Annotated in this window: 46 protein-coding genes, 1 tRNA gene and 9 pseudogenes (2 of these 56 only partly in view); 18 read left to right on the top strand and 38 right to left on the bottom strand. The window is 71.4% G+C overall.

Annotated features, from left to right (window positions below; genetic code table 11):
• The 6 genes from IPJ95_09415 to IPJ95_09390 form a co-directional block, all read right to left on the bottom strand.
• A protein-coding gene (locus IPJ95_09415) for a cation-translocating P-type ATPase (GenBank protein ID MBK7923828.1) crosses the window boundary here: on the bottom strand, positions 1-459 show its 5' end (the start). Its footprint begins 2211 nt before the window's first position; the window shows 459 of its 2670 coding nt (coding positions 1-459); its start codon is at positions 457-459; its stop codon lies beyond the left edge, outside the window.
• Positions 460-570: 111 nt separating this feature from the next.
• Entirely contained in the window at positions 571-2028 is a 1458-nt protein-coding gene (locus IPJ95_09410) for a TolC family protein (protein ID MBK7923827.1), read from the bottom strand.
• A gap of 5 nt (positions 2029-2033) precedes the next feature.
• On the bottom strand, positions 2034-3398 hold the full coding sequence (locus tag IPJ95_09405; GenBank protein ID MBK7923826.1) for an ABC transporter permease: 1365 nt from the start codon (positions 3396-3398) through the stop codon (positions 2034-2036).
• A gap of 32 nt (positions 3399-3430) precedes the next feature.
• Complete coding sequence (locus IPJ95_09400; GenBank protein MBK7923825.1) at positions 3431-4801, bottom strand: efflux RND transporter periplasmic adaptor subunit; 1371 nt, start codon at positions 4799-4801, stop codon at positions 3431-3433.
• Between the two features lie 174 nt (positions 4802-4975).
• Positions 4976-5884, bottom strand: coding sequence for a hypothetical protein (locus tag IPJ95_09395; GenBank protein ID MBK7923824.1), 909 nt, complete (start codon positions 5882-5884; stop codon positions 4976-4978).
• A gap of 227 nt (positions 5885-6111) precedes the next feature.
• Complete coding sequence (locus IPJ95_09390; protein ID MBK7923823.1) at positions 6112-7650, bottom strand: transglycosylase SLT domain-containing protein; 1539 nt, start codon at positions 7648-7650, stop codon at positions 6112-6114.
• 260 nt (positions 7651-7910) lie between these two features.
• On the opposite strand from IPJ95_09390, the gene IPJ95_09385 reads away from it, so the two are divergent.
• The 9 genes and pseudogenes from IPJ95_09385 to IPJ95_09345 all read left to right on the top strand — a co-directional run bounded on the left by IPJ95_09385 (position 7911) and on the right by IPJ95_09345 (position 16069).
• A complete protein-coding gene (locus IPJ95_09385) occupies positions 7911-8279 on the top strand; it encodes a hypothetical protein (protein ID MBK7923822.1) in 369 nt (122 codons plus the stop codon).
• Positions 8276-10156, top strand: coding sequence for a hypothetical protein (locus tag IPJ95_09380; protein ID MBK7923821.1), 1881 nt, complete (start codon positions 8276-8278; stop codon positions 10154-10156). The genes IPJ95_09385 and IPJ95_09380 overlap by 4 nt, the downstream gene beginning before the upstream one ends.
• Before the next feature lie 13 nt (positions 10157-10169).
• On the top strand, positions 10170-10388 hold the full coding sequence (locus tag IPJ95_09375; GenBank protein ID MBK7923820.1) for an ATPase: 219 nt from the start codon (positions 10170-10172) through the stop codon (positions 10386-10388).
• A gap of 6 nt (positions 10389-10394) precedes the next feature.
• The gene (locus IPJ95_09370) at positions 10395-10976 is read left to right on the top strand and encodes a hypothetical protein (GenBank protein MBK7923819.1); all 582 of its coding nucleotides are present in this window, start codon (positions 10395-10397) and stop codon (positions 10974-10976) included.
• Positions 10973-11470 (top strand): hypothetical protein, encoded by a 498-nt coding sequence (locus tag IPJ95_09365; GenBank protein MBK7923818.1) that lies wholly within the window; start codon positions 10973-10975, stop codon positions 11468-11470. The genes IPJ95_09370 and IPJ95_09365 overlap by 4 nt, the downstream gene beginning before the upstream one ends.
• Position 11471: 1 nt before the next feature.
• Entirely contained in the window at positions 11472-12302 is an 831-nt protein-coding gene (locus IPJ95_09360; GenBank protein ID MBK7923817.1) for a V-type ATP synthase subunit F, read from the top strand.
• Between the two features lie 20 nt (positions 12303-12322).
• On the top strand, positions 12323-14056 hold the full coding sequence (locus tag IPJ95_09355; protein MBK7923816.1) for a V-type ATP synthase subunit A: 1734 nt from the start codon (positions 12323-12325) through the stop codon (positions 14054-14056).
• A pseudogene (locus IPJ95_09350) lies at positions 14053-15455 on the top strand (V-type ATP synthase subunit B). Before IPJ95_09355 ends, IPJ95_09350 begins: the two are co-directional and overlap by 4 nt.
• Positions 15452-16069 carry a V-type ATP synthase subunit D gene (locus tag IPJ95_09345; GenBank protein MBK7923815.1) on the top strand — a complete coding sequence of 206 codons (618 nt, stop codon included), beginning with the start codon at positions 15452-15454 and terminating at the stop codon, positions 16067-16069. The pseudogene IPJ95_09350 and the gene IPJ95_09345 overlap by 4 nt, the downstream one beginning before the upstream one ends.
• A gap of 27 nt (positions 16070-16096) precedes the next feature.
• Here the strand turns inward: IPJ95_09345 and IPJ95_09340 are convergent.
• The 13 genes and pseudogenes from IPJ95_09340 to IPJ95_09280 all read right to left on the bottom strand — a co-directional run bounded on the left by IPJ95_09340 (position 16097) and on the right by IPJ95_09280 (position 25098).
• Positions 16097-16170 (bottom strand) — tRNA-Ile (locus IPJ95_09340).
• Positions 16171-16248: 78 nt separating this feature from the next.
• On the bottom strand, positions 16249-17028 hold the full coding sequence (locus tag IPJ95_09335) for a response regulator (GenBank protein ID MBK7923814.1): 780 nt from the start codon (positions 17026-17028) through the stop codon (positions 16249-16251).
• A gap of 6 nt (positions 17029-17034) precedes the next feature.
• Positions 17035-17805, bottom strand: a complete 771-nt coding sequence (locus IPJ95_09330) for a response regulator (GenBank protein ID MBK7923813.1) — start codon at positions 17803-17805, stop codon at positions 17035-17037.
• A gap of 55 nt (positions 17806-17860) precedes the next feature.
• Positions 17861-18376: pseudogene (locus tag IPJ95_09325) on the bottom strand (response regulator).
• Between the two features lie 288 nt (positions 18377-18664).
• Positions 18665-19192: pseudogene (locus tag IPJ95_09320) on the bottom strand (hypothetical protein).
• 310 nt (positions 19193-19502) lie between these two features.
• Positions 19503-19637: pseudogene (locus IPJ95_09315) on the bottom strand (hypothetical protein).
• A 213-nt stretch (positions 19638-19850) separates the two neighbouring features.
• A pseudogene (locus IPJ95_09310) lies at positions 19851-20183 on the bottom strand (Hpt domain-containing protein).
• A gap of 120 nt (positions 20184-20303) precedes the next feature.
• A pseudogene (locus IPJ95_09305) lies at positions 20304-20600 on the bottom strand (Hpt domain-containing protein).
• 19 nt (positions 20601-20619) lie between these two features.
• On the bottom strand, positions 20620-22806 hold the full coding sequence (locus IPJ95_09300; GenBank protein MBK7923812.1) for a methyl-accepting chemotaxis protein: 2187 nt from the start codon (positions 22804-22806) through the stop codon (positions 20620-20622).
• Between the two features lie 60 nt (positions 22807-22866).
• Entirely contained in the window at positions 22867-23358 is a 492-nt protein-coding gene (locus tag IPJ95_09295; protein ID MBK7923811.1) for a chemotaxis protein CheW, read from the bottom strand.
• A 4-nt stretch (positions 23359-23362) separates the two neighbouring features.
• Complete coding sequence (locus tag IPJ95_09290) at positions 23363-23725, bottom strand: response regulator (GenBank protein MBK7923810.1); 363 nt, start codon at positions 23723-23725, stop codon at positions 23363-23365.
• 291 nt (positions 23726-24016) lie between these two features.
• The gene (locus tag IPJ95_09285; protein ID MBK7923809.1) at positions 24017-24493 is read right to left on the bottom strand and encodes a glycosyltransferase; all 477 of its coding nucleotides are present in this window, start codon (positions 24491-24493) and stop codon (positions 24017-24019) included.
• On the bottom strand, positions 24430-25098 hold the full coding sequence (locus IPJ95_09280) for a glycosyltransferase (GenBank protein MBK7923808.1): 669 nt from the start codon (positions 25096-25098) through the stop codon (positions 24430-24432). Before IPJ95_09280 ends, IPJ95_09285 begins: the two co-directional genes overlap by 64 nt.
• A 71-nt stretch (positions 25099-25169) precedes the next feature.
• Between IPJ95_09280 and IPJ95_09275 the strand changes: the two genes are divergently transcribed.
• The gene (locus IPJ95_09275; protein ID MBK7923807.1) at positions 25170-26273 is read left to right on the top strand and encodes a UDP-N-acetyl glucosamine 2-epimerase; all 1104 of its coding nucleotides are present in this window, start codon (positions 25170-25172) and stop codon (positions 26271-26273) included.
• Between the two features lie 32 nt (positions 26274-26305).
• Here the strand turns inward: IPJ95_09275 and IPJ95_09270 are convergent, their stop codons facing one another.
• Positions 26306-26668: a hypothetical protein gene (locus tag IPJ95_09270; protein MBK7923806.1), complete on the bottom strand. Its 363-nt coding sequence runs from the start codon at positions 26666-26668 to the stop codon at positions 26306-26308.
• A gap of 182 nt (positions 26669-26850) precedes the next feature.
• On the opposite strand from IPJ95_09270, the gene IPJ95_09265 reads away from it, so the two are divergent.
• The 3 genes from IPJ95_09265 to IPJ95_09255 all read left to right on the top strand — a co-directional run bounded on the left by IPJ95_09265 (position 26851) and on the right by IPJ95_09255 (position 29985).
• A complete protein-coding gene (locus IPJ95_09265) occupies positions 26851-27384 on the top strand; it encodes a glycosyltransferase (protein MBK7923805.1) in 534 nt (177 codons plus the stop codon).
• 91 nt (positions 27385-27475) lie between these two features.
• On the top strand, positions 27476-28465 hold the full coding sequence (locus IPJ95_09260; protein MBK7923804.1) for a polysaccharide biosynthesis/export family protein: 990 nt from the start codon (positions 27476-27478) through the stop codon (positions 28463-28465).
• Positions 28462-29985 carry an SLBB domain-containing protein gene (locus IPJ95_09255; GenBank protein MBK7923803.1) on the top strand — a complete coding sequence of 508 codons (1524 nt, stop codon included), beginning with the start codon at positions 28462-28464 and terminating at the stop codon, positions 29983-29985. Before IPJ95_09260 ends, IPJ95_09255 begins: the two co-directional genes overlap by 4 nt.
• A gap of 9 nt (positions 29986-29994) precedes the next feature.
• Here IPJ95_09255 and IPJ95_09250 read toward each other — a convergent pair whose 3' ends face one another.
• A complete protein-coding gene (locus IPJ95_09250; GenBank protein MBK7923802.1) occupies positions 29995-31923 on the bottom strand; it encodes a polysaccharide biosynthesis protein in 1929 nt (642 codons plus the stop codon).
• Between the two features lie 470 nt (positions 31924-32393).
• Here IPJ95_09250 and IPJ95_09245 point away from each other — a divergent pair, with 470 nt between their 5' ends.
• Entirely contained in the window at positions 32394-32993 is a 600-nt protein-coding gene (locus IPJ95_09245) for an HAD family hydrolase (GenBank protein MBK7923801.1), read from the top strand.
• Entirely contained in the window at positions 32983-33582 is a 600-nt protein-coding gene (locus tag IPJ95_09240) for a D-sedoheptulose 7-phosphate isomerase (GenBank protein MBK7923800.1), read from the top strand. Before IPJ95_09245 ends, IPJ95_09240 begins: the two co-directional genes overlap by 11 nt.
• A 3-nt stretch (positions 33583-33585) precedes the next feature.
• On the opposite strand, the gene IPJ95_09235 is transcribed toward IPJ95_09240, so the two are convergent.
• Genes IPJ95_09235 through IPJ95_09225 form a run of 3 tightly spaced genes read right to left on the bottom strand, consistent with a single transcriptional unit; the run spans position 33586 to position 36679 of the window.
• A complete protein-coding gene (locus IPJ95_09235; protein ID MBK7923799.1) occupies positions 33586-34563 on the bottom strand; it encodes a glycosyltransferase family 4 protein in 978 nt (325 codons plus the stop codon).
• A complete protein-coding gene (locus IPJ95_09230; protein MBK7923798.1) occupies positions 34560-35507 on the bottom strand; it encodes an NAD-dependent epimerase/dehydratase family protein in 948 nt (315 codons plus the stop codon). The genes IPJ95_09235 and IPJ95_09230 overlap by 4 nt, the downstream gene beginning before the upstream one ends.
• Positions 35504-36679, bottom strand: a complete 1176-nt coding sequence (locus IPJ95_09225) for a glycosyltransferase family 4 protein (GenBank protein ID MBK7923797.1) — start codon at positions 36677-36679, stop codon at positions 35504-35506. Before IPJ95_09225 ends, IPJ95_09230 begins: the two co-directional genes overlap by 4 nt.
• A 309-nt stretch (positions 36680-36988) precedes the next feature.
• Here IPJ95_09225 and IPJ95_09220 point away from each other — a divergent pair, with 309 nt between their 5' ends.
• Both IPJ95_09220 and IPJ95_09215 read left to right on the top strand, forming a co-directional pair.
• Positions 36989-37573: a hypothetical protein gene (locus tag IPJ95_09220; protein MBK7923796.1), complete on the top strand. Its 585-nt coding sequence runs from the start codon at positions 36989-36991 to the stop codon at positions 37571-37573.
• A 117-nt stretch (positions 37574-37690) separates the two neighbouring features.
• Positions 37691-37972, top strand: a complete 282-nt coding sequence (locus IPJ95_09215; protein MBK7923795.1) for a hypothetical protein — start codon at positions 37691-37693, stop codon at positions 37970-37972.
• Here the strand turns inward: IPJ95_09215 and IPJ95_09210 are convergent.
• From IPJ95_09210 to IPJ95_09180, 7 genes and pseudogenes are all read right to left on the bottom strand, one after another.
• Entirely contained in the window at positions 37963-39969 is a 2007-nt protein-coding gene (locus IPJ95_09210) for an alginate lyase family protein (protein ID MBK7923794.1), read from the bottom strand. The genes IPJ95_09215 and IPJ95_09210 overlap by 10 nt on opposite strands.
• Positions 39959-41077, bottom strand: coding sequence for a glycosyltransferase family 4 protein (locus IPJ95_09205; protein ID MBK7923793.1), 1119 nt, complete (start codon positions 41075-41077; stop codon positions 39959-39961). The genes IPJ95_09210 and IPJ95_09205 overlap by 11 nt, the downstream gene beginning before the upstream one ends.
• Positions 41074-42426, bottom strand: a complete 1353-nt coding sequence (locus tag IPJ95_09200; GenBank protein ID MBK7923792.1) for an oligosaccharide repeat unit polymerase — start codon at positions 42424-42426, stop codon at positions 41074-41076. Before IPJ95_09200 ends, IPJ95_09205 begins: the two co-directional genes overlap by 4 nt.
• 59 nt (positions 42427-42485) lie before the next feature.
• Positions 42486-44012 (bottom strand): lipopolysaccharide biosynthesis protein, encoded by a 1527-nt coding sequence (locus tag IPJ95_09195; GenBank protein ID MBK7923791.1) that lies wholly within the window; start codon positions 44010-44012, stop codon positions 42486-42488.
• Entirely contained in the window at positions 43993-45483 is a 1491-nt protein-coding gene (locus IPJ95_09190; GenBank protein ID MBK7923790.1) for a hypothetical protein, read from the bottom strand. The genes IPJ95_09195 and IPJ95_09190 overlap by 20 nt, the downstream gene beginning before the upstream one ends.
• Before the next feature lie 89 nt (positions 45484-45572).
• Positions 45573-46633: pseudogene (locus IPJ95_09185) on the bottom strand (Gfo/Idh/MocA family oxidoreductase).
• 119 nt (positions 46634-46752) lie between these two features.
• Positions 46753-48098: pseudogene (locus IPJ95_09180) on the bottom strand (nucleotide sugar dehydrogenase).
• Positions 48099-48800: 702 nt separating this feature from the next.
• Between IPJ95_09180 and IPJ95_09175 the strand changes: the two are divergent.
• On the top strand, positions 48801-49562 hold the full coding sequence (locus IPJ95_09175; GenBank protein ID MBK7923789.1) for an isocitrate lyase/phosphoenolpyruvate mutase family protein: 762 nt from the start codon (positions 48801-48803) through the stop codon (positions 49560-49562).
• A 162-nt stretch (positions 49563-49724) separates the two neighbouring features.
• Here the strand turns inward: IPJ95_09175 and hflX are convergent, their stop codons facing one another.
• From hflX to IPJ95_09140, 7 genes and pseudogenes are all read right to left on the bottom strand, one after another.
• Positions 49725-50978, bottom strand: a complete 1254-nt coding sequence (gene hflX / locus IPJ95_09170) for a GTPase HflX (GenBank protein ID MBK7923788.1) — start codon at positions 50976-50978, stop codon at positions 49725-49727.
• A 58-nt stretch (positions 50979-51036) separates the two neighbouring features.
• Entirely contained in the window at positions 51037-51501 is a 465-nt protein-coding gene (locus IPJ95_09165; GenBank protein ID MBK7923787.1) for an LEA type 2 family protein, read from the bottom strand.
• Positions 51502-51581: 80 nt separating this feature from the next.
• Positions 51582-52031, bottom strand: coding sequence for a GNAT family N-acetyltransferase (locus tag IPJ95_09160; GenBank protein MBK7923786.1), 450 nt, complete (start codon positions 52029-52031; stop codon positions 51582-51584).
• Between the two features lie 435 nt (positions 52032-52466).
• The gene (locus tag IPJ95_09155) at positions 52467-53513 is read right to left on the bottom strand and encodes a putative DNA binding domain-containing protein (GenBank protein MBK7923785.1); all 1047 of its coding nucleotides are present in this window, start codon (positions 53511-53513) and stop codon (positions 52467-52469) included.
• Positions 53510-55275: pseudogene (locus IPJ95_09150) on the bottom strand (DUF4041 domain-containing protein). The gene IPJ95_09155 and the pseudogene IPJ95_09150 overlap by 4 nt, the downstream one beginning before the upstream one ends.
• 18 nt (positions 55276-55293) lie before the next feature.
• Entirely contained in the window at positions 55294-56694 is a 1401-nt protein-coding gene (locus IPJ95_09145; protein MBK7923784.1) for a hypothetical protein, read from the bottom strand.
• Positions 56695-57373: 679 nt separating this feature from the next.
• Positions 57374-57671: the 3' portion of a GNAT family N-acetyltransferase gene (locus tag IPJ95_09140; GenBank protein ID MBK7923783.1), read on the bottom strand. The gene runs 275 nt beyond the window's last position; 298 of the gene's 573 nt are visible here — the last part of the coding sequence; its start codon lies beyond the right edge, outside the window; its stop codon occupies positions 57374-57376.

The raw sequence follows: 57671 nt of genomic DNA, 5'->3' as shown, positions 1-57671 counted from the left end.
GGCCTCGAGCAGGACCAGGTCGCCGGGCACCAGGTCGGTGGCGGGCACGATGTGCGTGCTGCCGCCCCGGCGCACCCGGACCGGCGCCACCGCCAGGGCACGGAGCGCCTCGAGCGCGCGTTCGGCGCGGTGCTCCTGCGCAAAGCCCAGCACGGCGTTCAGCACCAGGATGGCGGCGATGGCGATGGTATCCTGGGGCTCACCGATCAGGCCCGCCAGCACCGCCGCCCCGGCGAGCACGAGGACCATCACGTCGGTGAACTGCGCCAGCAGGATCCGCAGCGCCGGCCGGCGCCGGCCCTCGGGCAGGCTGTTGGGCCCGTCGCGGGCCAGGCGGGTACGCGCCTCGTCCGGCGCCAGCCCGGCGGCGGCCGAAGTGACGAGGGCGGTGGCGATGGTGTCCACCGGAAGGGTGTGCCACGCCGGGCGCGGCACGGATGCGGGACCGGGGAGAGGCATGGTCGCTCCGCTCACGATGGGCCGGCGCCTCAAGAGATGCCCCCCGCGCGTGAGGAAGCCGTGAAGCGCCCGCGAAGCGGCCGCGGCAGCGACGCGGCCCCGGCCGCCCCTTCACCGCAGCGGCTGGCCGGTCTCGAAGTCGTAGAGCGTGACCCGCCGCAGCCGGTAGTAGGCCACCCAGTACCCGCGCAGCGCCTGCACGAACTGCGCGACCGCCTGGTCCTTCTCCCCCTGGGCGAAGTACAGGTTGTCGATGTCGATCCGGCCGATCACGTAACGGTTGTAGGCCACGTCGAACCGCCGGCCCGCCACGGTATCCGCCTTGGCGGAGAGCAGCAGGGTGCTGCGCGCCTGGAGCAGCTCGAGCACCGCGAAGTGGGCCTCCTGCGCCGCCGCGTCGAGCGCCGCCCGCGTTTCGGACCGGGTCCGTTCCTGGTCGGCGCGCGCGGCCTGGATGCTCTCCTTGCGCAGGCCCCACTGCAGCAGCGGCACGTCCACCGAGAGCGTGAACTGGCGGGCCTCCTGCAGGTTGGTGTAGGCGGCGCTGGCCTCCGACCCCGTGGCGTTGAAGCCGTAGCTCGCCTGCACCGTGGCGCCCAGGCCGTTGTTGAGCTTCGCCTCCGCGATCCGCCGGCGGGCCTGGACCTCCTGCAGGTCCGCGTCACTGCTCACCGCCCGGTTGCGCCGCGCCTCGGTCACCGCCACCAGGGTGTCGGGCTGGAACTGGGGCACGGTGGTCGAGGCCGCGATGGCCAGCGGCTCCGCCGGCGCGAGGTTGAGCAGGAGCCGCAGCGCCGCCGCGGCCCGCTGCTGCTCCAGCCGGGCGGCGTCCAGCGCGTTCCGGGACCGGAGCAGCGCCAGCTCGCTCTGCAGCAGGTCGTTCTCCCCGATCTTGCCGACCTCGAACCGCCCCTTGTTGAGCGTGTACAGGGTGTCGTTCACCGCCGCGTTCGACGCCGCGTTCCGCAGCGCCACCTCCGCGGCGTAGAGGTCGAAGAACCGCGACGTCGCCTCCAGCGCCACCGTCTCCCGCGCCTCCCGGAACTGCCGCTCGGCCAGCTCGGCGCGGAGCGGCTCCTCCGTCCGGTCCCAGCCGTTGGCGTTGGCGCGGAACAGCGGCTGCCGGAGGCCCACCGTGAACGGCGTGCTGGACCAAGTGCGGATCGACTGCTGCCCGCTCACCGACAGGCGGGACAGCCCCGACGAGACGAACAGGTCCCCGCCGGTGAGCGGCAGGGTCTGCGACATCGTGGCCGTCAGCTCCGCCTGCACCTGGTCCTGGGGCCGGAAGCTGGTGCTGCCGTCGGGCTGCAGCACCGGGATGATGGCGCGGTTGTAGGCGGGCACGGTGCCGCCCAGGCTCAGGCGCGGGAGCTGCCGCGAGTAGAAGGCGCGATCGCGGTAGCGGGCGGCGTCGCGGGTGGCCCGCGCCGCCTCGGCGAGGTGGCTCTGGGCGAGGGCGCGGGTCACCACCTGCGCCAGGGTCAGCGGCTCCTGCCCGGCCACCGGGGCGCTCGCCAGCAGCGCGACAAGCAGCAGCCCGGCCGGGCGCGCGGTCCGGAGGGACATGGGGTTCACTCGTAGCGGAGGGAGGTGACCGGGTCCTGCCGGGCGGCCCGGTAGGCGGGGACGATGCCGAAGACCAACCCGACGGCGAACGACACCCCGAAGGCCAGCAGGACGGAGAGCGGGGCCACGATCGTCCGGACCCCGGCGGCGCGCTCGATGACCGCGCTGCCCACCACGCCGAGGAGCACCCCGGCGCAGCCGCCGGCCACGCTGATCAGCACCGCCTCGCTCAGGAACTGGAACAGGATGTCCTGCTCGGTGGCGCCGACCGCGCGCCGCACCCCGATCTCCCGGATCCGCTCCAGCACCGAGGCGAGCATGATGTTCATGATGCCGATGCCGCCGACCACCAGCGAGATCGAGGCGATGGCGCCGAGCACGATGTTGAAGATGGCCTTGGTGCGCTGCTCCTGCTTGAGCAGCAGCTCCGGCACGGTGATCTCGAAGTCGACCACGGTGTTGTGCCGGCGGGTGAGCATCCGCCGCGCGATGTCGGCCACCGGCGCCACCTGCCCCGCCTCCGCCACCCGCACGATGATCCGGTCGAGCTGGTTGGCGTTGGTGCGCTCCTGCCGCACCTCCTCGCTCTCCTCCTCGCCGCTGCGGGTGAAGGTGCCCGCCCGCGCCGCCTGCTCGATGTCCTGCTGGGTGAGCTGGGCCCGGTTGCGGAAGCGGAGCAGCATGGTGTGCACCGGCACGTAGACGTCCATGTTGGCGTCCCGGATGCCCAGGCGGGACGCGATCTCGGCGCTCACCCGGCGGTCGGCCAGCACCCCCACCACCCGGAGCCAGGTGTCGCCCACCTTGATCGACTGGCCGACGGGATCCTCGGTGGTGAAGAAGCGGGTGCGGATGCCCTGGCCGATGATCGCCACCGGGAGGCCCCGCTCCACCTGCTCGCGGCTGAACCACCGCCCCTCGCCCAGCGCCAGGTTGGTCAGCCGGAAGTAGGTGGTGTCCACGCCGAGCAGCTTGCCGCTGCGGCGCCGGCCCTCGCGGGTCACCGAGGTGTTGAGGATGATCTCCGCGCTGGTGGCCTCCACCGCGGGGATGATGCGGGCGATGGCGCGCGCGTCGGCGTAGGTGAGTCCGGGGGAGAACTTCTTCACCTCGCGGCCCGGCTCCTCCCGCGCCTGCCCCTCCTTTTGCTCCACCAGCGGGGTGATCATCACGTTGTTGGAGCCCAGCAGCCGCATCTGCTCCAGGATCTCCTGCTCCGCGCCCTTGCCCACGGCCAGCATGGCGATGACCGACGCCACCCCGAACAGGATGCCGAGGGAGGTGAGCCCGGCGCGCAGCTTGTTGTGGCGCACCGCCTCGAGCGCGGTGCGCAGGCCGAAGGCCGCATGCGCCAGCACCTCCCGCCGCAGGCGGTCGAGCAGCGCCCGGTCGAGGGCCACGCTCAGCGCCCCGGCGCCGGGGGCGGCGCCGCGCGCCGGGACGAATCCAGCGGCGGTGTCAGGGGCTGGGCCCGGCGGGCCGTGTCGCCGCCGGCGGCGGGCTGCCCCGCCGTCGATCCCGGCAGCCGCAGCAGCTCGAGCTTCTCCCCGCCGGCGGGCGGGGCCAGCAGCACCTGGTCGTCGGCGGCGAGCCCGGCGGTGATGACCACCTCGTCCTCGCTCATGTCCCCGGTGACCACCTCCTGCCGCACGCTGCCGGCGCCGCGCGCCTTGTAGACGAACGGCACCCCGTCGGCGCCGTGGAGCGCCTCGATCGGCACCGAGAGGACGTCCGGGAGCCGCAGCGTCTCGATGCTGTTCCCGGTGGTCATCCCCGGCCGGAGCGTGGTGTCGACCTCGGCGACGTTCACCTTCACCTCGAACACCTTGGCGTCGGTGTTGGGCCGCTGCTCCCCCACGTTGGCCACGCTGGTGACCACGCCGGTCAGGCGCTTGGTGGGGTCGGAGTCCAGGGTGAGCGCCACCGGCTGCCCCACCTTGATCTTCCGGATGTCGATCTCGTTGACGTACGTGACCGACTCCATCTGTGTCAGGTCCGGCAGGGTGGCCACGGCGGGGTCCCAGGCGTTGATCTGCGACCCGGTGGTGCGCTTGCGGCCATTCCACTCCTTCACGTAGATGACCATGCCGGGCGCCGGGGCCATGATGGTGAAGGCCTGCATCACCTCCTGCACCACCTGCAGCTTGTTCTTCTCCCGGTCGAGGTCGGCCCCCACCTCGCGCATCTTGGCCTGGGCCTGGTCGGTCTTGGTCTTGTAGTCGAGGCGGGCCTGGGCCAGGGCCCGCTCCGCCTTCTCCAGGTCGATCGCCGCCTGCCGCTGGATGGTCGGCGCCTCGTACGCCGCCTGCTCCTTGGCCAGCCGCTTCTCCTCGAGCCCCAGCTCCATGGTCCGGATGTCCTCCCGGGCCTTGGAGAGGTTGAGCGTCGAGTCGAGCATCGCCTGCTCGTAGACCGCCTGCGCCTTCTGCAGCGCCAGCGAGACCTCGGCGATCTTGGGGGCCAGCGAGGAGCGGTCGAGCTCGGCCACCACCTCCCCCGCCTTCACCACCGTCCCCTCCGGCACGATCGAGGAGATCTTCATCTGGTAGATCTCCGCCTCCTGCACGTTCGGCGGCACGGTGATCTGCACGAACTTCCGGGCCCGGAGTTCGCCGGAGGTGGCCACCGTGACCACGAACTCGCCGCGCGTGACCCGCGCCACCACCGCCGAGGCGGCGCCGGCGGGGGTCCGGGCGAGCAGCCAGGTGGCGGGCGCGCCGATGGCCACGACGCCGATGGCCGCCAGCAGGCCACGCCGCTGGAGCAGGGGCATGGGAGGTTCCTTTGCGGTGCGGGAATGCGCAGGGGGGCCGGGCGCGAGCCCGGCGAGCCCAATGTGTCCGGTGGCCCGGGACGCCGCAACGAGGGGGGGGTGTGAAAACCGAACGCCCCCCGGGACGGATCCCGGAGGGCGTTAGATGCGGGGTGAGCCGAAAGGGTTGCGGGCTCAGTTCTCCACGAGGATCAGGTACTTCGACCCGGCCCAGAACTGCTCGGGCTGGGCAATGTGGAGCGTGCCGGTCACCTTGCCGTCCCGGACCGACGCCGAGTCGGCGAAGGAGAGGTCCTGCCGGGAGACCATCTTGTACTCGCCGGCCGGGAGGCTGATGGCGGTGGCGGTGGTCTTGTCCATCGGGGTGAACACCGAGGGATCGAGGCTGCGCGCCGGGTGCAGCTGCTTGCCGCCGAAGAAGAGGAACTTCTTGCCCTCCTTCACGACGACGCCCTTCTGCAGCAGCTCCTCCTCCGTGCCCGCGATGTAGAACACCGTGTTCTTGTAGCTGGTCAGGTTCCCCACGGTGTCCTGCAGCGCCACCTTGTCGCTGGTGAGCTGGGCGTTGACCACCCGCGCCGTGTCGAGCTGGCCGTTCAGGCCGGCGATCTGCACCGTCTGGGAGTCGATCACGCCCCGCAGCTCGTTCTCGGTGCGCAGCGCGGTGGCCTGCAGGCTGTCGATGCTCGCCTTGTACTCCTCGATCTGGCGCAGCAGGCCGGTGTTCCGGCTGGACAGCGACCGGGCCCGGGTGGTGCTCTGCTCCAGGCGCTGCTCGGTCTCGTTCAGGCGGGCCACCAGGGCCTGGACCCGCTCCAGCGCCGCGGTCCGGGCGGCCCGGTCACGGTCGGCCGGGGTGCCGGCGTCGGTGTTGGTGGCGGTGGTCACCAGCGCGGTGCGGGCCTTGGCCAGCTCCTCGTTCACGCCGTTGACGAACTTCGAGGTCTCGAGGACCTCGGTGATCAGGCTGTCCTTCTCGGCCGCGAGCGCCTGGGCATCGGCGAGCGCCTTCGTGAGCTCTTCCTTGTGCTGGTTGCAGCCGAGCAGCAGGACAAGCGGCACGAGCCAGAGGGAACGACGCATCGGGTACCTCCTACTGGGGTCCAGGGTACCGGCATTCCGTTCCGGGCCGGTACCGCCGCGCGCGGGCAAGGGTGGCCGCGTGCAAGTGCACGAATGCTAAACGCATGGAAGTTGGACGGAAGTGACCGGACTCACACCGGGACATGACAATGCTGTCATGGGCGGTGCATCGGGACCGGCGGGCCGGGAGTGGAGCGGGCCGCGACAGCGGCGGCCCCGGGGAAGCCTCAGCGCGCCCGCGGCGCGGCCTGGGCGGGTCTGGCGGCCGGCGCCTTCGCGGCGACCGCCGCGGTGGCGCTGTCGGGATCGGGCTTGATGAGCCCGTACTTCTCCGGGTTGTTGCAGACGATCGCCGCGGCGATGATCTTGGGCACGTACTCCCGGGTCTCCTCGGGGAGCAGCTTGAGCCGGTACAGGTGCCAGAAGTCGCGCTTGCTCTTCTTGAAGCCGCCCGGCGTCTGCGACACCTTCCGGAGCACCCGCCGCACGCCGTTCTCGCCCTTGTTGTAGCTCGCCATGGCCAGCATGAAGGCGTCCTCGCCGAACTCCGCCAGCAGCCCCGCGAGGTACTTGGTGGCGGCGCGGGTCTGCTTCGGCACGTCGGTCCGCTCATCCACCGCCCCGTCCACCCGCAGCCCGAGCGACTGGGCCGTGGTCCGCGTCATCTGCCACATCCCGCGCGCCCCGGCGCTGCTCTTGGCCATCGGGTCGAACTGGGACTCGGTCCAGGCCACGTAGGCCATCGCCTCCGGCAGCTCCAGCGCCTTGAACTCGGCCGTGATCTGGGGCCAGTACTTCACCTTCCGGCGGTAGATCACCCGCGCGGTCGGGCCGGCGCGGCGCAGCACCTCGATGTGGTAGGCCACCCGCTCCTTGAAGATGGGCGGGACCGCGTAGGCCGCGGCGTCGAACTGCCGCAGGATCGCCCGGATCTCGCGGTCCAGCTCGTCGCCGCTCTCGGCCACCTCGGCGGCCTTCTGCTGGTCCTTCTCGGCCAGCTGCGCCAGCGCCTGCACCGCGTTGGCCTGGGTGATCTGGAACTCCCGCTCCAGCTGGGTCAGCTTGAGCGAGTCCCGTTCCACCGCCATCCGCTCCTGGATGGTGCGCAGCTCGGTGTCGTAGCGCGCCTTCTGGTCCAGCAGCAGGTTGATCTGCTGCTGCTTCCGGTAGAGCACGAACGACAGCACGGTGATCACCAGCAGCGAGACCGCCGTCACCATCCCCACGATCCGGACCCAGCGGCGGCGCGTCTGCGCCTTCATCAGGTCGCCGACCTCGTGGATGGTGTCGGCCATGAGCTCCATGGTGCGGCGCGACTTGGTCCCGCCCGCCTTGGCCCGCTCCTCCGCCACCCGTTCCGCCGCCGCCGCCACGATCCGCAGCGCGGAGGTCTCGCGGGTGCGCTCCTTGAACGTCTCGACCATCTGCGCGGCGTCCTGCGCCGCGTTGTAGTTGGGGTCGAAGATCACCGCGATCTCGGCCTCGGGCCCGCCCTCGCCCCCGAACCGCACCCGGTCGCCGCTCTTGAGCGGCTGGCTCTGCACCCGCTCCCCGTTCACCCACACGCCGCCCACCTGCCCCAGGTCGAGCAGGTGGTAGGCATCCTCCTTCTTCACCACCGCCGCGTGGTAGCGCCCCACCTCGGGATCCCGCTCGAGGTGGTACCGGACATCGCAATCCCCGCTGGTCCCCACGCGGATGGAGCGCTTGTCCAGTTCGGTGGTGGTCCCGGCGAGGCTGCCGGTGATGTGGTTGAAGCGGATCATGGCGTCGGGAAGAGGGGGCGGTGCCGGAGAAACCGCCCGGGAGTGTACCGATCCACGGCCCCCCACGCCAGAGTGGCCCTCCCGCCACACCGACCCGGGGCCCCATCCATGCCCCTGCCGGGCTTGAAGCCTTCCTTATAGCGCGGTTCATCGGCCTTTCCCCCGCCCGGCCCGATGTTGCAGGCGGTTCCTGGTGTCCGACTGCCGGGCACTCCTCGGGTACGCCAGTTCCCTGGGCAGGAAGCAGAGGCCGTCAGGCCATGTCACACTCCCGGAGCTCCCACCTTCCGGCCCACCCCGGGGCCGAGGGCGACCTTGCGCGCCTGATCGCCACCGAGCATCAGCTGACGGCCCGGCTGGAGAGTGCCCGCGCCGAAGCGGCCGCCCTCCTGGCGGAGGCGCGCCATCAGGCCGAGACGGCGGCCCGCGGCGTGGACGCCGAGGTGGCACATGCGGTGGGCGAGCTGGAGCAGCGCATCGCCCGGCGCACGGCGGAGCGGATCGCGGAGTTGCAGGCCTCCGCGGAGGCCCGGGCCGCCCGGTTCACCCAGGCCGGAGAGACCGCCACGCCACGGCTCGCGGACGATGTCCGCCGCTGGCTGCTGTCCGGACTGGAGGAGTCTCCATGATCCTCGCGATGGCGCGGGTACGGATTCTCGGCCCCCGGGAGCGCCTGCCCGCCGTCCTGGAACAGCTCCAGGACCTCGGCCTGATGCACCTGGCCGCGCCCCACGACCTGCCCCTGCTCGAGCCGGTGACCCGCTCCACCCGCGAGGAGCGGCTCCGCCACCACCTCTCCAGCGCCCTCGAGGACTGCGCCACCGCCACCCGCCTGCTCGGCGCCACCGCCGTCGGCCCCGCCGCGCCCGGGATGGTGCTGCCGGCCCTGGTGCACCAACTGCGGCGGATCCGCCGCCAGGCCGAGCAGCTCGTGGCCCGGGTCCAGCGGCTGGAGGAAGAGCAGGCGCTGCTGGCCCGATATGAGGCGGTCTTTCACGCCTTCGAGCCGCTGCTGGCTACCCAGCCCCGCTGGGCCAGCGGGCGGGCGTACCACGTGGTGCTCCGGGCGGGGCAGCGCGAGAGCGTGGAGAAGCTCCGCGCCGAGTTGACCGCGCTGCTCGGGCCGGCCTTCGAGATCCGGTCGCATCCGCTCCCCGCCGAGGAAACCGCGGTCCTCCTGCTGGTGCCGGAACACGCCGCGGCGCGGGTGGAACAGCTGCTGGCCGCCGGCCGGGTGAGCGAGGTGAGCCTCCCCGCCGGCTTTGCCGGCCAGACCTTGGCGCAGGCCATGCCCGCCATGCTCGAGCGCATGCGCCAGCTGCCGGGCGAGCTGAGCCGGGCCCGGCGGGAGCAGGCCGAGCTGCGCCGGCGGACCGAACCGCTGCTCCGCCAGGGCAGCCGGCACTGTCGCGATCGCCTGGCCGTGCTCGAGGCGCGCGACCTGAGCCGGGTCACCACCCACGCCTTCGTCCTCGAAGGCTGGCTCCCCGCCGACACCCGCCCGAAACTCCGGCTGGCCCTCGACCGGCGCTTCGGGGCGGAGGTGGTGCTGGAGGAGCTGGGGCAGGACGAGTGGACCGCCGAGGACGCGCCGGTGGTGCTGCGCAACCCGCGCCTCTTCCGGCCCTTCGAGCTGCTGGTGAGCCTCCTGCCCCTGCCCCGGTACGGCAGCATCGACCCCACGCCGTTCATGGCCGTCTTCTTCCCGATGTTCTTCGGCCTCATGATGGGGGATGTCGGGTACGCGCTGGTGCTGCTGGCGGGCGGGATCCTGCTCCGCCGCCGCCACCCCGAGGCGGGGTGGCAGCGGTCGCTGGCGGAGATCCTGGTGGCCTGCGCGGTGTTCAGCGGGCTGTTCGGACTCTGCTTCGGCGAGCTGTTCGGCGACCTGGGCCGGCGCTGGTTCGGCCTGCACGCCCTCTGGTTCGACCGCGAGGAGGCGGTGGTCCCGTTCCTCATCCTTGCCGTCTCGCTGGGCGCGGTGCACATGCTGCTCGGCCTGGTGATCGGCGCCGTGAACGCCTACCACGCCCATCGCCGCCAGGCGATCGGCCGCGGGCTGACCGCGGTCATGCTGGTCCTCGTGATCGTGGCCCTGCTGGCCAGCATCGAGGTGCTGCCGCGCCCGCTGCTCACCCCCGTGACGATCGTGATCCTGGTGAGCTTCCCGCTGCTGGTGGTCGTGGAGGGCATCGTGGCGCCGGTGGAGTTCCTCTCCACGCTGGGCCGGGTCCTCTCCTATTCCCGCATCATGGCCCTCGGCACCGCGTCGGTGATGCTCGCCGTGGTGGCCAACCGGATGGCCGGGGCGTTCGGCAGCGTGCTGATCGGGGTGCTGTTCGCCCTGCTGTTCCACCTGGTCAACTTCGCGCTCGGGGTGATGAGCCCGATGATCCATGCCCTGCGCCTCCATTACGTCGAGTTCTTCGGAAATTTCTACAGTCCGGGAGGGGTGGCATACCGTCCGTTCGGCCACTGGACGCCGCCCCCCTCCCGTCCCGCCTAGAAAGGAGCACCGTATGTCGTTCTGGATTCCGCTCGCCGCCGCGCTCGCCGTGGGGCTGCCCGCGCTCGCCACCGCGTGGGCCCAGTCCCGCATCGGGCCGGCCGGCGCCGCCGCGCTGGCGGAGAAGCCGGAGCTCACGACCACGGTGATCATCATGGTCGCCATCCCGGAGACGATGGTGGTCCTCGGGTTCGTGGTGGCGGTGCTCATCATGCTGCGTGGCGGCGCCTGACCCCCCATGGCCCTGCAAGACCTGCTGGCCGCGCTGGAGCGCGAGGCGGAGCAGCGGATCGCCGCGGAGCAGGCGGAGGCCGCCGCCGCCGCGGCCGCGCTCACCCGTGAAGCCGAGGCGCTCCGCGTGGCCCGGCGCGACGACGCGCTGGCGCGGGAGCGGTCCCGGCTCGAGACCACCGCCGCGCGCGACGTGGCCCTGGCCACCCGTGAGGCGGAGCACGCGGTGCTCACCGCCCGCGAGGCCCTGGTGGAGCGGGTCCTCGGCCTGGTCCGCGAGGGCCTGGCGCGCGAGGCGCTGAGTCCCGCCGAGGTGGCGGCCCTCGCCAGCCTCGCCGAGCGCGCCCTCGACCACGCCGGCGACCGGCCGGCCCTGGTCCGGACCACGGCGGCGCTGCGGCAGGCCGTGGCAGACCGATGCGCCGCGCGTGGCGTGCCGGTGGAAGTGGATACGGCCCTCCACGCGGGCAGCCAGGTGGTGACCGCCGATGGCCGCGTGCTGATCGACGCCTCGCTCCCCGGCCGGCTGGTGGCGCGGGAGGCGGAGGCGCGCATCCACATCGTGGCCAGCCTGGAGCCCCCCGCGTGACCGCCACGATGGATGCCCTGGTCGTCCGCGCGGCCGGACTGTCCGCCCACCTGCTCGATCCGGCGGGGCGCGCGGCGCTGCTGCGGGCGGTCGACTTCGCGACGATCGCCCGCGAACTCGGGACCCGTGGGTACGCCGTGGCCGACCCGCGCCCCGACGCCCCCGCCCTCGAACTCGCCATCCGGCGCGGGGCCGGCGCCCGCCTGCGCCAGCTGGCACGCTGGGAACCCGGCGAGGCGCTGGGCCGCCTGCTCTTTGCCCTCGAGGACCAGCGGTCGCTCCGGGGCCTGCTCCGCGGCGCGGCCGCCGGGGTCCCGGCGGAGGCCCGCCTGCTGGGGCTCCTCCCCACCCCGACCCTTCCCGAGCGGGTGCAGGCGGAGCTGGCGCGCCTGCCCTCGGTGGCGGCCATCGCCGCACTGCTCGCGGCGTGGCGCTCCCCCTTTGCGCCGGCGCTGCGCCCCGCGCGCGGGGCACCCCGACCTGCTGTCGATTGATGTGGCCCTGGCCCGCACGGCGGGCGCGATGGCCCTCGCGGCCGCGCGCCAGCTCGGGGGCGGCTGGCGCGGGTTCGTGCGCGAGGCGATCGACCTCGACAACCTGCGCACCGCCCTGCTCCTTGTCGGACGCGGCGGCGACCTGCTCCCCGCCTCGCTCTTCCTGCCCGGTGGCGAGGCGCTCACGCTCGAGGGCTGCACCCGCATCGCCGCCGCCGCGCCCGACCAGGTCGCGGCGCTGCTGCCGCGGGTGCTCGCCGCAACCACGCTGGCCCCGCTGCTCCCGCCCGAGATCGGCGACCCGGCCACCCTGGAGCGCGACCTCGCCGACCGGCGCCGCCAGGCCTGGCAGCGCCGCGCCCGACGCGATCCGCTCGGCGCCGCACCGGTGGTCAGCTACCTGCTGTCCCCTCCGCGCGGAGGTGGTCTTCCTGCAGCGGGCGGTCTGGGGCGTGGCGCTCGGCGCGCCGCCCCCCCGGCGCGACCACGCGGCGGGGCCGCCATGAGCTACGCCGTGCGCGTGCTCTGCCGGCCGGCGGTGGCCACCGGCCTGGCCCTCACCGGCCTCCGCCCCGTCGAGGCGGAGACCTCGGGCCAGGCGCTCAACCGGGTGCTGGCGCTCGCCGCCGACCCCGACACCGGCGTCCTCCTCGTGGAAGACACCCTGCACGAGCTGCTCCCGCCCGAGGTGCGCCGCGAGCTGGCCCGGCGGCCGCTGCCGCTGCTGGTGCCCTTTCCGGGACCGCGCTGGAGCCCGGCGGAGGAAGGCATGGACCGCTACATCTCCGACCTGCTGCGGCAGGCCATCGGCTACCGGGTACGGCTCAAGTGACCGACCCGCGCACCGCCCGGATCCGCCGGGTCACCGGCACGCTCGTGGAGGCGGCGCCCCTTCCCGATGTGGGCCTCTATGAGCTGGCCGTGGTGGGCCACCAGCGGCTGCTCGGCGAGGTGATCCGCCTCGAGGGCGACCTCGCCACCCTGCAGGTGTACGAGGACACCAACGGGCTCGCCACCGGCGAGCCGGTGGTGCCCACGGGGCGCTCGCTCGAGATCGAGCTCGGCCCCGGCCTGCTCGGGTCCATCCTCGACGGCCTGGGACGGCCGCTGCCCGACCTGGCCCGCACCCACGGCGACTTCCTCCCCGCCGGCGCCGAGGCCGCCACCCTCGACCCGGCGCGCCGCTGGGACTTCACCCCGGTGGTCGCGGCCGGCGCCGCGGTGTCCGCCGGCGACCTGCTCGGCACCGTGGAGGAGCGCCCCGGCTTCCAGCACCGCATCCTCGTCCCGCCCGGCACCGCCGGTGTCGTGGCCACGGTCGCCAGCGGGCCGCTCACCATCCGGGAGCCGGCGGTCACCCTGGGGGATGGCACGCCGCTCTACCTCTCCCACCGGTGGCGGGTGCGGCAGCCCCGCCCGGTGGCCGAGCGGCTCGGGGACGAGCGCCCGTTCCTCACCGGGCAGCGGATCTTCGACTTCCTCTTCCCGGTGGCCGAGGGCGGCACGGTGGCGGTCCCGGGCGGGTTCGGCACCGGGAAGACCGTCATCGAGCAGTCGCTGGCCAAGTGGGCCGACGCCGACATCATCGTCTACATCGGCTGCGGCGAGCGGGGCAACGAGATGGCGGAGGTGCTGAGCGAGTTCCCCGAGCTCGCCGATCCGCGCACCGGGCGCTCGCTGATGGACCGGACCATCATGGTGGTGAACACCTCCAACATGCCGGTGGCGGCGCGCGAGGCGTCGGTGTACCTGGGGATGACGCTGGCCGAGTACTACCGCGACCAGGGCTGCCGGGTGGCGCTCATGGCCGACAGCCTCTCCCGCTGGGCCGAGGCGCTGCGCGAGATCAGCGCCCGCCTGGCGGAGATGCCCGGCGAGGAAGGCTATCCGACCTACCTCGCCAGCCGGCTCGGCACCTTCTACGAGCGCGCCGGGCGGGTCCGCTGCCAGGGCGCGCCGGAGCGGACCGGTGCGCTCACCCTCATCACCGCCATCTCCCCGCCGGGCGGCGACTTCTCCGAGCCGGTGACGCAGGCCTGCCTGCGGGTGGCGGGCGCCGTCTGGGCCCTCGATCCGTCGCTGGCGCACCAGCGGCACTTCCCCGCCGTCGACTGGGAGACGAGCTACTCCGAGTACCTCGCGCGCACCCAACCCTGGTTCGAGCGGGAGGGGGGCGCGGGGTGGGGCGCGGCGCGGCGGCGGCTGGTGGAGCTGCTGCAGCGGGGCCGCGAACTCAAGGAGATCGCGGCGCTGGTGGGTCCGGATGCGCTGCAGGACGAGGACCGCCTCATCCTCGAGTCGGCGCGGCTGCTGCGCGAGCTGGTGCTGGCGCAGAGCGCCTACAGCGCCACCGACGCCTCCTCCCCGGTGGGCAAGACCCTGGCACTGGCGCGGCTGGGCCTCGCGCTGCACGACGCCGCCGCCGCTGCCACGGCCGCGGGCCGCCCGCTCGAGCGGCTCGACCTGACGGGGGCGCGCCGGGCGCTGGCGGCGCTGCGCGACGCCGGCCCGGCCGACTGGCCGGGGCTGGTGGCGGGCGCCGAGGTGGCGGTGCGGGAGGTGGCGGGACGTGAGGGGGGCCCATGAGCGGACTGGCACGCACCTATCGTGGCGCCGATGGCGCCGCCGGCCCCCTGCTCTTCCTGCATCGCACGGCGCAGGTGGCGCTGGGCGAGTGGGTCACCGTGACGATGCCGGGCGCCCCCGACCGCCGCGGCCAGGTGATCGACGCCGGCGAGGCGATGACCGTGGTCCAGGTGCTCGACGACACCCTGGGCCTCGCGCCCGGGCGGGCCGCCGTCACCCTCACCGGCGAGGTGGCGCGCGCGGCGGTGGGGCCGGAGCTGATCGGCCGCGCCCTCTCGGGGGTGGGCCGCCCCCTCGATGGCCTCCCCGCGCCGATCGGCGCGGCCCTCCGCCCGCTCAACGGCGCCCCGATGAACCCGGCGCGGCGGCTGCGGCCCAGCGAGTTCATCGAGACCGGCATCAGCGCCATCGACGGCATGAACACCCTGGTGCGGGGCCAGAAGCTGCCCGTCTTCTCCGGCCCGGGCCTCCCCGCGCTGGAGCTGGCGGCCGCGATCGTGGAGCAGGCGCGCGCCCCCCGCGGCGAGCCGTTCGCGGTGGTCTTCGCCGGGATCGGCATCACCGCGCGCGAGACCCGCGGCTTCCTGGAGCGGTTCGCGAAGAGCGGCGCCCTCGAGCGGAGCGTGCTCTACCTCAACCAGGCCAGCGACCCCACCATCGAGCGCCTGCTGGCGCCCCGCATGGCGCTGACCGCCGCGGAGTACCTGGCCTTCGAGTGCGGGCTGCACGTGCTGGTGGTGATGGCCGACATCACCCACTACTGCGAGGCGCTGCGCGAGATCGCCACCGCGCGCCAGGAGATCCCCGGGCGCCGCGGCTATCCCGGCTACATGTACACCGACCTGGCGACGATCTTCGAGCGCGCCGGCCTGCTGCGGGACCGCCCCGGCTCCCTCACCCAGCTGCCGATCCTCACCATGCCGGACGACGACATCACCCATCCCATCCCGGACCTCACCGGCTACATCACCGAGGGCCAGATCGTGCTCAGCCGCGACCTCCACCGCCGCGGCATCTTCCCGCCGGTGGACGTCCTCCCGTCACTCTCCCGCCTGATGAACGCGGGGATCGGCCGGGGCCGCACCGTGGCGGAGCACCGGCCGTGGGCCGACCAGCTCTACGCCCTCTACGCGGCCGGGCGCGAGGCGCGGCTCATGGCGGCCATCGTGGGCGAGGCCGGCCTGGGGCCGCCGACCGCCGCGCGCTGGCCTTCGCGGAGCGGTTCGAGCGCGAGTTCGTGGCCCAGCCGGAGGGCGGCCGCCGGCTCGACGAGACCCTGGGCACCGGCTGGCGGCTGCTCGAGGGCATGCCCCGCGAGGACCTCACCCGGCTGAGCGACGCCATCTGGGCGGCGCATGCCGAGCCGCCGAACCGCCACGCCGCCGAGCCGTCCGGATGACTGGCCCCGCCACCCGTCTCGCGCTGCTGCGCGCCCGGCGCCAGCTGGAGCGGATGGAGAAGGGCACCAGCCTCCTCCGCCGCAAGCGCGAGGCGCTGGTGGGCGAGCTCTTCCACCTGGCCAAGCCCGCGCTCAGTGCCCGCGCCGTGATCTCGGCCGAAGCGCGCGCCGCCTACGAGGCGCTGCTCGAGGCCTACGCCAGCGAGGGCCAGGCGGGCCTCCGGGCCTGGGGCTGGCCCGACCGCGACCTGCGGGTGGACATTCGGCCGCTCTCGGTCTGGGGCGTTCCCGCCTCCACCATCCTCGACCCGCCGCCGGTGGAGCGCACCCTCGGCGGCCGCGAGACCCCGCCCCCCGCCGTGGGGCCGGCGGCGGTGGCCGCGACCGATCACTTCGAGCGACTGGTCGACCGGCTGGTGAGTTCGGCGCCGCGCGAGATGCTGCTGCAGCGGCTGGGACTCGCGCTCTCCCGCACCACGCGGCAGGTCAACATGCTGGAGCAGCGCCTGACACCGGCGCTCGAGCAGCGGCTGGCGGAGGTGCGACGGCGGCTGGATGAACGGGAGCGTGAGGAGAAGGTGCGGCTGCTGCGGATCAAGCGGCGGAATGCCTAGGGGCGGGGCGACGGCCCCGCCCCGGAGTGGGCCCTGGAGGATTTGAACCTCCGTCCCTCGGATTATGAGTCCGGTGCTCTAACCGGCTGAGCTAAGGGCCCGGCGCGCCGCGGCCGCACAGGCCGGACGACGGCGCCGGTGGAGGTTAGGGCTCCCCCCGGGGGGATGCAAGCGCCGGCTCACCCCCGCGCCGTCGCCGCCACGGCGGGGAACGCCAGCGTCTGCAGCACGCGGCGCATCTCGTAGCGCACCAGGCCGAGCGCGCCCGCATCGCTCACCTCCACGAACAGCAGCCCACCAGAGCTCAGGCAGGTCGCGAGCATCAGGCCGGCGCGGAACTCGAGCATCACGCTCACCGGCTGTCCCAGCTGCCGCGACCGCCCCGCCTGCTCCGCCCGGAGCACCATCTCCGCCAGCTGGCTGCGCAGCGCCTCGAGCTCCGGACCGCTGCGCCCCGCCTGCTCCAGCATCCGGCCCTGGTCATCCACCATCGCCGCGAGGGTCACGGAGGGCACCGCCTGCAGCGCGCGGAGGGCCACCATCGCGCCGTCGTCCGCGCCCGGCGTCCACGCCGGCGCGGCGGCCACCGAGGGCCGGCTGCTCAGGAGGCGCACCACCTCCTCCGCCAGCTCCGTGGCGCGGAACGGCTTCGACAGGATCATCGCCGCGCCGACCGCCGCGGCGCGCCCGCGCACCTGCTCGTTGACGATCCCCGAGATCAGGATGATGGGCGTCCCGGCGAGGGCCGGGTCGTCCTTGAGGGCCTGGCAGACATCGAAGCCGCTCAGGTCCTTCATGATGACGTCGCACACGATCAGCGCCGGCTGCTGGGCGCGGATGGCCTGCAGCGCCTCCCGCCCGGAGGCGGCCTCGAGGACGTCCAGCCCGCGGGGCTTGAGCGCGAACCCCACCGCCTTCCGGACGCTCAGGCTGTCATCGACTACCAGTACCTTGGTCATGGGTCCCTATCCCTGGTTCACGGGCGCCGGCCTGGGGCCGTCCCCGATGGGCTGCGCGCGCCGGACGTCGAGGTCCGTGGCCACGTCGAGCAGCAGCTGCTGGACCGACTTGCGGATGGCGCCGCGGCGGGGGAGGTCCTCGCCGGGCATGAAGATGAAGCTGCCGGCCTGCCCCTCGGTGCGTTCGAACAGCTCGAGCACCGCCGCCTCGCCCCGGCGCGCCCCGAACTCCGCGTCCACGATCCGGCCCCCGTCGAAGAACAGGATCCCCTGCCCGCCGTCCAGCGACAGGATCAGGCTGCCCGCGCGTCCGCTGCCGGCGATGCTCTGCGCCAGGTCGGGCAGGCCGAGGATGCCGATGGGTCCCTGGAACACGCCGGTGGCGGCGCTCGCCGCGGCCGGTACCGGCCGGAGCCGCGAGGGCATGAGGCGCGGCAGCAGTTCGGCCACCACGCCCCCCCCCCCGGCGCGGGGCGCCAGGTGGCTGGCCCCGCAGCGCTGCGCCTCGGGACGCCCCAGGTGCTCCGGGTCGAGCAGCAGCACGAAGGGCATCCGCTCCGTCTTGGGATCGCTGCGCACCACGGCGCACAGCTCCCAGCCCCACATGTCAGGCAGCTGGCCCGCGCAGAGGATGACCTGCGGCGGGTGCCAGTCGAGCAGGGTGAGGGCCTCCGCCCCGTCGCGGACCGCCTCCGCGAACACCCCGGCCGAGCGGCAGGCGCGCCGCAGCGTCTCGGTGACCAACGGATCGTGCTCGACGATCAGGAGGTCTGCCACGCGACCTCCCCGCCGCCCACCAGGGCCGGCGCGCGCCCCCCGCCGCGGCCTCGCGGGCCGCGGCGAGGAGGGCGTCCTCCTGCACCGGCTTGGCCAGGAACCCCGTGGCCCCGAGCTGCCGCGCCAGCGCCTCGTGCTTGGCGCCGCTCCGGGACGTCAGCACCAGCACCGGCAGGTCCCGGGTCGGCGCGCGGCGCCGCACGTCCTGCAGCAGCTCGAAGCCGTTCAGTCGCGGCATCTCGAGGTCGGTGAGGACCAGGTCCACCGGCGTGGTGGCGAGGCGCTCGAGGGCATCCACCCCGTCGACGGCGGTGGTGACCTCGAACCCGCCGCGCTCGAGCATGGCGCCCACCACCCGGCGCACGCTGATCGAGTCGTCCACCAGGAGCACGCGCCGGCCAGCCGGGCGGGCCTCGGGCACCGGCGCGGAGGCGGCCGGCGCCGCCGGGCTCGCCTGCCAGGCGCGCAGCGCCAGCGGATCCAGGATGAGCACGATGTCGCCGGCGCCGGTCAGCACCGCCCCCGTGTAGGGGCCGGCGCCGTCGAGGAAGCTGCCCAGCGACTTGAGCACCGCCTCCTCCTTCCCGACGATCTCGTCCACCGCCAGGCCGTACTGCCGCTCGCCGGCCTCGACCACCACCAGTGGCCGCGCGGCGCCGGGGGCGAGCGCCGACGGCAGGCCGAGGAGGTGCTCGAGCGGGAAGGCGGGCTGCAGGTCCCCGTCGGCGGAGCGGTAGCGGGCCACGTCACCGGCGGCGAAGGCCCCGGCCTCGAGCTGGCGCACCTCGCGCACCGCCGACAGGGGAAAGCCGAAGGTGAGGCCGCCGCTGCGCAGCAGCAGGGCGTCGGAGATCACCACCGTGAGCGGCAGCAGGATCCGGAACCGGCTGCCCTCGCCGGGCACGCTCTCCACCCGCACCTCGCCCCGCAGGCCGCGCAGCTTGGCGCGCACCGCGTCGAGCCCCACGCCGCGGCCGGCGGCGGTGCTCACCTCGGCGGCGGTGCTGAAGCCGGCCCGGAAGATCAGCGCCAGGCACTCGGACTCGCTCAGGGCGGCGGCGCGCTCGGCATCGAGGAAGCCGCGGGCCACCGCCGCCCGCCGGATCGCCGCCGGGTCGATGCCGCGCCCGTCGTCGCGCACCTCGATGAGGATGCGCGCGCCCTGCTGTTCCGCCCGCACCCGCACCGACCCCGCCGCGGGCTTGCCCAGCGCCACCCGTTCCGCCTCGGGCTCGAGCCCGTGGACCAGCGCGTTCTGCACCAGGTGCAGGAGGCAGTCGGCGAGGTCGTGCACCACCCGGCTGTCGAGCTCCACCGCGCCGCCCTCGGTGTGCAGCTCCACCGGCCGGCCGAGTTCGTGGCCCAGCTCGCGCACCTGGCGCTCCAGCCGGACCCACAGCGGCGCCAGCGGCAGCATCCGGGCGCGGGTCACCTCGCCGCGGAGCGCGCGGGTGAGCTGCTGCAGGACGTCCGATTCCTCCACCAGCCCGCGGATCCCGCCGAGCACCTGGCCCTGCACCTCGCTCAGGTCGGCCGAGATCTCGGTGGCGCGGCGGGCAAAGAGGTTGAAGTCGTCGTACCGGTCGAACTCCAGCTCGGAGAAGACGTTGGCGAGGTCGGTCGCGGCGGCGCGGGTGCCGGGATCGTCCTCGCCCAGCGCGCGCCCCCGCCTCGGCGGCCATCCGGGTGAAGGCGTGCCGCTGCTCGAACTCCCGCACCGCTTCCGTCATCCGCGCCCGGGCAAAGGTCAGGTCCTCGCCCAGCCCTTCGAGCCGCGCCAGCCGCCGCTCCAGCCGGGCGCGGGTCAGCACCAGTTCGCCCACCACGTTCATCAGGCGCTCGAGGCGGTCCAGCCGCACCCGGACCGTCGGCACCGGCGCCGCCGGCGCCTCGTCGGCGCGCGTGGTCTCCGGCAGCGACGGCAGCGGGGTGGCCGCGGGCTGCGATTCCGGCGCGATGCCGTCCACCCGAGGGCCCGTGTCGCCATGCAGGCCGCCGAAGGCCCGGGCCAGCCGCGTCGCGAGATCCCGGCCGTTTCCTCCCGCCGCCGCCACCAGGGCGCGCAGGCCGGCCGCGCCGAAGAACAGCCCTTCGAGGAGGTCCGTGGTCACGGGGGCGGCGCCGTCCCGCACCGCCACCAGCCGGTCCTCGACCTCGTGCGCGAGGTCGCCGACCGGATCGCACCCGACCACGTAGGCGGCGCCCTTGAGCGTGTGCACGGCCCGGAAGAGGCGATCGATCTCGTCCGCCGGCGGGCCGCCCCGCTCCAGCGCGAGCAGGGCATCGTCGATGGTGTCGAGGTGGTCGGTGGCCTCGGGCAGGAAGTACTCCAGCGCCTCCGCGTTCTCGCGCCGGAAGGTGTCGAGCTGGGCCACCATCCGGGTCACCCGCGGATCCACCTGCCGGGCCGCCCCCTCGAGGTACCCGTGCCGCTCGGCCAGCGCGCTGAGCGCGCCGTGATCGGTGTCGCTGCCGGTGGCCGTGATGGTGTCGAGCAGCTGCGCCAGCAGGGCCAGGTAGTCGTCCAGCGCCTCGGCCCGGACCTCGTCGACCTCGCCGGTGGTGGCGCCGCCCGCCAGCCGTTCCAGGCGCGCCCCGAGGGCCGCCACCCGGGCCAGCTGGTTGAGGCTCGCCGCCCCCTTCAGGCGGTGCGCCACGATCGCCAGCACGTCCAGGTCCTCCGGGGAGAGCCCCGGGAGGTCCCGCAGGCGGGGCCCGAGCCCCGTCAGGATCCCGTGGATGTCCCACGCCTCCTGCAGGAAGACCTGCTGCAGGTACGCCCGCTCGTCGCTCATCGGCCGGGACCGGGCCCGCTCAGGCGACCAGCTTGAAGCGTTCGAGCTTCTGGCCCAGCGCCTGGGACAGCGCCGTCAGCTGCCCCACCACCCGCTGCGCCTCGTGCACGCCCGACTCCGTCTCCTTGGCGATGCGCGCGATCTCCTGCATGCCCTGCGACACCCCCTCGGCGCCCTGCACCTGGTGCTGCGAGGCCAGGTTGATCGACTCGGCCAGCTCCGCCGACTCCCGCGCCGTCTCGGCGATCGTCTTCAGGTTCTCGCCGGCGGAGAGCGCCACCTGGTGGCCCTGCTCCACCTCCCGCGTCCCCGTTTCCATCGCGGCCACGGCGTCGGCGGTTTCCGTCTGCACCGCCTTGATCAGGCCCGCGATGTCCCGGGTGGCCAGCGCCGAGCGCTCGGCCAGCTTGCGCACCTCGTCGGCCACCACCGCGAAGCGCAGGCCGGTCTCGCCGGCGCCCGCCGCCTCGATGGAGGCGTTCAGGGCCAGCAGGTTGGTCTGCGCGGCCAGCGATTCGATGGTGTTGACGATCTCGGAGATCTCCAGCGACCGGTCGCCCAGCGCCTTCACCCGCTTGGACATCGCCTGGGTCTCGGCGCGGATCCGCTGCATGCTCGCCAGGGTGGAGCGCACCGCCTCGTCACCGGCGCGGGCGGCGAGCGCCGTCCGCCGGGCGGCCTCGGCCGCCAGGCTCGCGTCGTCGGCCACCTGCCGCACCGCGCCGTGCATCGTCTCCGCCGCCGACGTCACCTTCTCGGCCGACCGGGCCTGGGTCTGCACGCCGCTCGCCATCCGTTCGGCGGCCGCGCTCATCGTCTGGGCGCTGGTCGCCACCTGGTGCGAGGTGTCCCGCGCCTCGCGCAGGGCGTAGCCCAGCTCTTCCGCCAGCAGGTTCACCGAGTCCACCACGTTGCCCAGCACGTCCGCGGTCACCTCGCCCCGCCGGGTCAGGTCGCCCTGGCTGATCTCCGTGACCACGTCCAGGAAGTCGCTCACGTTGCGCTGCAGCGCCTTGCTGCGCTCCAGTTCGGCCTCGCGCTCCTCTTCATTGCGGGCCAGCTGCTTGATCGTCTCGTTGAAGGTCTGCGACAGCTGGCCCAGCTCGTCATTCGAGTGGACCTTGACCTTCACCCCGTAGTCCCGGCTGCGGATCCGCTGCGCCGCCAGGTTCAGCTCCCGCACCGGCGCGTTGATCATCCGGGCGATCCACACCAGCACCAGCGCCGCCGCCAGCGTCGCCGCCAGCGCGATCGCCAGCTGGGTCCACTGGCCCTGGCGGAAGCCCGCGATCCGCGCCTCGAGGAGCTCGTCCAGCACCTCCAGGCCGTCGGCGTACAGCGCCTGGACCGCCGGCGCCACGCCCGCGGTCAGGGTGGCGAAGTCGGCCGCGGTCAGCTCCGGCACCGCCGGCTGCACGATCCGCTGCTCCACCAGGTCGGCCAGGGCCAGCGCCGCCTCCTGGGCCTTCTGGTCCAGCGCCGCCAGCCGGGTCCGCACGGCCGGGGTGGCCTCCAGCGCGAAGGCGAGCGCCTGGCGCTGCTTGTCCACGTCGGTGCGCACGCGCGCCACCTGGAAGCCCAGGCCGGCGCGGACGTCCGGGGCCAGGGGGCCGCCGGCCAGCGCGCCGATGGCACGCGCCCGCAGGTCGCTGGCATCCTCCATGACCGACGGCAGCTTCTCGATCAGGGTGTTCATGACCCAGTAGGCATCGAGGTCCGGGTCCAGCGTCAGCTTCGATCCGTTGCCGATGTCGAACACCAGCCCCAGGCCCTGCTGCGCAATGAGGTTGCGGTGCGCCGAAAGGCTCTGGCCCGCGGAGGCGGTCGGCGCGCCATCGCGCACCGCCTGCCAGCCATCCGCCACGCGCTGCAGCGCCGGCCCCGAGGTGAGCTCGGTGCCGTAGCGCTGGTCCATCACCCGCACCTCCGCCAGCGCCGCATCCACCGACCCCGCCGCCTGCTGCCGCCGGATCGCCGCCGCGGCATCACCCGCCGCCGCCAGCGCGCCCTCCTCACGGTGCTGCACCAGGGCATCGAGCATCCGCCGCACCGGCCGCAGCGCCTCGACACCCCGCCGCTCCGACTCGGCGAACTCGATCGCCTTGTTCTGTTCGTTGACCAGCTGGAAGAGGAGCACCGCCACCGGCACCATGAACACCAGGGCCACCAGCGCGAGCTTCTGCCACACCTTCATCTGCTTCAACATGGGTCCGGCTCCTGGTTCCGCGGGCGGGCCTGGCCGGCCCGGGGGTGGTACGATGAACGATCAGGGGAGCACCGGGGCATCCACTGGCACCGGGCGAAGCGCCGCGAGCAGCGCTTCCCCTTCCAGCAGCACCACGGGCCGTCCCTCGGACAGAAAGGCACCAACGGCGACGGCCGCGACGGCGGGCGGGAGCCCGGCCGGCACGGCGCAGGGGGTCTCCATCGGGAGCAGGCCCGCGATCGCCTCGACCGCCAGCCCGACATCCTGCGCCCCGTCCTTGAGCACCACCACCGGTGTCACGGCCATGAGCGGCAGCGGCGCGTGTCCCAGGTGGGGCGCCGGGTCGACCACGGGCAGCAGCAGGCCCCGGAGGCTGGCCACGCCGCGGATCTGGGCGGGCATCCGGGGCACCGGCGTCACCCGGGGCAGCATCGCCACCTCGCGCACCTGGGTCACCGGCACCGCATACGCCCTGCCCCCGCACCGGAACACGCAGGCGCGCGGCGCGACGACCGGCGCCGCGGCGATCGGTGCCACCGGGAGGGCGGTCATCCCGCTACTTGACCACGCGGCGCACGGCGCCGAGCAGCTGGTCGGGGGTGAACGGCTTGGTCACGTAGTCGTTGGCGCCCTGGCGCATGCCCCAGGCGCGATCGGAGTCCTGGTTCTTCGAGGTCACCATCACCACCGGGACCCCCTTGGTCTGGTCCTGGCGGCGCAGCGAGCGGAGCACCTCGTACCCGTTCCGCTTGGGCATCACCACGTCCAGCAGCAGCACGTCCGGCTGCTCCGACGCCACCCGCGCCTCGGCCTCCCCGGGATCGGAGATCGCCACCACCTGGAACCCGGCACCCTTGAGCACCGACTCCATGACCTGGATCTCGGAGAAGGAGTCGTCGACGATCATGACCTTGGCCATGCGGAAGCTCCCCGGCACCGGAGGCGGTGCCTGCGCCCGACGGCGCCTGACACAGGAACAGTGGAATTGCGAGGCGGACGAGGGTGGGCAAATACAAGACCCATGCCGGAACAAAGTGCCGTGCCGCGGCGGCGCCCCTATCTGCAGGCGCCACAACGACTTGATGGTTCGTTCAGGAGAACGGGGAGGGCGGCAGTCGGGGGGGTGGCACGGCGGGGCGACGGCGGGATGCCGCGGGAGTATCGGCAGGACGCCGCGAGAACTTGAGCCCCGGCCGCGGCGGGCGGGGGGCTACTCGGGCTGGTACGCCAGCACCTGCTCGTACAGCGCCAGGTGCCGCTCGGTCATGAGCCGCCGGGTGAAGAACTTCTCCACCCGCACCCGGCCGGCGTCGCCCATCTTCTCCCGCAGGAACGGATCGCGGGCCAGGGTGTCGAGCGCCTCCGCCAGCGAGCGCACGTCGTGCACCGGCACCTCGAGCCCGGTCTCGCCCGGCACGTTGACCTCCCGCACCCCGGTGGGCACGGCGGTGGTGATGACCGGCCGGCTGGCCGCCATCGCCTCCAGCACCACCAGGCCGAACATCTCGTCCACCGTCACCGAGGGCAGCACCAGGAAGTCGGCCTCGGCCATGCGGCGGGGCAGGTCCTCGTCGGGGTACTCGCCGTGGAAGCGCACCCGGTCGGCCAGCGCCAGCGCCTGCGTCAGGGTCTTGAGCCGCGGCCCGTCCGGGCCCACGCCCACGATGTCGAGCCGGAGGTCGGGCACCCGCTCCAGCGCCCGCAGCAGCCGTCCACGCCCTTGAACTTGACCAGCCGGCCGATGAACAGCGCCCGCGGCGGGGCGTCGATCGGGCGGCGGGGCACGTCGGCCCAGCGTTCCTCGTCGATGCCGAAGGGGATCACCTCCGTCTTGTTCTCGAACCCCTCCAGCTCCTCCGAGAGCGCCATGTGGGCCCGGCTGGGCACCACGATCGCGGCGGCGCGGCGCAGCACCGCCCGCGCCATGAAGTGGGTGCCCGGCTTCTTGCCATCCTGGTGCTGCGTCACCACCAGCGGCGTGCGCCGGCTGCGCAGCAGGCTCGCCACGTCGGCCAGCGGATGCGGGTGGTGCAGGTGGATGATGTCGGCCCGCCGCCGGGCGGCCGCCAGGTAGCCCGGCGCGATCTCCTGCGAGCCGAGCGCGCCGAAGGAGAAGACCCGGGTAATCGTGGAGCGCTGGCGCCCCCCGACCCGTCCCCCGACCCGGCTCTCGACCGCGAGGACCGCCACCTCGTGGCCCTGGGCCGCCGCGCCCTCCGCGAGGTCCTGGACCACGCGTTCCATGCCGCCGGAGCGGGGCCAGTAGTACTTGGCAAGATGGAGGATACGCATAGGCGTGGCCGCAACTTGGGTGGCCCGGGGAGATGTGTCAACGGAACCCGCCGGGTATATTCTCCCCCCGCATGCTCGCCCTCTGCTACGGCACGCGACCCCAGGTCATCAAGGCCAGTGCGCTCCGACCCGCCCTCGCCCGGCTGGGCCGGGTCCACGCCGTGGACACCGGCCAGCACTACGACCACGCCCTCAACGCCCTCCTCTACGAACAGCTCGCCGTCGCCGCCCCGGACGAGTTCCTCGAGGTCGGCTGGGGCAGCCACGCCGAGCAGACGGCCCTGATCCTCACCCGCGCCGAGTCGGTGCTCGCCCGGCTCACCCCCCGGGCGGTCGTGGTCATCGGCGACACCAACTCCACCCTCGGCGTGGCGCTGGCCGCCGCCAAGCGCCGCATCCCCGTGGTGCACGTCGAGGCGGGGCTGCGCGCCAGCGACCGCCTCATGGCGGAGGAGCTCAACCGCCGGATGGTCGATGCCATGGCCACCCTGCTCTGCACCCCCTGCGCCTCGGCCACCGCCCGGATGCACCGCGAACACCCCGGCGCCACCGTGGTCGAGACCGGCGATGTCGCCTTCGACGTGCTGCGCGGCGTGCGGAGCCGGCTGGCCGCTCCCGGGAGCATCGTCCCCGGCCTCGCCGCTCCCTACCTCTTTGCCACCCTGCACCGCGCCGAGCTGACCGATCGCCCCGAGGTGCTGGCCGGCGTCCTGCGCGCGCTCGGCGGCCTGGAGCTCCCGTCCGTGCTGGCGGTGCACCCCCGCACCCGCGCCGCGCTCGCGGCGAGCGGCTTCACCTCGGAGCGCGTGGGCCGGCTGCAGCTGGTGCCGGCGGTGGGGTACCTCGAGAGCCTGGCGCTGGTCCACGGCGCCGCGGCCGTGGTAACCGATTCCGGCGGGCTGCAGCGCGAGGCCTACTGGCTCGGCGTCCCCTGCGTCACGGTGCGCGCCGAGACCGAGTGGGAGGAGACCGTGGCCGCCGGCGCCAACCGCCTGGTGCCGCCCGCGGAGGCGCCGCAGACCCTCGCGGGCGCCGTGGCGGCGCAGTTGGAACGCTGGCCCCGCGCCTCCCGGTGGACCCCGGACGCCTACGGCACCGGCCAGGCGGCCACCGCCATCGCCCACGCCGTCGAGGCCCTGCTCACCGCGCCGCCGGACGGCCGAGGCGCCGAGTAACCGCCCATGCGCGCCATCATCGCCAGCCATACCTATATCGATCCCGCCACCCGCGGAAAGCTCCGCGCCCTCACCGGGCTCGGCGTGACGCTGTCGGTGGCGGTCCCGGCGCGCTGGTCGCCCACGGCGCGGGGACCGCTGCTCTCCGCCTCGTGGGGCAATGACGGCGGCATCCGCCTGATCCCCATCCCCGTCACCGGCGACCGGGGCGAGTCGGTGGGCTGGAAGGCGAGCGACCTGCACCGCCTCTTCGCCGATTTCCGGCCCGACATCGTGCAGGTGGAGGCCGAGCCCTGGACCCCGCTCGCGGCGGCCGCCACCAGCCGGGCCGCGCGGCTCGGCATCCCCACCACGCTGTTCGCCTGGGAAAGCGTGCCCCGGAGCTTCGGCTTCATGGAGCGGTGGCGCCGCACCCGCAGCCTGGGCCGCGCCCGGGCGCTGATCGGGGGCAACCGCCTGGCCGCCGACCTGCTCTCCCGGGAGCGCCCCGGCGTCCCGGTGGCCGTGATTCCGCAGGTGGGACTGACCCCGCCCCTCGAGGTGGTCCGCCCGGACCACCGAGCTCGCCATCGGGTTCGTGGGGCGGCTCATTCCGGAGAAGGGCCTCGACAGCCTGTTCCGCGCCTGTGTGAAGCTGCTCGGGCGCTGGCGCCTGACCGTGGTCGGCAGCGGGCCGGCCCAGGAGTCGCTGGAGCAGCTCGCCGAGCGGCTGGGCATCGCCAGCCGGGTCACCTGGCGGGGCCCGGTCCCCTCCGGGGACCTGCAGCACCTCTGGCGCGAGCTCGACTGCCTGGTGGTCCCCTCCCGCACCACGCCGCAATGGGTGGAGACCTTCCATCCCGCGCTGGTGGAGGCGATGGGCCACGGCGTGACCGTCGTCGGCACCGACGCCGGCGCCCTCCCCGAGCTGATCGACACCGCCGGCCTGGTGGTGCCCGAGGACGATGTCGGCGCGCTCACCGCCGCCCTGCAGCACCTCTCCGATGCCCCGCGCGACCGGGCCCGCCTGGGCCGGGAGGCGCGGCTCCGGGTCATGGCGGAGTTCGTGGACGACGCCGTGGCCCGCCGCACCCTCGAATTCTGGCAGCGGGTACTGGCGCCCAAGGCGTAGTCGGCACGGCAAGCCCCCCATCGCGCCACCCGGGAGATTCCGCCTCCGGCGCTGGTTGACCGGCTCCGGAGAGCCGGGCATCTTCCCAGCCATGTCGAGACTCCACCGGCTGTTCCGGCACCTCCCGCTCGGTCTCTCGCTCGCCCTCCTCTCCGCGACGCCGCTGCTGGCCCAGGTGCCGACGGGCGGACTCCCCGCGCCCGACCAGGCGCGCCAGCTGCTGCAGACCCGGCCCGACCTGGTGCGCCAGCTGCGGGAGCGGATCGGGACCTCAGGCCTCACCCCGGAACAGATCCGCGCCCGCCTCCGTGCGGCGGGATATCCGGAAGACCTGCTCGATCCCTACCTGGCCGGCGCCGACACCACCCGCAAGCTGAACCCCGGCACCGACATCCTCGAGGCCAGCCGGGTGCTCGGGCTGGTGAGCGCCGAGGACGCCGAGTCGCTGCTGGTGCTCACCGACTCGGCCCTCAAGCTGGCCGACTCGCTGCGCGCCGATTCGCTCTCCGATACCACCAGCACGCTGCAGGTCTTCGGGCTCACGCTCTTCCGCCGCTCCCTCACCGTCTTCTCGCCGGAGCTCTCCGGGCCCGTCGACGCCAACTACCGGCTCGGCCCGGGCGACGGGCTGGTGCTCATCCTCACCGGCGACGTCGAGCTGGCCCATGAGCTCGTGGTCACCCGCGAGGGCTTCATCGCGATCCCGCAGGTGGGCCAGCTCTACGTCTCGAACCTCACCCTCGGCCAGCTCGAGGACCTGCTCTATGCCCGGCTGGGGCGGGTGTATTCCGGCGTGCGGCGGGGGGCCGGCGCCACCACCCGGTTCAACGTGACCGTGGCGCGGCTGCGCACCGTGCAGGTGTTCGTCACCGGCGACGTGGCACGCCCCGGCTCGTACCAGGTCTCGGCCGCGGGCACGGCGCTGAGCGCGCTCTACGCGGCGGGTGGCCCCACCGAGAACGGCTCCTTCCGCCACGTGGAGATCCGGCGCGGCGGGCGGCTGCTCGATTCCTCGACCTGTACGACTACCTGCTCCGCGGCGACAACAGCCGCGACGCCCGGCTGGAGAACGGCGACGTGATCTTCGTCCCGGTGCGCGGCACCCAGGTGAAGGTCACCGGCGCCATCATCCGGCCCGCCATCTACGAGCTCCGAGCGGAGGAGTCGCTGCGCGACCTGCTCCTGTCGGCGGGCGGGTTCGAGGCCGTGGCGCTCCGGCGACGGGTGCAAGTGGACCGGATCCTGCCCCCGGCGCAGCGCGCCGCCGGAGGCCGGGACCGCGTGGTGCTGGAGATCGGCGCGGAGCAGTTCGAGGACGGGCGCGGGCCGGCCTTCGCCATGGCCCCCGGGGATTCCGTGACCGTCTTCGAGGTCGCGGAGCGGCGGCGCAACCTGGTGATGGTCAACGGCAACGTCTGGACGCCGGGCGCCATCGGGCTGAGCCCCGGGATGCGGCTGTCCGAGGCCATCCGCCTCGCGGGCGGTCCCAAGCCCGACGTCTACCTGGCGCAGATCGGCATCAGCCGGCTGCAGCCCGACTCCACCCGCCTGCAGCTGCGGAGCGCCTTCCGCGACTCCACCGGCGCGGTCACCGACGACCTCCCGCTGCAGGAGGACGACGCCATCACCGTCTTCTCGCGCTCGTCGTTCCGGCCCCTCCGGTACGTGGCCGTCACCGGCGCGGTGCGCCGCCCCGGCCGCGTGCCCTACCGCGAGGGCCTCACCCTGCGTGACGCGCTGCTGGAGGTCGAGGGCCTGACGGAGGATGCGCTGCTCACCGAGGCGGAGGTCGCGCGGCTTCCCGATGCCGCCCTCCGCGCCACCGGCCACGTGGCCGCCACCTTCCGGGTGCCGCTCGACTCGACCTACGTCTTCGAGCGGGGCCCCGCCGGCCGCTACCTCGGCCCCCCGGGTGTCGGGGCCCCTGCCGACGGCGCCGCCGACGTGGCGCTGCAGCCCTACGACAACGTGCTCATCTTCCGCCAGCCCGACTGGGAGCTGCAGCGGACCGTCTCGCTCACCGGGCAGGTGCGCTACCCCGGTCGCTACGCGCTCACCACCCGCACCGACCGCCTGCTCGACCTGATCAACCGCGCCGGCGGCCTCACCAAGGAAGCCTATCCCGCCGGCATCAGGTTCTTCCGCACCTCGGATCGCGGCGGCCGCATCGGCGTGGACCTGCCCCGGGTCATCGCCAACCCGCGCTTCCGCGACAACCTGATCCTCTCCGCGGGCGACTCCATCATCATCCCCGAGTACGTCCCGGTGGTGTACGTGCGCGGCTCGGTGAACGCCCCCACCGCGGTCACGTACGTCGAGGGCCAGGGCCTGGGCTACTACATCAATGCGGCGGGGGGCTACTCCCGCAGCGCGGACCGCAACCGGTCCTACGTGACGCAGCCCAACGGCAAGGTGGAGAGCGTAAAGAAGCGGTGGTCGTGGCTCCCGGACGGCGTGCCGGAGCCCCTGGCGGGTGGGTCGATCTATGTGCCGGAGCGGGATCCCAACGACAAGAAGGACTGGCTGGGCTTCGCGGGGTCGGTGGCCCAGATCCTGGCGAGCCTCACGACCGTCATCGTGGTGGTGCTGCGGACCAAGTAGGGCGCGGGCTCACTCCTCGCCGCGGAGCCGCTTCCCGCTGTCGCGGCTCCGGTTCTCCTGCCGCACCGGCATCCCGGCGAGCGAGGGCTCGTAGTCGGGCACCAGCCGCTTGAGCAGGCCCCGCAGGTCCTCCGCCGCCCACCCCTCCTCCGCCGCCTGGATCAGGTCGCCCACCACGGTGCTCACCCCCACCGGGAGCGCGGCGTTGCGGGCCCGCAGCACCTTGGGATGCTCCGTGGGGCTCGCGTGCTCGGCGTCGAAGAACAGCTCCTCGTAGAGCTTCTCGCCGGGCCGGGTGCCGCTGAAGCGGATCTCCACGTCGCGGCCCACTTCCTTCCCCGACAGCCGGATCAGGTCCGCGGCCAGGTCGGCGATCTTCACCGGCTCCCCCATGTCCAGCACGAACACCTCACCGCCCTTGCCCAGCGCCCCGGCCTGCAGCACCAGCTGCACCGCCTCGGGGATGGTCATGAAGTAGCGGCGCATCTCGGGGTGGGTCACCGTCACCGGGCCGCCGGCGGCAATCTGCTTGAGGAAGGTCGGCACCACGCTGCCCCGGCTGCCCAGCACGTTCCCGAACCGCACCGCGGCAAAATTCCGGCCCCGGTCCTCGGCGAAGGTCTGCACGATCTGCTCCGCCACCCGCTTGGTGGCGCCCATCACGCTGGTGGGCCGCACCGCCTTGTCGGTGGAGATGAGCACCAGGTGGGCGGTGCCGGCCTGCGCCGCCGCCGTGACCACGTTGCGGGTGCCCAGCACGTTGTTGAGCACCGCCTCGGCGACGTTCTCCTCCATGAGCGGCACGTGCTTGTGCGCCGCCGCGTGGAACACGGTGTAGGGCCCGAAGCGCTCGAAGATCGCGCCCAGCCGCGCCCCGTCCTTCACGTCGGCGATGATGCTCTCGAGGGGAATGTGCGGGAACCGCTCCCGCAGCTCCTGCTGGATCCCGAAGATCGAGTTCTCGCCGTGCCCCAGCAGCACCAGCCGCGCCGGCTCGAGGGCACACACCTGGCGGCAGAGCTCCGAGCCGATCGAGCCGCCGGCGCCGGTCACCAGCACCACCCGCTCCGTGATCAGCCCCTGCACCTGGCGCAGGTCGATGCTCACCGGCTCGCGCCGCAGCAGGTCGTGGATCTCCACCTGCCGCAGGGCAAAGGGATCGAACCGGCCGGAGAGGATGTCACTCAGCCCGGGGAGGGTGCGGGTGCGGACGCCGGCATCGGAGGCCGCACGCACCAGGTCGCGGACCACGGTGCCCGCCGCCGTCGGCATGGCGATCAGGATCTCGCCGATGGCCTGCTCCCGGCACACCCGGGCGGTATCGGCCAGCCGGCCGAGCACCGGCAGGCCGTGGAGCTTGTGGTCCTGCTTGCCCCGGTCGTCATCCACGAACCCGACGGGGATGAGGCCGATCTCCCCGTGGCTCTTGAGCTGCTTGACCAGGAAGCCGCCCGCCTGCCCAGCCCCGGCGATCAGCACCCGTGACCCCCCGTGCCCGGGCCGGCCCTCCAGGTGCCAGATCACCGTGCGCAGGATGAACCGGGGCAGCGACACCGCCACGGCGGTCATGAGCGCGTCCACCGCGAGCACGCCGAGGGGCACGCGCAGGGGAATCAGGCCCAGCCACGGCAGCACCCACAGGCCGATGAGCGAGCAGAGCACCGCGGAGGTGCCGGTCGCCAGCAGGATCGACTCCAGTTCGGAGACGCTGGCGAAGCGCCACAGTCTCCGATAGAGCCCGAAGCTGATCAGGAGGGCGAGCTTGACCGGCAGGGTGACGGCGAGGAATACCGGGGCGACGGCCCGGTACGGTTCCCGCCAGTCGAACAACCCCTCGAAGCGCACCACGAACGCGAGGTAGGTTGCCAGCGGCAGCAGAACCAGATCGAGCGCGAACAGATAGCGATTGCGGAATCCGTTCCGGAGAGTATCGCGCATGTGACCTGAATGTAGCTCGGGGCATGGTGGAGTCAATCCGAAGCCAGCAAATCACTTAGGGACCAGGGAAGTCATGAATGACCCGCCCGGGGCGCCCGGAGGAGGACGCCGGTCCCGCCGGGATGGTACGCTTGCTCCCGTTCCCGGCCCCCCCTAAGCTACGACCCTCCCGCCACCTCATGGTCTCATGCCCGTAGCCCCCCTCCGCGTCCGAAGACACTCCGACGGAGGATGGCGGGAGATACCCGCCACCCCGGCACCTGGGTCGTGGGGGATTGGCGGCGGCCGACGTGCTGGCCGTCGGCCCGGGCCTGCACCTCGAGCTGCCGGACTCGGGAGAAGCGGACCTCAACCTCCCCGCCCTGCTGGCGGCCCTCCGGGCCACCCCGGATCGGGTGGTGACGCTGGCCCACGGCGGCGGCGCCCGGGGCTGGATCGGGGCGGCGGCGCCGGGCGGGCCCCCGCGCACCCTGAAAGGCGCGTGGCGCCCCTCGACCGCCCTCCTCGACCGCGACGGCACCATCAACGTGGATCGCCACTACCTGGCCGATCCGGCGGGCGTGGAGCTCCTCCCGGGCGCCGCCCAGGGGCTCCGCCGCCTGCAGGAGGCCGGCGTGGCGCTCGTGGTCATCACCAACCAGAGCGGCATCGCGGCGGGGCGCATCACCCCCGCGGGCCTGGTGGCGGTCCACGCGCGGCTGGAAACGCTGCTGGCCGCAGACGGCGTGCGCCTGACGGGCATGTACGCCTGCACTCACGGCCCCGACGATGGCTGCCCCTGCCGCAAGCCGTCCGACCTGCTGGCCCGCCGGGCGGCGGCGGACCATGGCCTCGACCTGACCCGGTCGGTCGTCGTCGGCGACAAGGCCAGTGACCTGGCCCTCGGCCGCCGCCTCGGCGTCCCCACCTTCCTCGTCACCTCGGGATACGGCCAGGCCACCCTGGCCGCGGGCACGGTGGTGCCGGACTTCGTCATCGACGACCTCGACGCGCTCGCGCGCATCTGCACCCACCCCGCGGGTGTCCCCCGCGTCGTCACCCCCAGTGAAGGAGCATCGGATGCCCGCTGAATCGCCGCTCGCGGCCCGGGTCCGCGAGTACCTCGAGCGCAGCGCCGAGGTCAAGCGCGCCGCCGCCACCGCCTGCGCGGCGGACATCGCCCGGGCCGCGGAGCTGGTGGTGGCCTGCTATGCCCGGGGTGGCAAGGTGCTCTTCTGCGGCAACGGCGGCAGCGCCGCCGACTGCCAGCATCTCGCGGCGGAGCTGGTGAGCTCCCTCAACCACGACCGGCCCCGTCGGGCCCTGCCCGCGCTGGCACTGACCACCGACACCTCGTTCCTGACCGCGAACGCCAACGACTTCGGCTTCGAGCACGTCTTCGAGCGGCAGGTGGAGGCGCTGGGCCAGGCGGGCGACGTGCTGGTGGGCATCACCACGAGCGGCAACTCCCCCAACGTGCTGCGCGCCCTGGAGCGGGCGCGGGCCCAGGGGCTCGGGACGATCCTCTTCAGCGGGGGAACCGGCGGGAAGGCGCGGGCGCTGGCCGACGTGGCGGTGCTGGCGCCGAGCGGCGAGACCCAGCACATCCAGGAGGTGCACATCGCCGCGGGGCATGTGCTCTGCGCGCTGGTGGAGGAGGCGCTCTTTCCGCTGCCCTGACGACTACATCGCCCGGACACGACCTGCCATCAGGTAACCCAGCCCGACCACTGCCACCGAAACGACCACCCCCAGCAGCGTTGGCAGCCGGCTGAGCCCGATAAGCACCAGATTCAGGCCCAGCACGCAGAGCGCGACCCGTCGGTGGCTCCATCCCGCCCGCACCAGGCGCTGGTAGGCGTGCGAGCGATGGGCTGCATAGACCCGCTCGCCCCGCAGACCCCGCCGCAACAGCGTGACGGTCGCGTCGAGGAGGAACACCATCCCCAGGGTGACCCAGGCCAAGGATGGCACGCCGAACGATCGCTCACCGGCGAGCGCCAGCACCCCGATTGCCAGTCCGAGAAACCCGCTGCCGACATCCCCCATGAAGATCCGCGCCGGCGCCCAGTTCCATGCCAGGAATCCCGCAGCGGCGGCGGCGAGGGTGAGTGGCAGGGTCGCGGCGGCCGGGCCACCCGTCGGCCAAAGCAGCAGGGCCGCACCGACACCTACGCAAACCGCCTCAAGGCCGGCCAGCCCGTCAATTCCGTCCATGAAGTTGTAGAGGTTGATCCCCCATACCAGCGCGATGGTGGCAAGCACCGCACCGACCGGCCCCAGGACAACCACCTGCGAGCCCAGCGACAGGGTGGGCATCCCGCCCATCCAGGCCACCGCCCAGGCAGCAGCGGCGAGGTGGGCCACGAACCGGACCCCGGCGGACAACCCTTGGTGGTCATCCCACCAGCCCACTGCCGCCACGAGGCTCCCGCCACCCAGCAGCGCCACGGCGAGTCCCCGGCCTACCTCTCCCAGGCCCCATGCGAGGGCAGTCACCACCAGCACGGCGACGACCAGGCCGAGTCCCCCACCCCTAGGGGTAGGCACCTCATGGAGACTGCGGTCGGTGGGATGATCCATTGGAGCCCGCCGAAGGACGAACGCCGTCAGAGACCACGAGAGCGCCAAGGCAAATCCCGGAAGCAGGACTGCGCTCATGCCCCCCTCCGGTCCGCGGCTGCCATCGCCTCCACTGCCTTGAGGATCGGCATCGGGGCCTCCCAGCCGAGGAGCCGCCGGGCCTTCCCGGCATCAACCTCCAGGGAACCGGTGAGGCGGGACCAGTTCGCCCCGATCGCCGGAATCCAGCTCACAAGGGCACCGAGGACGGTCGGCATCCGCAGCAGCCGTGGGGCTCGCCCCAGCCCGCGCCCGATCGCGAGAATCAGGTCCTCGGTCGACACCGCGGGAGCGTCCGCAGCCAGAAAGGTCTCGCCTGCCGCCGCGGGGTGGTTGGCGCACTGCAGCAGGAGTTCCGCCAAGGATTCCCGCCCGATGAGGCTCCGCCGGTTGGCCAGTCCGGCGAATGGCAGCGGCACTCCGCGCCGGACCAGCGCCAGGAGGCGCCGCAGGTTGCCCCCCGCCCCGGGCCCCACCACCAGGACGGGCCGAACAACAGTCACTTCGATCGCATGTCCGTCTGCTACCTGCCACACGGCTTGCTCGGCCTCGAGCTTGGACCGCCCATAGGGATCCGCCGGGGCCGGGGAGTCCTGTTCACGGAGCGGGTCGCCGTGGGTCGCCTCTCCATGAACCTTGATGCTGCTCACGAACACCAGGCGACGCACGCCCGCCTCTGCGGCCTGCCGCGCCAGGGTATCGCTCCCCGCGACATTCACCCGGCGAAACACGGCCAGCGAATCCGGGGCCGTCTCCTGCATCACATGCACCCGGGCGGCGAGATGGACGACCGCCTGGACGCCACGGAGCGCCCCCCGCCAGTCGGTGTCCGGACCGACCTCGCCGACAGACACCACCTCTGCCTCGGGCACTGATCCCGACCTTCGAGTGGCGGCAACCACATGGTGTCCTCGCCCGGCGGCCGTATTCACCAGCTGCCGCCCGACGAAACCATCGGCCCCCGTCACCAGGATCCGCGTCACGTGGACGCCCGCAGATCGAGTGCCGCTGCGAAGATCCGGTACAGCCGGTCCGCCACTGCCCGTCGGTCGTATCCCTCCACCACATAGGCTCGGCCACGCCGCCCCATGGCGGCGCGTTCGGCAGGTGACAGCGCGCGAAGGGCGAGCACCGCCCGCGCGAGTGCGGCGGGATCGCCGGGGGGAGCGGCTAGTCCCGCGCCCGCCTCGGCAAGGACTCGCGGGATCTCTCCGGTGGCCGCCGCCACGATCGGTCGTTCGCAGGCCAGTGCCTCGAAGAACTTGGTGGGCAGGGCGCCAGCCAGCGCTGGCCAGGGGGCCAGCGGAACCAGACAGGCATCGCAGGCGCTATAGAATCGCCGGGTCAGTTCCCTTGGAAGCACGGGGGCGAGACGGCAGTTGGCGGGGCGCAGGTGTGCCATCGCCTGCTCGACCCTCGCCCGCTCGAGGCCGTCCCCGACGAGGACGAATTCGACCGACGGGTCCTCACGTTCGACCAGGTGGGCGGCCTCGATGACGTGCTCAAGCGCCTGACCGGCCCCGAAATTCCCCAGGTAGCCGACCACAAATCGACCGTCCGGGATGGTGCCCTCCGGCAATGGCAGCGGTCCGGGGTCGTGGTAGTACGCATCCGTGTCGACCCCGTTCGGCGCCACGATGACTTTCTCCGGTACCACGCCCTTCTCGATCAGTCGCTGCCGAAGCGGCTCCGTCACCGTGATGACCAGGTCAGCTCCGGCGAGGAGTCGCCGCTCCAGTGCGAACAGTGCCCGCCGAATCACCCCGTCCGGCAGACGGCCCATTTCCACCAGGTAGTCCGGCCAGAGGTCGCGGACCTCAAGCACAAGGAGGGCGCGGCGCCGGCGTGCGGCGATCGGACCGGCCAACAGCGGGAAGAACGGGGGGCTGCTCGCGATCACCACGTCCGCCGGCGCCGAACGCAGGAGGAGGTTCAGGGAACCTGAAACCAGGAAGGTCAGGTTGTTCGCGAGCGTCCGGGCCATCCCGCCGGCCGGGTGGGCGTAGAGCCACGTTCGGTACACCGTGAGCCCCGGCATCCGCTCCGTCGCAGTCAGCTTGCCTCGGTACTCCTGGGCGATCCGGCCTTGCGGACGGCTCGGCATGCCGGTGAAGACCGACAGTTGCGCCCCGAGGGAGACCCATCGCCGGCTCATTTCCCCGCACCGTGCCGCACCCGCCCCGAGTTCCGGCGGGAACTGCTGCACAAAATATGTGATTCGCATGGCACGCCCGTGTTATCGTGGCCAGTCCCTGACGCATCCACCCACCCCGACCCGGGTGCCGCGAGTGGTACGCCGCAAGTCGGCGGGAGCCTCTGGCGCCTGCCCCGTGTCGCCCACCGGATGGCGCAGCAGGAGGATTGGTGGCTATCTTGGTGGCGAACGCACTCCCGGAGCCGCGCGCTGCCAATGCCCGACAGGTACAATGGCCCCCCGGAGTCGGACCCGGCGAGCCCACCGACTGTGTTTGACTACCTCGCCCTCCTGCTGGCGAATCGCCGTCTCCTCGTCCTGACGCCCCCGCTTGCGGCAATCCTCGCGCTCGGGGTGTCGTTGCTGATGCCCGTCGAGTACACGGCCGAGGCGGTGTTCATCCAGGCCAAGAGCAGCCAGTCCTCCCTTCCCTCCGGACTCGGGGCCCTGGCCGGCCAGTTCGGAATTAGCTTCGCTGCCGGCAACCTCTCGGATAGCCCCCAATTCTACGCGCAACTCGTCAACAGTCGCGAACTCCGCGACAGCGTCCTGCGTTCTCCATTCCCCAGACCGGGGTCCACCGCAGACAGCGCGGCGCTGATTGACCTGATCGTCCCCGAGGAGGCCCCCCTTGCCGCACGCCTGTCTGACGGCCGGGACAAGCTGGCCGAAATGGTGCAGGCCTCCACGGACCGCCAGACTGGCACCGTCGACCTCCGCGTCACCGCCGGAGATCCCCTGTTGGCGGCGGCCGTGGCGTCGCGCTACGTGGACCTGATCAACGGGTTCAACCTCGAGCGACGCCTGACCCAGGCCCACGGCCAACGGATGTTCGTGGAGGGGCGGCTTCAGTAAGCTGAAGCGGACCTGCGAGCCTCGGAGGGAGGGCTCCGGGATTTCCTCTCCCGGAATCGCGACTACACCGCACCCGCGCTCCGCTTCGAATACGACCAGATCCAGCGCCAAGTCCAGGTGCGGCAGGAGGTCTACCTGACGCTGAGGCGTGAATTCGAGACAGCCCGGATTCAGGAGATCAATGATACACCCGTCATCACCGTCATCGACGCACCCACCCCTCCCATGATCCCGAGCGGGCCGCACCGCGTCAGGTTCGCCATCCTGGCGGCGCTGGCAAGCCTCTTCCTCGCGGTCGGCGGTATCCTCGTCCGCGCCTACCTGTCGGAGCTCCGGCGGCGCGAACCTGCGTCGTTCGCTTCGCTGGCAGGTGCCTGGAGGGCCTCAGTTCATCGGTGATCCGGGATCGCCCGGCAAGCCGCCCCCACCCTCATGGGGGTGACCGGGGTGCCCTCATTCGGATACCACTGGAGCTGCCAATCCAGTCGTCGGGGCAGCGCCACCCCCTCCAGGACAACTTCCAGCACCGGCGCGCGTCGACGGAACCGATACCGCGGGGCGTACCAGCCTGCCGTCTCGGTGAATGACCCCGGCAAGTCCACCACCAGCCGGCCGGAACTCCCTTCCAGCACCACACGGTCAGGGTCCCGGGCCCCGATCTCCACATCGGGATGCAGGTGGAGAGACCACACGAGGCGGTGCCGACCCGTCCCCCGCACCGTATCGGTCACCAGCCAGCGATGCTCGGCCCGCGCGAAGCGCACGTCCCGCCGGTGAATGATGTCCCCCGCCAGTCGCCGGTAGCCTTGATGCTCGGCGGTAATCTGTTCCTCCGCGCCGCCAAGCCGGATCTGCACTAGCCGCGGCCGGGTACCATCGCTCGCGATGCGCCACAGGCCTACGATCACCGCCATCTCTTGGCCATCAACTTCGATCGTGTTGTGCGCGCGTCCACGCGCCAGTTCGCGGTGTGTGTCGGGGTCGCTGGTGTAGCAGTAGGTCCCCGAGTCCACGATGAAGGTGTCCTGTCCGGCCGCCAACTCGAAGCTCAGCGTGTCATTGTGTCCGTGCCCCGCACCTCCATCGAAGCCGATGGGCCCAGCGTCCATCATGAAATGGGCAGACGCGGTGCGGAGCACGTGGTAGCCCCCCCTGGGGAAGCTCGCGGAACGGATACCTGGTCGATCGGTGCCCAGCTGCCTCCACCGGTTCACTCCCCCGCACCCGAGCAACCAGTAGACATCGGGGTGACATTCCACACCGCGGCGGAGGGAGGGGTCTGCAAAGACCGTACTTCCCACCTGAAGGGTCCCGCGGTGATCCGTGGGAGCCTCCGCGACAGTGAACCGTAGAAGTCGCCCGTCGTCGGAGTCGCTGAAGAGCGGCGTCGTCCCGTCCTCGCGACTGTAGGCCTCCATGAATCTCAGCATGCCGCGCACCCGCTCCCGGTACCCCCGGGAGAATGGCCGGCCGGCCTGATCGCCACACGCCAGGGCCACCAGCAGCATCTCCGTGACCAGGCGGTGGTAGCTGATAGACTTCTCGAAGTGGACACCATCTGGGTGCACCTGCCACCGTGCCTGTTGCTCGAGGATGCGCTGGCCGCAGGCGGCCCATCGTCGCCCCTCCCAGGTCCCCTGGAAGAAGAGTCCGGTCAGGAACAGCCCACAAGCATCCGCGAGATAGTGGTTGTTGGAGCGACGCCCGACCTCGAGATTACCCCGAATGAAGCGCGCATGCCAGCGCAACGTGGCGACGTACCGGGACCAGAAGCCCCTCGGAATCCCGGGTGCCTCGGCGAACAATCCGTACGCGGCGATCCAGTTCACCGCCCGGATCGCGACCTCCATCTGGCACGCCCAGTGGATCCCACGTCCCACGGGGTTCGCGTCCAGCCATTCGCCGGCCAGCTCCACGAATCCGTCGCGGAATCGTGCCTCGCCACTCTCCCGCCACGCCAGCCCGAGCCAAGTCATCCAATGACACCGGGAGACCTCCCACGGCACCTTCACGTCGGAGGACTCACCCATATTCGTGTAGTTGATCGTCCATGCGAGGTCCAGCGGCCAGCCCCGTCCGGTGGTCCAGTCCGTGTGCCAGTCAATCGGCCGTCCCAGATCGTGAACCTGCCCGAACACCTCGAACCGCGCCTGCAAGACCTCCTCTGCCGCCCGGCGGACATCTGCCCCGGCTGGGACCCGGTCACCCCTCGCCCCTCCCCCGTACGACCCCAGCGGCAGCAGGGGGGAAGGCAGCTCGACGACCTCCGCAGCAACGGCGGCCGTATCCGGCAGGCGGGCGCCCCACCACCAGCGCCAGAGCGGCCGCTCCACCAGCCGGGGCCAGAGCAGCCGCAGGTCCGCGGTGACGCGCCTCCGCAGGGGCTCAGCCAGCATCCATCGCTCCGTACATCGCGATAAGGCGCGTGGCCTCGGCCTCCCAGCTGTAACGCTCCACCGCGGCGGTCCGTCCTCGCCGCCCCATCTCGGCGGTACCCGACCGGTCCGCCGCCAGCTGCACGATCGCCGAGGCAATCTGGGCCGGCTCTGCGGGGTCGACGCAGAGCCCGCAGGCCGCCCCGTCCACCACCTCACGCCACATCGGGAAGTCGCTGGCGATGACCGCCAGACCCGCCGCCATGTACTCGAACAGCTTGGTCGGCCCGGAATTTACGTTGTTCGGGACCGGCAGGAAGCAGACGACTCCAACGTCCGCCGCCGCCAGGCCATCGACCACGCGCGCGTAGGCGACCTCCCCGTGATAGTCCACCCGGCTCCAGCCCGGGAGAGCTTCACAGCGCGCCTGGAGCCCCGCCGAGAACCGCCCATAGATCGCGAGCCGTACGCCCTCGAGCCCCGCCGGGAGGAGGGAAAGTGCGGCGATCATTTCCACGACTCCACGGATCGGCGTCAGCCCGCCGACATATACCAAGCGGGGTGGTCCAGAACCATCGGTCGGGCGGCCGCCCTGGGCGAACATCTCGAGGATCGGGAAGTTCCGGACTAGCACCAGCCCCGGATGTCCCTGGAACGCCGCCAGGAGGTCTTCGCGCGCCACCACGACCCGGTCAAGCAGGCGGGCGATCCGGCGCTGAAGGGCTCCCACGACCACGCTGATGCCCGGGCGTGCCCACCTGGGCAGGTACGGCTTGGCCCGCAGGTCCTTGGGCACGTCCTCGTGGACGTCGTAGACGACGCGGCGGCCGAGAAGCTTCAGCGCCAGGCCCACGAACAGCAGTTCCGGATCGTGGAAATGACAGACTTGAGCGCGCGAGCGGACGGCCGCCGCGAACAACTGCAGTGGCATGCGCACCATCCGCACGATCCGGTTCCTTGGGCGACCCAGCCCGTGGACGAAGACGCCATCCCGCCGCTCGTCGCGATCGTGGGGCGCGAATAGGTGAACTTCGTGGCCCGCGCGGGCGAGTGACCGCGCCTCCTTCTGGAAGATCCGGGTGTCGAACGGGGCGTGTACCGAGGTCAGGATCGCGATGCGCAGCATCATGCGGGAGAAGTCGGCGAAAGCGTCCGAATGTCGACGCCAAGGAGTGCCTCGAGGGCATCGTTGGCCAGGAGAATTCCCAGGCCGAAAACCACCCCGCCGCTCAGCAGGACGGTCGTAAGGGCCGTGAGATTGACCTGCGCAAAGGCGAAGACCATGTAGGCGAAGACCCCTACCGTCACGGGAGACTTGACGCGACGGCAGAGGTAGACCTGCGCGACCTGCATGAGGAATCCGGCGATGATGCCGCCGAGGACTACCCCGAGCGGGCCGAAGTCGGCGTTCAATGGCCCCGGGAACGCCGCCGGCGCCCCGCCAGTGATCATCCCATCGGGGTACATGTAGAGGAAAACGTAGTTGCCCAAGTCAAACGGCGCGACACCCTGCACCCAGGCCAGGCGGCCGACACTCGCGCCATGGAGGTACGGGTGATGGGCGGGAAAGATCTCGAAGTAGACGTGCAGGATTTCGCCCGGCAGGATGAACAACCGCCGGAATAGCGCCGCCAGGACGACCCAGACGTCGGTCCCGGTTCCGCGGCTCAGGCCGAGGATGACGAAGACCGGGAATGCCAGTACCACCGCTGCCGCACCGAGGACCGCCGTCACCGGAAGGCGCCCGGCCCGGTAGACGTAAACGAGCAGGAACCCGACCAGCAGGATGATCGCCGGGGGCGCCTTGGCAATCGCAAGGCTGGCGTAGGAGAGTCCGATGATGCTCGTGACGCCGGCCAGGAGGTACCAGAGCCGGCGGCGCGTGGCCAGCGCCTGGGCCAGGGAGACGGCCACCAGGATTGGGAAGAGCACCGCGCGTACCACGGTGTAGGCGTACTGGAAGGGCGACTGGAGCAGCTTGAAGGCATCTTCTCGCAGCAGAAGCAGCTCGCTGCCACTCGCGTCGCCGGTCACCAGGCTGACCAGCGGCAGCGCCGGAGCCTCGACCAGGTACCCCGTGGCGAAGCAGCAGGCGATGCCGAGGAGGATGAGAAACGCCGCCGTGACCCGGGGGGTGTCGCCCGTCGGCACCACCGGCCGCTTGTAGAACCGCGCGATCTCCTCGTGCCGGAACCGGGTCGCCACGTTGGCGAGCTTCATCCCGAGGGGCACGGTGAAGAGGGTCGCCAGGATGGCGCCGAGAACTGTGTGGGCGAGCGCGGGGGGGAAGGCGTAGCTGGCGGCAAGCGCCGGCAGCCCTACGAGTGCGAGGTAGGTGAGGAACCAGAACCCCGGGATGGTGATCCGGCGGATATCAAGCACCCGGCACATCGACTGCATCATTACGCCCGCCGTGACGACGGCCAGGACGAACAGCAACACCCGGTCGTCCACCCATCGGCCGACGGCCCAGGCCACGGTGACTCCTCCGCCGACCGCGGCCAGGAGTTCAAGGGCCTGTGGGGCCCGGACGGCCGTCACCCCCGTCGCCACGCGATCCGCCTCTCCAAATGGATCAGCCACCGCGTCCCCGCCCGTCGGAGCAACCAGAGGTACGCAGCGAGTCCGGCACCCTCGAGGAGGACTCCCACTCCGAGGAGTGCCGTCGGCGAAAGGTGCGGGACCAGCAAGGCCCGGATAATTGCGATGACCAGCAGGATGATCGCCGTCAGGGCGCCGGCGCGTGCCAGGTCCAGGTCGTGCCCCGCGAGCGACAGCGAGCTGTGGAGGAATCGCCAGGTCGCGATCCCGAGCCCGAAGAAGGCCAGGGTGGTCGCCCCGGCCAGTCCCTCCACCCCCAGCCCGAGGAGCGCCGCCCCGCCGGAAGCCAGCAGGCCGATCCCGAGCGCCAGGAAGAGGTTCCGCATGTTGATAGCGCGCTCCTCCAGCGCATCGATCACGGAGCGCAGCAGGGAATAGACCAAGTAGGGGCTGACGGCGAGCAGAAGCAGGCGGATGCTGGCGACGGCAGGGAGGTAGGCCGGCCCGAGCCAGACCAGGACCACCTCGCGGGACCAGACCAGAAGTGCGCCGCTGGCAAACAGGCCCAGGTGCAGCGCGACGCTGACCACATCCGTGACCCGCTCACGCAGGTATGCCGCCGAGCTGGTCGCCTGCAGGCTGGAGAGTCGTGGAAGCACGACCAGCCCGAAGGCCGCCGTCCCTCCCTCCACTACCCGCATCGCGGATTGCCCAGCGATGAGGTACCCGGCCTCACGCAGGGAACCGAGGTAGGGGGCAAGAAATGGCCCCAGCGCCATGAGTCCGCCGAAGGCCAACCCGCCGGGGATGCGAGGCAGCGCATACCGGGCAAGGAGGCGGGCCCGGTCCAGCACATCCGCGGACAGGACCGGCGCCCGGAGCGCCTGGACGAGCCAGTAGGCGAGCGGCACCCCCGCGAGAAAGGTCACCGCACCGGTCCATAGTACGATGCTGGCCGGGTCTCCGGAGTGCCGGAGCAGGTATGCAATCAGCGCCGGGCCCGCCCCGAGGACGACCACCTGCCACAAGTTGCCTCGGCGAATTTGCTCCGTTCCCCGGTACCAAGCGAAGACCACTGTGTAGCAGGACAGCCCCACCACACTGACCAGGCTGGCCATCAGGAGGGGGACGCGCGCCGCGTCATTGAAGAGAACCGCCGCGAGCGGCCCGCGTGCCGAGAAGCCGATGAGCAGAAGCGCCACGTTCGGGATGACCACCAGCCCGGTGGCGGCCGCCCGGATCGCTGCCCGCCCGCTGGGCGATGGCTCGCGGGCCAGGTCCCGCGCGATCGCGATCCCGAACGGCATCGTCGAGAAGACGGTGATCGAGGAGAACAGTCGGCGGGACAGCCCCCACGCACCGAAGCTGTCCGGGCCAAGCCCCTCTGCCAGCCAGCGGGTCACGAGAACCAAGGCCGCCATCGTCGCCAGCGACGCCAACGCGGCCGACCCGATGTCCCGGATGAAGGGACTTACCCGGACCCGCGGCGCAGCCGGGCTCGCGTCAATCGGCATGCGCCCCATCCAGGTACTCCCCCGCAAGTTCCAGGAGCAGGATGGACCGGGGCCCCGGGGCATCGGCAGGGTTGGCCCAGACGAACCCATCCCCGTGGACGACATAGGTCCTCGCCCGGAAGGCCCGGGCATCAGGGGTGGCTCCCATGGCCAAGCGGAACAGCGCCCGACCGAGTTCCGGGATCGCGGGGTCCGCGAACCCGAGCAGCCCCCAGCCGAGGACTGCCCCACGCGCCAGGCATGGGCGATTCTCGGTGCGCGAATCACATCCCTCCGATGGCGGGTATCCCCAGTCTGGCCGGCCCCCATAGCGGACCCGGTACCAGCCATTCCCGCCATCGAAATAGTTATTGAACTGGGGGTGCGCGAGGTCGCCCTGGAAGGCCCGTTGCAAGTACTGCGCAGTGGTCAGCCTGAGCACGCCTGCATCCGGGAACCCGACTCTGGTGGCCCGCCGCGCATCCCAGAGCGAACGAAGCAGTACAGGAAGGCGGTGCACGTGGGACACATCCCAGCTCCCGCCGGTCGGCGGCGCTCGGTCGCTGACCGTCGGGAAGGCCCGTTCGGCATAGCCCGCGTAGGCCATGTCGGGGTGGGCATCGAAATCCCCCTCGAAATACCCCAATCGCTGGGTGGTGCAGGCCGGACCAGTGCACGGCACCGGCCCTCCATGGAGCTGGGTCGACTCGCGAAGGCGCGTGGTGCCCGCCCGCACCAGCCGGAGCAGGGAATCCCGAGCAGCCGCCGACGGCAGCAGTGTAGAGTCCAGACGGAATGCCTCGAGGAGCTCGGCGGCCGTGGCGATCAGCCAGAGGTCGGTGTCATGGAGCGCCACGTGAAAGCGCGGCCCAGTGGGATGGAACCCCCCATTCAACTGTTCCCAGCCGGGAACGCGGCGGCGATTCAGTCCCGCGACGACGTCGGTGTTCCACTCCGTCCCGAAGGCCAGGCGCAGCAGGTGCTCATGGACCAAGAGGGGACCATATTCGACGAGGAATTCCCGCATGGTCGCCGTGCGGTCCGCCGCGGGCAAGGTGGCGATCAGACGGACGAGGCGAGCGGCGGGATGAAGCGCTTGCGCATTGCAGAGGGCACACTCGGATGGCACGGCGGGGGCGCCCGCGCGATCCTGCCAGAGCAAGGTTCTGGCCCCCGCCTCCCCCTGTGGTAGGCTCCTGCTCTTCCGTGCAAAGGGCACCGCGAGGCGTTGAACGTCGCCCACCCGGGTGAAGCGGGCGAGGTAGGCGAGGTAGAAGCCGCTCACCTCATCGAGCAACTCCCGGCTCCGGGTTGCGTGGGCCAATCCCAGGACGCCGCGCAGGACCGGCTCGAGGTCGTAGGCTTCGGCAGCCGCGTCGGCCACACCGGCCCAGGTTGAGTCGACTCGCCACTCACCGGATCCTGCCGCGGTGATTCCGCCCCAGGTGGCAAGCCGTGCCCGGCCGATGGTCCGCCATGCCGACAGCGCCTGCTCGGCCACGGCAGAGTCCGCCAGGCTCGGCTCTGGGCTCGGGGGTGCAGGAAGAAGCGCCTGGAGGAGGACCAACCCCGCATAGAGGAGCATCCAGCCTACAACTCCAGCGGCAATCCGACGGTCCGCCCATCGCGCGCCGAAAGGTAGATCCCGACCAGCAGCTCCAGCGAGCGCAGCCCCTCGCGCCCGTCGGTCTCCGCCCGGGCCTCGCCCCGCAGCGCCCGGATCACGTTGTCGTAGTACACCGGGTGCCCGTAGCCGTACACCGACGTCGTCTGGTAGCTCGCGTCCCGGATGGTGGCGTCGTCGGGGTCCGGCTCGGCGAACTCCCACGCCTGGATCTCGTTGACCGCCACCCCGCCGATCCGCACCGTGCCCTTCTCCCCGAGCACCGTGAGCGAGCCCTCGAAGTTCTTCTGGTGCGCCAGCATCGTCACGCTCACCGAGCCCAGCGCCCCGCTCCGCCACCGCACCGACGCCACCCCGGTGTCCTCCACCTCGATGTGCCGCGCCAGCGTGGCCGTGAAGGCGTGCACGCTCTCCACCGGCCCCACCAGCCAGTCGAGCAGGTCCACGTAGTGGCTCGCCTGGTTCATGAAGGCGCCGCCGTCGAACTCCCACGTCCCCCGCCACGGCGCGCTGTCGTAGTACTCCTGCGGCCGGCTCCAGAAGACGTTCACGCTCACCATGTAGATCCGGCCGAAGCGGCGCCGCTCGATCGCCCGCTTGAGCAGCTGGATCGTCGCGTTCTGCCGGTTCTGCTTCACCACGAACAGGCTCACCCCCGCCTTGTCGCAGGCGGCCACCATCGCCTTGCCGTCGTGCCACCGCGTGGCCATCGGCTTCTCGGTCACCACGTGCCGCCCCGCCTCCGCCGCCTGGATCGTCTGCGCCGCGTGCATCCCCGAGGGCGTCGCCAGCACGATCACGTCGGCGTTCGACTGCGCCAGCAGCGCCTCCAGCGATGTGAACCCCGGGACCCCGTGCGCGCCATCGCGCCGGCCAGCGCGCCGGGGTCGGTGTCGCACACCGCCACCAGCTCCGCCCGCTCCTGGTGCCGGGCCAGCGCCTCGAAGTGCTTGTCCGCGATCCGGCCGCAGCCGACCAGACCGAACCGGATGCGGCGATTGGAGATAGGCAGGGTGGCAAGCGGCATGGAATGGAGTATAGACGCACCCGGGGAGCGGGGAAAGCGGGGGCCACCACAAAGGAAAAGGGGGAGAACGGCTATCCCGTTCCCCCCCTACCGCCTTACCGCCCTACCGCCCTACCGCCTTACGCCTTCACCACCCCCGACAGCCCCACCAGCTTCCCCTGCCCGCCGGACCGCAGCACCCCGCGGCTGTCGAACACCAGCGGCGCCTCCTTGAGCACCAGCGGGTAGTCGATCTCGGTGTGGTCGGTCACGATGAGCGCCAGGTCGGCGGCCTTGAGCGTCGCCGCGGTGAGCGCCACGCTGTGCAGCGGCAGCCCCTGGATCGGGGTGTGGCCATCATCCACGATGTGCGCCACGTGCGGATCGTGGTAGGAGACGATCGCCCCCTTCTCCTGCAGCAGCCGGATGATGTCCAGCGCCGGGCTCTCCCGCAGGTCGCCGATGTTCTTCTTGTAGGCCACCCCGATCACCAGCACCTTGCTGCCCTTCATCGCCTTCATCCGGTCATTCAGCGCGTCGGCCGCCTTCTGCACCACGTAGCCCGGCATCTCGGCGTTGATCTCGCTGGCCAGCTCGATCATCCGGGTCTTGAAGTGCAGCGTGCGCATCTTCCAGGAGAGGTAGTGCGGGTCGAGCGGGATGCAGTGCCCGCCGAGCCCGGGGCCCGGGGTGAACTTCATGAAGCCGAACGGCTTGGTCGCCGCCGCCTCGATGACGCCCCAGACGTCGAGGCCCAGCTTCTCGCAGGCCTGCGCCAGCTCGTTGGCCAGCGCGATGTTGATCATGCGGAAGGTGTTCTCGTACACCTTCACCAGCTCCGCCGCCTCCGGGCTCTCCACCGGCACCAGGGTGTCGAACACCTTGCCGTAGAGCGCCATCGCCGCGTCGTTGCACCGCTTCGTGATCCCGCCGATGACCTTGGGGGTGTTCCGGGTCTGCCACACCGGGTTCCCCGGGTCCACCCGCTCGGGGCTGAAGCAGAGCCCGAAGTCCACCCCCACCTTGAGCCCGGTCGACTCGAAGATCGGCAGCAGCACCTCGCGGGTGGTGCCGGGATAGGTGGTGCTCTCCAGGATGATCACCTGCCCCGCCCGCAGCCCGGCCTTGCACGACTCCGCCGCCGCCACCACGTACGAGAGGTCGGGATCCTTGGTCTTGTTGAGCGGGGTGGGGACGCAGATGGAGATCACGTCGCAGTCGCGCAACCGGCCGAAGTCGGTCGTGGCGGTGATGAGCCCTTGGTCACGTACCCGGCCAGCAGCTCGCCTGGGACGTCCTCCACGTGGCTCTTCCCGGCGTTGATCCCGGTGCAGACCGGCCCGCTGATGTCGCAGCCGATCACCTTGAAGCCGCTGCGCGCCACCTCCACCGCCAGGGGCAGACCCACGTAGCCGAGGCCAACCACGCCAACTGTGGCATTCCCTCGCGCGATCCGCTCCATCAACTGATCCAGACCGTCCGCCATGACCGCCGTACCTTGTCGTGAAAGTGATGTGCCACAAGGAGTTGCCGAACCGGACCCCGAAACTAGCGGAGGACGGCCGGTGATGCCACCCCGCCCCGGTGCAAGCCCCGTGCGCGTCCACCCCGCGCGGCCCCGTCCCCGATCCCCCGATCCCGGCGCCGGGCCGCCCCACCTCGGCCCTTGTGAAAGATTTCACATTTGATAATTATACGGGAGTCGCCGGGTCGATGGAACCGGGGCCGGAGCCCCGGGCCTCCACGGCGCCAGCCCCACGCATCCCGCCCCGCGGGCCCGGAGCCCGCGGGCCGCGTCATCCCCCAAGGAGGCAGTCCATGGCCAGCGCCGCGCCCGTGAGCAAGCACGCCGTCTATCCCAAGGACGAGATCGCCAAGCTCCTGGCCCCGCCCGAGAACGAGCGCCCCGGCACCAAGCTGCGCCGCCTCCTGCACGAGGCCCGCGACAAGGGCTCCTTCGTCCACACCGCCGGCGCCTACGACGCCTACACCGCCTCCATCATGACCCGGCTCGGCTTCAAGGCCCTGTACGGCTCCGGCTGGCAGCTCGCCGCGGTCAAGAACATGTACCCCGACATCGGCGTCTACCACTCGCACCAGATGGTGGACCTGGCGCTGGAGCTCTGGAAGGGCATCGAGGGGGCCCGGCACCCACTACTACGACACCGAGGGCAAGGAACTCCTGAACGTGCCCCCGATGTTCATGGACATGGAGGCCGGCTTCGGCGGCCCCACCCAGACCTTCTCCCTGGCCACCGAGCTGGTGCGCGCCCGGGTGGGCGGCGTCCACCTCGAGAACCAGGACCCCGCCGACCGCACCTGCGGCCACATCGTCAACGTCGGCAAGGCCAAGCGCGACAAGGTGCTGGTCCCCCGCGCCACCTGGCTGGCCAAGCTCAAGGCCATCCGCGCCGCCGCCGAGGCCATGGGCGAGGACCTCGTGATCATCGCCCGCACCGACTCGGTCGACGGCGCCCTGCCCGGCCAGTCCTCCGGCGGCGTGAAGATGGCCGTCGAGGATGCCTGGGAGGCCTCCGAGCTGGGCTGCGACGTGATCTGGGCGGAGTTCAACAACGTCGACCTGGAGCAGCCGCGGGCCTTCGCCGAGGGGGTGCGCAAGTACTACCCCAACCAGATGCTCGGCTTCAACCTCTCCCCCTCGCTCTACTGGGGGAAGGCCAAGAAGGCCGGCACCCTCATCACCAACCAGCAGCTCGCCGACCTGGGCTACACCCTCCAGTTCTCGACGCTCTTCAACTTCCGCACCGCCGGCATGGCGCTCGACAAGGGCCTGCGCAAGTTCGCCGCCAAGGGCCTCGACGCCCTCGCCGACCTGCAGATCGAGGAAGATGAAGCCGCCGGCGGCCCCCCGATGACCAAGATGCACCAGAAGCTCGCCGGCATGAACCGGTGGCTGATCCTGGAGTCGGTGCTGTCGGGGAAGGCGTAGGCGGTAAGGCGGTAAGGCGGTAGGGCGGTAGGTGGGAACGAAGAGAGGGGTGGGGCTCGATCCGAGCTCCACCCCTCCTCTCTTACCGCCTTACCGCCTTACCGCCTTACCGCCTTACCGCCCTACCGCCCTACCGCCTTACCGCCCTACCGCCCTACCGCCCTACCGCCCTACCGCCTCCACTCCGATCCCCTCCCGCCGCAGCTGCTCCGCCTGCCACGGCGCCAGCCGCACCCGCACCTTGTGGTGCTCCCCCTCCACCGTCTGGTCCACCACCTCGCCCAGGCGGTACAGCGAGGCGAGGCGCGCCCCATCGGCCAGCGGCACCAGCACCGTGACCGGCGGCCGCAGCTCCCGCTCCCGCTGCCGCAGCGCCGACTTGACCCCCTCGAGCCCGTCGAGCCGCTGGGTGGTGGCGAGCAGCGCGTCGGGGTAGAGCGCCCGGGCTCGCGCGGCGAAGGCGGACGGCTCGGCCACCTGGTCCATCTTGTTGAACACCGGCACCAGCGGCAGCTCCCCCACGCCGATCTCGGCCAGCACCTGGTCCACCACCGCCATCTGCTCCTCCCACCCGGGGTGGCTCGCGTCCACCACGTGCAGCAGCAGGTCGGCGCCGCGGACCTCCTCGAGCGTCGCCCGGAAGCTCGCCACCAGGTGGTGCGGCAGCTTGCGGATGAACCCCACCGTGTCCGACACCCGGGCCCGGCACCCCTCGCCCAGGTCCACCTCGCGGGTGAGGGTGTCGAGGGTGGCGAAGAGCCGGTCCTCGACGAAGATCCCGTGCTCTCCCGAGAGCATCCGCAGCACGCTCGACTTGCCGGCGTTGGTGTAGCCCACCAGCGCCACCGAGAGCAGCGGGGTGCGGCCGGCGCGGAGCACCTCGCGGTGCTTCTCCCACTCCCGCAGCTTCTCGCGCAGCAGCTGGATCTTGCGCCGGATCATCCGGCGGTCGGTCTCGAGCTGGGTTTCGCCCGGGCCCCGGAGGCCGATGCCGCCGCGGATACGGCTCAGGTGGGTCCACATCCGCGCCAGCCGCGGCAGCAGGTAGGCCAGCTGGGCCAGCTCCACCTGCAGCTTGGCCTCGTGGGTGCGTGCCCGGGTGGAGAAGATGTCGAGGATGAGCTCGGCCCGGTCCATCACGCGGGTCTTGAGCTCCTTCTCGAGGTTGGCGCCCTGGTTGGGGGTGAGCTCCTCGTCGAACAGCACCAGCGTGGCGCGGCTCTCCTCCATCAGCGCCCGGAGCTCCTCGACCTTCCCCTCGCCGATCAGGGTGGCGGGGTTGGGGCTGGCCACCTGCTGCGACAGCCGGCCGACGACGACGGCGCCGGCGGTGTCGGCCAGCCGGCCCAGCTCATCGAGGTGTTCGGTGAGGTGGTCCGCGTCCTCCGAGCCCTTGCGGGGCGCGCCCACCAGCACGGCGCGCTCGGCGGGCGGTTCGATCGTGATCAGTTCGCGAATCGGCGGGGTCCCCGGGTCAGGGCTTGAGCAGGGGCACGTTCCCCTGCCCCGAGAACGGAATCTCGAGCGGGGTGCCGAGCGGTGTGTTGATCGTGAACCGGCCGTTGATGCCGTAGTTCACCGCGCCGTAGCCGAGCACCGAGCGGGCGGCGCTGGCCACGCCGGACCACTTGAAGGTGAGCGGCACCGTGAGGAGGGTGGTGTCCTTGGCCGCCAGGGTGAACGGGTTGGTCAGCGCCACGTCGCCGAAGCGGCTCCCCTCGATGTCGAGGCTGGCGGTGAGGCCGACGCCCTTGAGGGTGATCTGGTTCGGATTGTGGAACGCCAGCGCCACGTCGAGCGTGCCGCCGGAGAGGCCCAGGTTGCGGACCGAGAGGTGATGCAGCCGGACGTCGGGCTGCAGGATGTTCACCGGATTGACGCCGCCGGGCCCGCAGGCGGCCACGACCGCGAGGGCCAGGACAGGGAGAAGTTTGCGCATGGCTGGAATATAGGCGGGGGGGAGGAAAAGACGGGAAAAGGGAAGAGGGAACAGGGAAGAGGGAGGCGGGGGGTACCCCGTTACCCCGGCGGGGCGGGCGTCTGGTCGCTCCGCCGCAGCTCGAACGCCACCTCGCCGTCGGGGGTGAGGCCGGTTCGTCGCCAGCCGGCCGCCTCGTAGAACCCTTCCGCGCGGGTGCCGGGCGCGGTGGAGAGGTGCAGGCGTTTGAGGCCGACGGACCAGCCCCACGCCACCAGCGTATCGAGGAGCCGCCGCCCGAATCCGCATCGCTCGTGGGCCGGGTCGACGAACAGCGCCCAGACGTTCCCGGTCCGGGCATTCACCACCGCAAAGGCCACCACCTCGTCATCCACTTCGATCACCCAGCCGCGGCCGGTGTCCTCGATGGCCTCCCGGTAGGCTTCGGCGGGGATGACGAGCGACACCAGGCGGTTCTCCCGCACCGCGTGCCGGACCCGCTGCATGGCGGGGATGTCGGCTAGGAGGGCTCGGCGAAGGGCTGCGGGCATGGGGGTGGGGGTGGCGAATCGGTGCCTGACGTCGGGGCGGGTGTTGCCGGCGGGCCGACAGGACGCAATGGCCGGAGCGGCGCCGCCGCACGGAAGGATGGGAGTACATCCCTGTCCCGCGCCCAGCAGGACCCGCCATGGGCGAGCTCACGCTTTCGAGTCTCCGGAATTCGCGGGGCGGTTCACGCCAACCGTGCCGGGCCTACTTCCCGGCCCCTCGGAGATCGTCGATGATGCGCCGGCACCATGCGGTGTCTACGTCCCAACCGAACAAGGACAATACCTTGACGCCGTACTCGGAGGCCAGCCCGGGAACGCGCCCCAGCAGCTCAGCCGTCGGACTCACAATCTGCTCAGCGAAGGAGTCGGCATGCGCGATCCGCCGCGACGTGAACGGCACCCGCCGCGGAAGGTCCATCATGAGCACACGTCCGTTCAATGACGTAAATCGAACCTCGACATGGATGCCCGCGCCGAGCTTGCCGGTCGCCCCGAGACGCGCAGCGAACTCAAACCCCAACGTGAGGTAGGCCAGGAGCTCACCGACCCCGGAGGTGCGCCTCCATGGCGCCAGTTGTCTGGCAAGGGGCGATCTTGGAAGAGCTCTCGGTCCTTCCAGTCACTGGTGTACCCACCCAGCCAGAGAAAGGCCCCGCTGTCGAAGAAGCGCCATGCCTCCAGAAACTCGTCCACTTCTGTTTGCTGCTCGAGGAAGTGCTGGTGGCGCATAGGTGCAACATCCCTGTACAGGCGCGGAAAGCGATACCCGAAATAATGCACCTCCGTCCCTCGTAGGGCTTGTTCCATCTCGGCAAGCGATCCGAAGCCTGTTGCCCCTGGCCGCGCTGGGCGCACAACGAAAGACCACCAGCCGCGGGAGCGGATCGTGGGAGCCACCTTGCCACCGATGTGCTCTAGGAGGGGCCACGAGTCGTCGGGCTTCAGGCTAGCGCCAGCGCCGGCCGTGATCTCCAGCAGATGTCGTAGGCGCTTCTCAGTCGCCAAGTCGATGAGGTCCCGCATGTCCGCCTGTGTACCAATCGCCATCGATTCCGGCTTTCGGCGAGGGCGCCCGTAGAACACGCCCCGCTGGAGGGTCCCCGGAAAGTCCTTCTTGCATGCGACCGGCAGATCCTCGAACTCGCTGACCTCGATGACGAGAAAGGTCCTTCCGTCCAGCTCGACGGGGCTGCAGCGGACATCGACACTCGGGTCGGCGTACTCGGCGAGCCCGTCCAGCACGTGATCGCTTTTCCAGGTCTGCAGCTCGTCCGCGGTGAGTCCGACTGGCTCGAAGCGGCCGTCAGTCTCCCCCACCCCGACAACGACCACACCCCCGTCTCGGCGGTTCGCCATGGCCAGCACCGCTTGGACGACCAAGGCGAAGAACACTCGATCATCTCTCTCGCCGGGACCCTTGAACTCCAGTCCACGCTCCTCGCGCGGCGACTGGAGGATGTCACGCAGTTCGTTGGGTGTCACGAGGGTGCACGCTGGGGGACGAGACTATCCGCCGCCAGCGGCGACGCCACCTGGCCGGCGCCCGGATCAGGATGACTTGTGGACACTACTACGGCCGGTTCTGTGCTGAGTCGGAGGCCCGGTGGCGCGGGGGAATCGTCCTCGCCCTCAGACATGGCGGACATTGCTTCGTAAGTATACTGTCGCTTGATCCACGCGGCGCGCGCTGCCGGATCCTTGGCGATCAGCTCCTCGATCTTGAGGGACTCCCGGTACTCCTGCGCGGCGGCCGCCATCGTCCACTTAGTCGTCAGCCCGAGTCCCTCAATCTCCTGCCGGATGTGGGTCAGGTCCACCCGGAAGAACTCCTTCCGGTAGTTAACCTTGTTGACCTGGTTCATGATGAAGTGCCGGTGCAACTGGTGCTCGAGAGCCGGGGCATCCTCAGCGAAGATCAGGGCGTGCACGTCGAACTCGTACGGCACGCTGGAGTCGCCGAGCTCCCGAATCCGGTCGAGTGGCTCGAGCCGACGGGTGAGGCCGATCTTGTAAACGTGCTCCCCGAAGGAACCGATATTTGAGATGATGTAGACGTGGCCCTGCTTGGTCTGCTGGGCCATGGAGAGCGCCCGCTTGTTCTTCTCCTCGGCCTCCTTGAGGCGCGCGGCCAGCTCGGTCAGCTGCGCCTCGTACTTGGCCCGCTGGTCCTCGCTGGCCCTTGCCAGCTGCGCCTGGGCCTTCTCCATGGCCTTCTTGACGAGCTCCTCGTCGCGGGCAGCTTCCCGCATGGCACGCTCATACCCTTCCGTGCCTTCTCCTCCTCGCGCAGCTGCTCCTTGATCCGGCGCTGCTCCTCACGCTCCTCGACCTTGAGGCCGTGGACGATGGCCGCCCACTTAAGCTCCTCAAGGCGCAGGGCAAGATAGGATTCGCGGATCCGTGCGTTGCGGAATGCTTCGCCGTTGTGGTTCACAAGGATGAAGTCGTCTCGCATTTCCTCGGCGAGGGCCCCGGCGTTGTCATGCTTCACACACGCCAGTATCGAATCCACTTTCCCGTTGAACGCGTCGGCCACGAACCGGATCGCCGTCTCCCGCCGGCCGTCTTCGACGTAGTCGCAGTCCGCCGCCTTGCCCTCCTTGATGGCCTGCCGCACCTCGTCCCGGATCACCTTGAGACGCTGGGCCGCCTCGGTATGCCCCATCTCGGCGGCAAGTTCATCGATGAGCGTGGTGGTCGGGATCAGATACCGGTCGCCATAGCCCTCCAGCTTGTTCCGCATCGCGCGGACTGTCCGCTCGAGCTTGTCCGCCTCCTGGACGGCGCGGAGGGCGTCCCCAGCGAGCGCCTCCGCTTTGGCGTGGGCCTCCTGGACGATCGCGGCCGCACGGCGCTCCGCGTCCGCGATGATGGCATCCCCCTTCGCGTTGGCGGAGCGGGTCCGTTCGATGGCCTCCGAGCGAATGGTGGAGGCCTCGGCCTCCGCGCGGGCCCGGATGGCCTCCGCCGATACCGCGACTTCGGCCTGCAGGCGGTCGGCCTCGGCTCGGGCGCGGCTCGCCGCGCTCTCCGCGTCCCGGAGGATCTCCGCGGCACGCGCCGTGGCGTCGGCCACTTTCTCGAAGGGGGCGAGCCGGCTGACCCGGATTCGGAGGTTTGTCACCTCCGTACCGAGGCGGCTGGCCTCTGCCCTGGCGGCGGCGGTGCTCCGCCAGGCCACAATGAGGACGGCGACCACGATGGCCACCAGCGCCGCGAGGCCGAGGATCAACGGATCAAGCATGTGGCCTCCGGGCTGTGCTTATCGGAAGAGGGTGCGGTTAATTTCACCCGCGAGATTCCTTCCCGCCCTGTGGTCGCTTGGTGTCTTGGCGATGGTGAAGGTGTACCTCCCATCGTCGCGATAAACCGCTTTGTAGTGCTTTCCATCTTCTGTGATTGTAAAGCCAAGATCTTCTAGCAGCCGCCTTTGGCCATTGCCAAGCCCGCCGTCAGTCTCGAAGGCGTTCTTGATGTCATCAACAATATCAGCGCTCGCTCCCGTCGCTGGATTGGCCGCAATGAGGTCATCAACTAGGTGTCGGCGCCTCGAGCCGCCTCCGAGGTTGCGGGAGGCGATTTGGAGGCTCGCCGCGATCGTGTCAGCGAGTTCTCCTGGAAAGTATTCGACCTCCTTACCTGCCTTGAGCAAGCCAGCTTGCTTTGAGCCAGAAGAGAGGCGTCGGATCTCCGCATTTAGGCGCCCGATTTCGTGATTCGCCTCATCCAGTTGCTTCGCCTGGGCTTCCATGTCGCGGTCGAATGCTTCGATGTAGTCATCGACAGACTGAGACCCAGAGGCCTTCAGGGCAGCGATCCGGACCTGAGAAAGTGCTTGGCTAAGGTATGACCAAGTAACCTCACTACTCGGGCGCACCATTGTCAGGGAGCTGCGAACATGCTCGCCAACTGCGACTTGAACCTCTGCTGCCGTGCTACCTTGGAATGGCCTGATTTTCATTAGCTGGCCAGCGGCATGCGGCCACACAATGCCAACCGATCCACCATAGGGGTTCTGGCTGCTGGCGCGACGCGCCAACGCAAATGAGAAGTACTTGGATGGCTCGACAACAACGTGTGCAAGTCCGCCAAGGTCTTTCGCCAATGCACTGGCATCGAGCCGAGGAAGTCCTCTGTGTGGACTACTGAGATAGACGATTGGAAGGCGCCCTCCACTACGCCCTGTGAGCATTGAGGCCGCGTCGTCGACCTGATTCTCCGCCAGGAAGTGGGGCTTGTCCTGGACAGTCAGGAGGCCGTCGGTTCCCCCACCTAGGAGGTCAAAGACGAGCTTGATGGAGTAAGGCTTCTTGGCCTTTGGCAGGACAGCGGTCGGTTTGAGGAGTGCACAGTCGAGGCGGACGCTAACAAGGAAGCCGTCCAAACTCTTGTGCCCAACTAGCTGAGTGGTCCACTGACGTTCGCCGTCCACCCAGCTATGCTCGAAACCAGCCCAAGAACCGGCGGCAGTAGTTACTCGAACAGCAGTCGCTGTCTGTCCATTGTGGTTGTAGAGGATTTGATCGTCTGGGGGCGAGTCCGCGAATTTGTATCCTTTCCACCCAAGGTGGGGGGAGCCTTGAAGCCACTTCTTCGCGATGGCAAGGAATGCTTCCGGCGTGGTTTCGGGAGCTGCAGGAAACTCAGTTGCCCATTGAAGCATCACGGCTCCTTGCGTGAGACCACTTTGTGCAATGAACGTTTCGCTGAGGCACACCGCTACCGTGCCTCGCAGTGGCGCCGAGGCGCCCGGCCCCGACTGCTCCAAGTGATGGTTAGGCCTCCTCCCCGAAACGGCACCAGTCTGCCAGAACTGCGAAACGACCCCAACAGGGCCACCAACTGGGGGAGGAGCCCCTGTCTACGCTACAGATCGGCGGCCATCTTGCCAAGTCCGTCTTTGAGGTCGCGGTCTCCGCGGTGCCCGCGCAGGTGAGGGAGACCCGACGCCTGTCGCTGTCTGGGTTTGGGACCTGCTTCACCGCGCAGGCGCCGGCCGGGGTGCTGCTGGAGGCCTGCGGGTCGGCGCATCGCTGGGGCCGGCAGCTCCAGCGCCTGGGGCAAAAGGTGACCATGCTGCATCCCAGGACGTGGCGCGCTATCGCGATGGCAACAAGACCAACCGGGCCGACGCCAAGGCCCTCCTCGAGGCCGCCCGCCACAAGGCGTTGAGTCGGGCCCCGCTGAAGTCCGCCAAGCAGTAGGGCGTGGCGCCGCGATTCGGCGGTGCCACAACATGCCGGCGGTGGTGCTGGCCAACGAGCCGGCGCGGACAATTGCCGGTTTACGGGTGCGGGCATTGGGGTGGCCTTATGCAACCGCCCGCCACGTAGCTGCGCCTCTCAGGCCCCGCGCGTCGACGCCGTGGCGGTGTAGACCAGCATGTCGGCGCTGCCGTACACCTCCACGGGACCGTGCAGGTCGAGCCCGAGCCGTTCGAGCACCCGGCGCGACGCCATATTCGGCGTGTCGACCACGGCGTGGAGCCGGGCCAGCCCGTACCGCGGCCAGGCGTCGGCCATGACGGCGGCCCCGGCTTCAGTCGCGAGTCCCAGCCCGTGCCACGGCCGCGCCAGCATGTACGCGAGCTCCGGCCCCCAGGCCTGCTCCTCCAGGGCCGGGGTCAGGATGCCGCACCAG

This window comes from Gemmatimonadota bacterium (assembly GCA_016713785.1).
Lineage (GTDB): Bacteria > Gemmatimonadota > Gemmatimonadetes > Gemmatimonadales > GWC2-71-9 > JADJOM01.
This window is presented reverse-complemented; position numbering and strand designations above follow the sequence as displayed.

Coding starts and splice junctions, on each gene's coding strand:
- IPJ95_09410 (MBK7923827.1), bottom strand. CDS start 2,028: ATGTCCCTCCGGACCGCGCGCCCGGCCGGGCTGCTGCTTGTCGCGCTG.
- IPJ95_09400 (MBK7923825.1), bottom strand. CDS start 4,801: ATGCCCCTGCTCCAGCGGCGTGGCCTGCTGGCGGCCATCGGCGTCGTG.
- IPJ95_09395 (MBK7923824.1), bottom strand. CDS start 5,884: ATGCGTCGTTCCCTCTGGCTCGTGCCGCTTGTCCTGCTGCTCGGCTGC.
- IPJ95_09390 (MBK7923823.1), bottom strand. CDS start 7,650: ATGATCCGCTTCAACCACATCACCGGCAGCCTCGCCGGGACCACCACC.
- IPJ95_09385 (MBK7923822.1), top strand. CDS start 7,911: ATGTCACACTCCCGGAGCTCCCACCTTCCGGCCCACCCCGGGGCCGAG.
- IPJ95_09380 (MBK7923821.1), top strand. CDS start 8,276: ATGATCCTCGCGATGGCGCGGGTACGGATTCTCGGCCCCCGGGAGCGC.
- IPJ95_09375 (MBK7923820.1), top strand. CDS start 10,170: ATGTCGTTCTGGATTCCGCTCGCCGCCGCGCTCGCCGTGGGGCTGCCC.
- IPJ95_09370 (MBK7923819.1), top strand. CDS start 10,395: ATGGCCCTGCAAGACCTGCTGGCCGCGCTGGAGCGCGAGGCGGAGCAG.
- IPJ95_09345 (MBK7923815.1), top strand. CDS start 15,452: ATGACTGGCCCCGCCACCCGTCTCGCGCTGCTGCGCGCCCGGCGCCAG.
- IPJ95_09335 (MBK7923814.1), bottom strand. CDS start 17,028: ATGACCAAGGTACTGGTAGTCGATGACAGCCTGAGCGTCCGGAAGGCG.
- IPJ95_09300 (MBK7923812.1), bottom strand. CDS start 22,806: ATGTTGAAGCAGATGAAGGTGTGGCAGAAGCTCGCGCTGGTGGCCCTG.
- IPJ95_09295 (MBK7923811.1), bottom strand. CDS start 23,358: ATGACCGCCCTCCCGGTGGCACCGATCGCCGCGGCGCCGGTCGTCGCG.
- IPJ95_09290 (MBK7923810.1), bottom strand. CDS start 23,725: ATGGCCAAGGTCATGATCGTCGACGACTCCTTCTCCGAGATCCAGGTC.
- IPJ95_09280 (MBK7923808.1), bottom strand. CDS start 25,098: ATGCGTATCCTCCATCTTGCCAAGTACTACTGGCCCCGCTCCGGCGGC.
- IPJ95_09275 (MBK7923807.1), top strand. CDS start 25,170: ATGCTCGCCCTCTGCTACGGCACGCGACCCCAGGTCATCAAGGCCAGT.
- IPJ95_09270 (MBK7923806.1), bottom strand. CDS start 26,668: ATGAAGCCGAAGCTCCGGGGCACGCTTTCCCAGGCGAACAGCGTGGTG.
- IPJ95_09260 (MBK7923804.1), top strand. CDS start 27,476: ATGTCGAGACTCCACCGGCTGTTCCGGCACCTCCCGCTCGGTCTCTCG.
- IPJ95_09250 (MBK7923802.1), bottom strand. CDS start 31,923: ATGCGCGATACTCTCCGGAACGGATTCCGCAATCGCTATCTGTTCGCG.
- IPJ95_09240 (MBK7923800.1), top strand. CDS start 32,983: ATGCCCGCTGAATCGCCGCTCGCGGCCCGGGTCCGCGAGTACCTCGAG.
- IPJ95_09235 (MBK7923799.1), bottom strand. CDS start 34,563: ATGAGCGCAGTCCTGCTTCCGGGATTTGCCTTGGCGCTCTCGTGGTCT.
- IPJ95_09225 (MBK7923797.1), bottom strand. CDS start 36,679: ATGAGCCGGCGATGGGTCTCCCTCGGGGCGCAACTGTCGGTCTTCACC.
- IPJ95_09210 (MBK7923794.1), bottom strand. CDS start 39,969: ATGCTGGCTGAGCCCCTGCGGAGGCGCGTCACCGCGGACCTGCGGCTG.
- IPJ95_09205 (MBK7923793.1), bottom strand. CDS start 41,077: ATGATGCTGCGCATCGCGATCCTGACCTCGGTACACGCCCCGTTCGAC.
- IPJ95_09195 (MBK7923791.1), bottom strand. CDS start 44,012: ATGGGGCGCATGCCGATTGACGCGAGCCCGGCTGCGCCGCGGGTCCGG.
- IPJ95_09165 (MBK7923787.1), bottom strand. CDS start 51,501: ATGCGCAAACTTCTCCCTGTCCTGGCCCTCGCGGTCGTGGCCGCCTGC.
- IPJ95_09160 (MBK7923786.1), bottom strand. CDS start 52,031: ATGCCCGCAGCCCTTCGCCGAGCCCTCCTAGCCGACATCCCCGCCATG.
- IPJ95_09145 (MBK7923784.1), bottom strand. CDS start 56,694: ATGCTTCAATGGGCAACTGAGTTTCCTGCAGCTCCCGAAACCACGCCG.